Origin of the sequence: Acinetobacter amyesii (genome assembly GCF_002018365.1) — a bacterium.
GTDB lineage: Bacteria > Pseudomonadota > Gammaproteobacteria > Pseudomonadales > Moraxellaceae > Acinetobacter > Acinetobacter amyesii.
This window is the reverse complement of record NZ_MVKX01000005.1, coordinates 115,343-173,013: the sequence shown is the minus strand read 5'-3', so window position 1 is coordinate 173,013 and position 57,671 is coordinate 115,343. Positions and strand designations below refer to the sequence as shown.

The following is a 57,671-nucleotide window of genomic DNA, read 5'->3' as shown; positions in this document are numbered from 1 at the left end:
CCTCAAAAAACAGCGAATGCAAATGTCATTTATACAGCTGAGTTGACTAAAAAGTCGCAAATCAAAAGTATTCAAACGCTGGAAATCATTGAAACTTTTGTATCGCGCCGTGTAACGTCTACACAAGTGGTGAATCATTTGCATGATGGCTTTGATGTGCAATTTAAAACTCATCCGAATGCCATTATGCAAAATGAGCCAGTACAACTGAAAGTGCTAGATCAGAAAAAAGCGGTTGCGGGTTTGCAGATTGAAATTTTGCAGCAAACAACGGATTACAGCCGTGAAGGAAAAGTTTATAAAACGCTTAAAACTGATCAAGATGGGCACTTGAATTTTAACCTATCAGATCGTGGTCAGTATTTACTGAAAATGGATTATCAACAGCCTATTGAAATGAAAGGTGATGCATTAAAACGATATAAATATACCTTGAGTTTTAATGTGATCTAAGGTGATTAAAAGAGAAAAAGCTCTGCGATTTGCGGAGCTTTTTTATGAAAATGATTTAGCTATCTTTAGGTTCAAGATAAAACATCAATAAACCTATCAATAAAATTAAACTGGTTTGAGTGAAAAAGTGTTTATTAAAACCACCATAATATTGCTGCGAATAGCCTGCAATCAGTAAATAACCCGTTAAATAAAGCAATCGATAATATCGGCTCTCAAAACAATAAAAGACACTTGCAAAACATAAAATCAGGCAACCAATCACCATATAATGGATATCCCAAATGATGGTGTTGATTGCAAATAAAAGTGCTGAAAGCGCGCCGATAGATAAATTACGAAGGCTTTCAAACCCTTGAAAGATATGCATCAAAGAAAGTATGAAGAGTGGCAATAGAGCAAGTGCATATTTTATTTTCATACTGTTTTGCGTCATGAGCATAAAATTTTGCTGTTTCTCAACAATAGGGCTAGTACTGATGCTTAGCCTAAGCCATTGAAGGGTTAAGTGTTCAGGGATGTTGGCTTTAACTAAAAATTTGAGAGTGGCTTGTGGTGGAATAATATAGTTCTCTTGGAATTCATGGCCATAAAAGATCCATGACTTATTGGTCTCCAATGTGTGATATTGCGTATTTTTTTGAGTTGAGATGTTAAAAAGTTGTCCACTTGCATTTAACCCAGCTTTCATACATGGTGTTTCTTTTTCGTGAACAATACATAACGGCAGTACCGAAATTTCTAGATCTTTTCGTGTTTGTTGCTGACCTGCAAAATCAATATGGATATACAGTTGATCAGATTGGTTTTGCAGTGTAATGGGTGTGCTCGACCAATATTGTCCTTCTGTCATCTCGTTCAATACAGATTCAGATATTTCGGGAATAGTATTGTGATTTTGAATCTGCTGAGGTGGAATCAACCATTGTAGGTTGCTGTCAAGAAGGGTGTTAGATTCACTATTATATAAATTGGGTGGTATTTTGAAATGTTGCTCAATTTCACTTTCGGGTGTGCAGCTCACCAAATAAATTGCAAATGGGCTGATAATAATTAAAAGAAAAATGAATGCAGTGAGATAGTGTTTTAAGGCAGTTTTATTTGATTCAGCATCAACTTGAATGAACATTTTTTTTATTTTAATGACAATGACTTATAGATTATATGTAAATCATAGGCATTAAAAAAGCCCATTTAAATAAATGGGCTTTAGAATTTGGCTCTCCAACCTGGGCTCGAACCAGGGACCTGCGGATTAACAGTCCGTCGCTCTACCGACTGAGCTATTGGAGAATCTGAATGCGATTATAAGCAGATTTTGGGGAGGGTCAAGCTAAAAATACCAATATGAGGAGAAATGCGTGATAGATGTTTTTTATTTGAACAAAAAGAAGGATTTTTTAGAAAAAATGAATCTTAGGCTTGCAAAGAAAAAATTCAATTGATAGTCTGAATGCAACAACAGAGCGTTTAAACATATGTTTAAACAGTGTGGATTTAAACCCAACTTGCCAGCACTAAAATGGCTAAACAGGAGAAAGCGAATGAATACGCTGACTATTTCTCAGATTTTTTCAAATTTTTCTTTTTACCAAGAAAACTATCTTTCCATTATCAGTAACCAAGAGCAATATCAAACACCTGTCGAAGGTGCATACGTTGACGTTTGGCCTTTGGGTCAACGTGACTTGGCATTGGGTGATTTATTACAACTGTGGTTTAGTGAAAAATGGTTGATCAACGCGCCATGTCATTTACGTTTTGAACATCAAGATGATGGTCGTCGTGTGCCTTTGCAACGCAAGCAAGACTTGTATTTATACCAATTGGCAGGTAATGCATTATCAGGCTCAAATCGTTCTAAAGTATGGTCTATTTCAGAACAACGGGAACTTCGTGTTGAGTTAGATAGTGCTTTAAAATATTACTGCTTTCAAAAGGGCAGTAATCGCATTGATCTTAGCGAAGGCCAATTAATTCGCGCCTTACATTCAGCAATATAAGTTTGAATCATCATCTGCTCGCATTGAATTGCGAGCAGAAAAATAAAAATATTAAGGACGTATAATCATGCAGGTTGCAGTTGCATGTGCATAAAGTTTGCCATTGTCATCGATAATTTTCCCTTCAGAAATCCCTAAATTTTTACTGATATTAATGACTGTTCCAATCGCTGTAAGTTCAACATCCTTTGGAATTGGGCGACACATTTTTATATTTAAGTCGATGGTGCCATAACCTACACCTGCCTCTAATAAGGTGTGAATGGCACAACCTGTCACCGAGTCGAGCACCGTAGCAGCAAAGCCACCATGCACACCGCCTAGCGGATTTAAGTGTCGTGCATCTGCTTTAGCCTTAAAGCTAATACTGCCCTCAGATACTTCATAAGGCTGCATTGGAATAGTTTCGCTAATACTTGCTGGTGGAATTTTCCCTGCACACATGGCTTGTAGAAGTTGCAGTCCGGTCATTTCTTTTGGATTCATTATTTTGGCCTATTTTATGAGTTCTAAAAAGGAATCTGAGCTTAACATAGCTAATTGTTGAAATTATTGTCAAGTTGATTATTTGAAGCTTTCATTGAGTAATCTTGCTTTGGCATTTACGTGGGTTGTATAAAGAATAGCAGTGAGTAGAGGGGATAAAGGGAAGTAGCATGATGTGAAAAATAACGCGAAATGCATCTAAAAAAATAAGTAATAAATCTATTGTATATACTTAGTTTTTCACAGATGATGGGTAAAACATAAAAGATATCAGCTGATTATAAGTCGAAGTGAGACTTATATTTAGAATAAAAAATACAGTGAAAAGTCATGAAAACGTTTTTAAATTTGTGGATGCCCATTTTTTTGAGTAATACCATTTTAATGCTTGGTGGTTTATTCGATACGATTTTTTTATCTCATTTTTCAGCACAACATGTCACTGCAATGGCCGTTTGTGTGGGTATCTACAGTTTAGTTTTTGTCTCGGGTATGGGTGTTTTGCAAGGCATGATGCAGGAACTGGCGGAAGCAAATGGCCGCAAGGCGTATCTGGAATTACAGCTGATTATTAAGCAAAGTATCATCATTGTGCTCTGTCTTTCAGGTGGTGCGGCTTGGCTTTTTACTCATGCAGAACCATTGCTCAATGTCTTAAGAGCTGATGAAGAAATAAGAGCATTAATTCAACCGTGTTTGGTTTTGATGGCTTTAACCATTCCTGGGCATTTTTTATTACGAATTCTTTTTATTTACACGCAAACCTGTGGGCAGGCAAAGCGAGTGTTTTATGCAAACACGCTGTATTTAATAATAAAAGTAACTTTGGCATATGGCTTTATATTTGGAATTTCGGTTTTTAATATTCCTGCTTATGGTGTGAAAGGGGCTTTTCTAGCGCATCTTCTTGCGCAATGGCTGTTACTGGTTCTCTATTATTTCTTTTTCTTAGAAAAGAAATTGAGTATTCACTGGTTGGGTGAGTTCTTTAATTTAAAAATTTTATGCAATATTTTAAGCATTGGTTTACCAACTGCAGTGGTTGTTTTTATTGATGTATTTACCATAAGCGCAATTGCGTTACTGGCATTGCCACTGGGTAATGTCATTGTAAATGCGCATCAAATCGCTATGGGTTTTTGCGGCTTATTGTTTATGTTGCCGCTGTCACTTGGCGCAACCTTTAGTATTTTGGTATCGACTAAAATCGGAGAGGGGCGTGTTCAGGAGGCGTGGCATTTAACCGGTATAGCGATGAAGGTGGCGTTCGCTGTCGCCTTAACCGCCTCAATCGTTGTGGCAGTATTTCATCCCTATATGTTGCCCTTGTTTAGTAATGACAAAGATGTACTCAACGTGGTTTTCGCATTGGTGTTTTTATTGTGTTGGATGCATGTCTTTGATGCGATGTTAGTAGTTTCGGTCAATATGTTGAGATGTTGGAAAGTTATTGTATTTCCGATGCTGGTTTATAGCAGCATGATTTTAGTTTTCGGGCTTGGTGGCGGCTGGTATTTGGCATTCCATCCAGTGACATGGTTGGGGCGCACGTACGATGCATTCAATATTCAAGGTTTTTGGATCATGCTATGTGTTGCCTATACGCTGGCAGCAGTTATTTGCTTTATCTGCCTTAAATGGAAACATAGCAAATACTTTAAAATGGCTCAGATATAAAAAAACCCGCGAATATCGCGGGTTTTTTGATTTGATCTTTAGATCAAATTATTTTTCAGCAGCAATTGAAGCAATCGCAGCGTCTACGCCTTCGATTGAATCAGCAGCTTTCTTGATACGTGCAAGCGCATCTACAAGAACTTCGTCTGCAGTTGCATAAGAAATACGCATGTAACCACCTAGACCGAACGCATCACCAGGAACTACGGCAACACCAGTTTCTTCCAATAACCATGCAGAGAATTCTGTGCAAGATTTTAAACCTTTTGCACGAATCAATGGACGGATGTTTGCGTATGCATAGAATGCACCATCAGCAGGAAGGCAAGTAATACCGTTGATGTCGTTCAAACCTTTCACAACTAGGTCGTGACGGCGTTTGAAGGCTTCAATCATTGGCTCAAGAACGTCTTGAGGACCATTCAATGCAGCTTCAGCAGCAACTTGTGAAATAGAAGTTGGGTTTGAAGTTGATTGAGATTGGATTTTTTTCATCGCACCAATAAGTTTAGCAGGGCCCGCTGCGTAGCCAATACGCCAGCCAGTCATTGCATAAGCTTTAGATACACCGTTAAGAACGATTACGCGATCGTAAAGGTCTGGTGCAACTGTTGCGATGTTGTAGAATTCGTCGTCCCAACGGATTGGTTCGTACATATCATCAGAAGCAACTAAAACTTCTGGGTATTTACGTAGAACGTCAGCTAAAGCAAGTAATTCTTCTTTAGTGTAGATCATACCTGTTGGGTTAGAAGGGCTGTTTAGAACCACTAAACGAGTTTTGTCAGTGATTGCAGCTTCTAATTGAGCAGGCGTAATTTTGAAACGTTGGTCTTCACCACATTTCACGATTACAGGAGTACCTTCAGCAATGATCACCATGTCTGGGTAGCTTACCCAGTAAGGAGCAGGGATAATTACTTCGTCACCTTTGTTTAACAAAGCAAGTACCAAGTTAAAGAAAGATTGTTTACCACCACAAGAAACCAAGATTTGGTTTGCAGCGTAATCAAGGTTATTGTCGCGTTTTAATTTAGCAATAATTGCTTTTTTAAGACCTGGAGTACCGTCAACAGCTGTATATTTAGTGAAGCCATTGTTGATAGCAGCAATTGCAGCATCTTTGATGTGTTGTGGGGTATCGAAATCCGGTTCACCTGCGCCTAAACCAATTACGTTTTTACCAGCAGCTTTCAATTCAGCAGCTTTGTTAGTAACAGCAAGTGTAGGGGACGGTTTGATGCTATTTACACGATCAGACAGACGTACGTCCACGGCAGTATTCCTTCTTATAGGGATTAAAAAATAAAAAGCACACTATCTTAGCTTAAATGCACAGTAATGGGGAGTGGCAAAATCAACAATGTGCAAAAAAGTGTGATATTCCATCCTAACCCTATAATTGAGAAAATTTACATTGAGTTACTTAAATTTTTAATCAAATTTTATGGCAAATTCTTAAAGTCACGGACAAAAATAGGGCATAAAAAAGGCCACAACATGTGTGACCATTTTTAATAAAATTTTGTGCTTCAAATACTTTGCTTATTGAACAAAACGCGATAGATCTTCTTCAGGGCGAGCAGTTAGCACTTCTACACCATTTTTTGTTACAAGTAGCGTGTGTTCGTACTGTGCAGACAAGCTATGATCTTTAGTAACGACAGTCCATTTGTCGCCAAGAAGTTTGGTTTTCCAGTCGCCACCGTTCACCATTGGTTCGATGGTAAAGGTCATGCCTTCTTCTAAGATCATGCCTGTATTGGGTTGACCGTAGTGTAAAACTTGTGGTTCGTCGTGGAAAACAGTACCAATACCATGACCACAATATTCACGTACAACGCCAAAACGCTCTGACTCAACATATTGTTGAATGGCATTACCGATATCGCCCATGGTTGCGCCCGGTTTTACTACCGCCATACCACGGTACATGGCTTCTTGAGCAACTTTACATAAACGGTTCGCTAAAATAGTGGTTTCACCGCCTACGATATACATCATGTTGGTATCACCGTGGTAACCATCTTTAATCACAGTGACATCGATGTTTAAGATGTCACCTTTTTTTAACTTTTTGCTTTCAGATGGAATACCGTGACACACCACATGGTTCACTGAAGTACAGATCACGTGCTGGAACGCTGGACGACCCGGCGCAGCACCATAACCTAAACAAGCAGGAATAGCTTCTTGTTTATTGACAATATAGTCATGACAAATCGTATCAAGTTCTAGGGTAGTCACACCTGGAACAATATGCGGTTTGATCATATCCAAAACTTCTGCCGCCAGTCGACCCGCGACGCGCATTTTTTCAATTTCGTCAGGCGTTTTAATTAATCGACGTGGAGCTTCGTAAGTACTGTTCATGATCTCTAAAAACTTTTGGAAATTTGTATGTGACTATGGTATAAATAGCCGCCCATTTTATCAAATGCTTTTTCGTGAATATCTTTCACGAGCTTTGTGCGATGGGGCAATAAAATCCGCACATATATCGACACATTTCTCTGGGTGCCTTTTTAGGTGGAGAATGCGGGTATATGGAGGCCTAACCCAAACTTTAAGGTAAAGAAAATGGCAGATTACAACGTAAGCATGCGCGACCTTCTTCAAGCAGGCGCACACTTCGGTCACCAAACACGTTTTTGGAATCCAAAAATGCGCGAATACATCTTCGGCGCGCGCAACAAAATTCACATCATCAACCTTGAGCACACTGTTCCTGCGTTAAATGATGCTTTGAACTTTGCTAACAACTTGGCTAGCAAAAAGAACAAAGTTTTGTTCGTTGGTACAAAACGTGCAGCTTCTGCAATCATCCGTGAACAAGCTCAACGTGCAGGTCAACCATATGTTGATCACCGCTGGTTGGGTGGTATGTTGACTAACTGGAAAACTCTTCGCCAGTCAATCAACCGTCTAAAAGACCTTCAAACTCAATCTACTGACGGTACTTTCGCTAAACTTACTAAACGTGAAGCTTTAGAACGTACTCGTGAGATGGAAAAACTTGAACGCGCTCTTGGCGGCGTTAAAAACATGGGTGGTTTACCTGACGCATTATTCGTAATCGATGTTGATCACGAAGCAATTGCAATTAAAGAAGCTAAAAACCTTGGTATTCCTGTTATCGGTATCGTTGATACAAACTCTAACCCAGACAACGTAGACTACGTTATCCCTGGTAACGACGATGCGATCCGTGCAGTTACTCTTTACGCTTCTGCTATGGCTGATGCGATTCTTGCTGGTAAAGAATATGCTCAATCACAAGCAAATGCACAAGCTAAAGGCGAAGAAGCTCCTGCTTCTGAGGCTTAATGCGTTTGACGTAAGCTTGTCATTTTTGCGACACGTGATGGTGGCAAAGTAAGCGTCATGTATGCAGACGGCCCACGAGACAGCTCTGGGCCGTTTCTGTTCTAAAAAGAATTCATTTTCTACCGTATTTAGGAGATTAACATGACTGCAGTTACAGCAAGCATGGTTAAAGAATTGCGCGATCGTACTGGTCTTGCAATGATGGAATGTAAAAAAGCATTAACAGAAGCGGGCGGTGACATCGAATTAGCGATCGACAACCTTCGTAAATCTGGTCAAGCTAAAGCTGCTAAAAAAGCGGGTAACATTGCTGCTGACGGCGCGATCACTATCGCTCAAGAAGGCAACAAAGCAATCCTTGTAGAAGTTAACTGTCAAACTGACTTCGTTGCTAAAGACGAAAACTTTGCTGGTTTCTCTGCTAAAGTTGCTGCTGCTGCGCTTGCTGCTGGTGTAACTGACGTTGCTCAAATTGCTGAATTGAAACTTGAAGATGGTGCTACTGTTGAAGAAGCTCGTATCGCGCTTGTTCAAAAAATCGGTGAAAACATCCAAGTACGTCGTGCTCAAATCGTTGAAGGCGACAACCTTGCAGTTTACAAACACGGTTTAAAAATCGGTGTTGTAGTTGCATACGCTGGTGATGCTGAAACTGGTAAAGGTTTGGCTATGCACATCGCTGCATTCAACCCAGTTGCTGTAAACGAAGCTGGCGTTTCTGCTGAACTTATCGCTAAAGAAAAAGAAATTGCTGAAGCGAAAGCAATTGAATCTGGTAAACCAGCAAACATCGTTGAAAAAATGGTAACTGGTTCAGTTCAGAAATACTTGAACGAAGTTGTTCTTGAGAACCAAATGTACGTTATCGACAACGATAAGAAAGTTGCAGAAGTTCTTAAAGCAACTGGTACTACTGTTGCTAACTTCGTACGTTTCGAAGTTGGTGAAGGTATTGAGAAAAAAGCTGAACTTTCTTTCGCTGAAGAAGTTGCTGCTGCTCAAGCTGCTGCAAAATAATCTCTGATTATTTGTAGAAAAAAGCCCTCGTTTTAGAGGGCTTTTTTTATGGCTGTAGCTTTACTGATTTCAAAACTATTCTGACTTTAAATTGTGTGCATTCTTGTTCACAGATCCTATTTTTATCCATATTAATGACTATAATGAGTTGAAAATTTAGATTTAAACTATCTCATGGCAAACAAAATAAACTTAACCATCGGCGGAATTATTGTTGCGCTTGCAGCAGCTTATTTCGGGATTGATTTACAACAACAAAAAACTGCACAAGTTCAGACGACTGCTGATCAAAACTCACAGCCACAAATAGAATCAGTTCAGCCCGCTGATACTCATCAAAAAGGGCAGAGTGCTGAAGATATTATTGCGCATGCATTTAAAAATAAACTCAGTAATGTTCAGGTTGAGGGCGCAGGTCAAGTCAAAGCGGTACTACGAGATGATAATGAAGGTAGTCGCCATCAAAAGTTCATTTTGACCTTAAATAATGGTCAAACGCTTTTAGTCGCACATAATATCGATCTTGCTCCACGAATTGACGACTTGCAAAAAGGCGATACAGTTCAATTTTACGGTGAATATGAATATTCAGATAAGGGGGGTGTGATGCACTGGACACATCACGATCCGAATGGACGTCATCAAGATGGTTGGTTAAAGCATCAAGGTAAAACCTATCAATAAAAATCACGTAGTCATTTTTAACTTTAGTCATTTAAATGATCATGATTTAGATGAAGCTATCAACATAAAATTGGATTAACCATATTGAGTAAAAGCCAGTGTTTAAACACTGGCTTTTTGGTCGTATAAATAGAAAAAATGATTGGAAATACGAGAGATAAATACACCTATAAACAATAGGGTTTTAAGCATCGAATATGAAGAAAACCGATGTGGAATAAGTGAAAAAGAGATCCATGAAATTAATCGTGCTCTAAATGCTCTTTATTTGCGATTTATGGCGTGTTTCCCAATTACCAAGTACTTTGCCTGCAAATGTATCTAAACACCAAATAGGGCCAATGAGGAGGAATTGGAGGTCTTTGAAAAAAGAGGGCTTTTTACCTTCAATTTTATGGCCATAAAATTGACCAATCCATGCGAATACAAAGAGCGCGATATAAAAGCCATATCCAACTGGTAACACCCAAATTAGCCATGCCATGATTAACGTTAACGCGGCCATTGCAACAGCAAGCACAATGTCTAAACGTGCGTAAAAGATAAATGCTAAGGCAAGTAAGACAGCAGTAAGTAGCGCGCTAAAATGTGCCAATATGCCAACGATTGAAAAATAAATCGTGGGTACGCAAATCCAGTGAATAATTTTATTGGTTTTATTTTGATGACTTTCGCTGTATTCATCAAACCATTCGTTGATTGTTTTCATGATAGTCCTTAATCATGGGGAAGGACTCCAATATAAACAAGAATGGGGGAAGGGTCAAAATTAGGCTTACTGAAGATTTGAAAGGCTAAGAGGCTACAAATAAAAAACCACGCTAGGCGTGGTCTGTTAAATGCAGTCACTTCATTGGAGAATTAAGAATTTGGACCGTCTACGCGTTCAATGCTCACGTTTGCAGTACCCGCACTGGTAATACCCAATTGCTTAGCAGCGCCATAAGATAAATCGAGAACACGGTTACCATGGAATGGACCACGGTCATTTACTTTGACCACGACGCTTTTACCATTATTGCGATTCGTAACACGAATAAAGCAATTCAGTGGCAGGCTACGATGTGCTGCTGTAAGTGCGTTCATGTCAAACGTTTCACCACTTGCTGTTTTACGACCGTGGAATTGACGACCGTACCAAGAAGCAGTACCAGTTTGAGTGAACTTACGAACAGTATTCGAAGCGACAGTGTTTAACTTTTCAATCACTGAAGGCTCATCTTCAGGGATTTCGATTTTAGCAGCGATGGTTTGACGACGAATTTTATCGCCAGAACGCTCAGTGATTGAAAGGCTACTTAAATTCGTAAAGTTTGAATTGAAGCTTTGAGCTTCTTTATTCAAAACACGAGCTGCAAGACGCGAGTTGTCATTATCATGATTGAATGATGACGACTGAACCATCTCAGCTTGTGACTGACTTAGCGCAACTGCCGTGGCAACCGCTAAGGCATATTTAATAATTGATGACTGCATTGTTTATCTCCCAATGGCATATTTACTGGTTCAACTAAGTCGCTGATATCCATGTAAACACGTCTGATATTTCACTTTTGCAACTACATTTAACGAGATGGATAATATTCATGCCATCGATAGGCTGTCTAGTGTTTAATTAAAATACTTTGAAAATGTCTAAAAAATTAACAATAGTTGGTTAAAAAATAATCAATAATGTAACAAGGTGTGTAAAATGTCGAATAAATGCTCATTTTAATGAAAATATTTGTTGACTTTTTTGCTCTAAAGGAAAAAACCAGTCTTATCGACTGGTAACTTCAGTGCCTAAAAGCCATAGCGCAGTCGCATACATACGGCTTTTGTTATAGGTTGTAATGACCTGAAAATTTGGATAAGTGATGTAATAAATTGGTCCATAACTATCTTGCAATTGGATGACATTGACCAAATCGAGATCATCGATTTTTACCAATGGATTCATAGGGGTTACACCTTGAGCCTTGAGTACACCATATGGCGTTGGCTGGTTTAAATCCTTTGCAATAATAGCATCTGGGTTGTTTCCACTATAGCGAGCAGCAAAAGCAATCGGTTGATTACGCTGCCAACCATAATTTGCTAGATAATTTGCAATTGAACCAATGGCATCGACAGCCGAATTACGCAGGTCAACATGACCATTACCATCGTAGTCCACACCAAATTTTGGAATGTTACTTGGCATAAATTGAGGATAACCCACAGCACCTGCATATGAACCGACGACAGAGTTGGTTGGAACACCATCTTTATATGACCAAGCAATCAGTGCAGCGAGTTCATCTTGGAAATATTGTGCACGGCGTTCATAGCCAAAACCAAGGGTCGCCAAAGCATCACGAGTGATAAAATTACCTTTATTGCTGCCATAGCCAGTTTCAACACCCAAAATGCCTAAAATCACGGATTGAGGCACACCAAATTGTTGTTCTGCACGATTTAAAGTGTCAGCATATTGATTTTTGAAGCGAACGCCGCGTTGAATTGTACTTTCAGCTAAAAAATTGGTTTTGTATTGGTACCAAGGCTTTGATTCGCCAGGTCTATTCATAATGCTAATAATATTGGGGAGGTTTTTACTACCTTGCATTGCCCAATCAATTTGATTTTCACTCAGACCATAGGTTTGCATTGCATTTTGTTTAAAGCTTGCATATGCCGGATGAGATTGGAAGTCGTTAGCCTGACAAAAACTGGTCAGTGAAAGTGAACCGGCCATAATGGCAATATGTGATAGTTTTTTATAAAAATTTCGATTTAGCATAAATAAAAAATTTCCAGTTGCTTTAGCGATGAGTATGAACAAAATTTCGAGGGGCAAAGATCTTGAAATTTGTGATGACCTTCTGGTTTCATAGCTCATTAAAGGTAAAGGTTACCAATAGCAACTAAGATACCACTGACAGTGCATGCTTTCATAAATAGATATACAAAAAAAGACAAAGCAAAGGATTTTTTCGCAGTTAACATATTGAAAAGTGACATATTCATTTACATAACTTGCAAATATTCACAAATCATTTGAAATAAAGATGACTCTAAAACTCATGCGTCATAAAAACGCAGAACGAATAAACTTTATCGCGTTGCGAAATACTGTTTAGAAGCTACATAAGTTGCAATGTTATATCTAAAAATAAAGGGACAGGATTAAAAAGGTACCGGTCTAAAACACCCATATGCAAGCAGTGGTTTATTCATTACATAGTTTTTGTTCGCCAACGTTTCAATGCTGTTGAAAACGTTGCTATATATAGTAGAAATATAGACTGAATGTTAAAAAAGAAAGAGATTGAATATTGAAATGGATGCATTGAAATTTAAGCCAAAATGACAACTAACATTAAAATATGATCTGTAATTAGGTTCTTTGTGGATTTTTAGAAAGAAACATATAAATGCACTATCTTTTAATAAAATCGGTTCAAATCTTAGAACTGTGTTTGCATGACTATATATAGTCATCGAATCTCGATTCGGTTTTATACGTATAACCATAAAAAAAACCTAGCCGAAGCTAGGTTTTGATTTGTAGCATGAATTATTTGTTAAACATCGCATCATGTGCTTCTGCAAGGGCACCTAGCTCTTCTTTGGTTAGATTTGGGAAAATCTTATCAATCGCGATATGAATTGCTTTAATCACGGCAGAAGAACCGATATCGGCTGCTTTACGTTTAATCATGCCTAAATCGAGTGTTTTATTAAAGTCATTCATAAAATGACGTACTGCAGCTTCAGCAAACTGTTTATACAGTTCACCAAAAGCAGCTTTATTGACATCTACACCCGATTTAATTTCGGCATAACTGTTCTTAAGGTTAGTGACCAATCCTGCATCTAAGCTCAGACCTACACGATGAGCGCCGACTGTGTCCTGAAATAAACTTCGTTCTGAAAATTCAATGGATTGTTTCACCACATCATTCGGAGATTTACCCAGTAGCTGCTTTAACAATACAGCGACTGTTGATTTGACATAGCCAGCCAGTTTTTCTGCTGTGTCGCGCTTGTCGCTTGCAGGAAAAAGATGAACAGGAGCTAATATAGTTGCACCAATGATTTCTTCATTAATCAGCAAAGCTGTTTTATCACGTAAAGGATAAAGTGGTTCACTCGAATTTTTTTTCGCGTGACCAGTTTGGATACTGCTTAGAAGTTCCTCAGAAGGAATAAAACCAAAAAATGGCATCACTAACCTCAATTTTTTATTGTCGCGCCAATCGAATGGGGCGAGGCATCCATGTTAAATCCGATACACGACAAGGGTTGATATCCAATCCACCACGGCGTGTATAGGCAGCATATACCATCAGCTGACTTGGTTTTAAATGTTGCCAAATATCGGCAAACATTTGCTCCACACATTGTTCGTGGAAACCATTATGCTGACGGTAAGAAATAATATAAGCCAGAATACTACGATAACAAGGCTTAGTACCTTTATACCTTATAAATACCGTTCCCCAATCAGGTTGACCCGTGACTGGACAGTTACTTCTTAATAAATGTGAATAAAGTTGAATTTCAACTTCTTCTTGCGCTGCATCTTCATCTAAAGAGAGTAAAGCTGCATTTGGATGATTTTCTAACTGGGTGGGTTCTAAGTCATCAATACAGATGCCTTGCGGTTTTGAAATTTCAACATCATCAACATGAAAAAGATCAATAGTCACGGCGTCATTGGCTGCTGCAGATAAGTCTTTTTCAACGGTTGCTTTAAACGCTGCCTGAGAATCAAATTTGGTAAAGTTCATACTATTAAAGTAGAGCTTTAAAGATTTGGATTCGATCAGGTTGTCTGAACTTGCTGGCAAAGTTAAACGACCAATAGCAACTTGAGGCACACCTGAAGCATTTAACCAAGAAATTTCAAAAACATGCCACCAGTCTTTACCTTGGCGGATGCCTTCCACATGGGCATATTGTTCACGTGCATTGGCACGTGCAATCGGAAACAGAATATCGGGTTGATATTCTGTTGGGTAGTTGGTGTCTTTACCTAAAAGGGATTGTTCTACACTCATTATTCACGCATTCCTGAACCACGAGAAAGTAAATGATACGCCACGCCATAAAGAACAACGCAACATGCAGTAATAACTGTCAGTGAAATGCCGACATTCACATCGCTATGGCCCAAAATACCGTAGCGGAATGCATTGACCATATACACGACAGGGTTGATTAAAGAGAGATTTTGCCAAAAAGGACTCAGTGATGAGATGGCATAGAAAACACCGCCTAAATAAGTCAGCGGAGTCAGGACGAAAGTCGGGATAATCGAAATGTCGTCAAAAGATTTTGCATAAACAGCATTAATAAATCCGCCAAGAGAAAACAGCAGAGAAGTAATGAGAACTGTATATATAGTTACGAAGATATTGGTCAGGTGTAATTCAGTAAAAAATAGGCTCATGGCAGTGACAATAAAGCCGACTAAAACACCACGGCAAACGCCACCGATCACATAACCCCAAAGCACCATGTGTAACGGCACTGGACTCATGATTAATTCTTCAATGCTTTTTTGAAATTTTGCACTAAAGAAACTCGATGACACATTGGCATAGCTGTTGGTAATGACTGCCATCATAATTAAGCCGGGTACGATGAACTGCATGTAGCTAAAACCACCCATTTGCCCAATGCGTGAACCGACTAAATTACCGAAAATCACAAAGTACAAACTCATGGTGATCGCCGGTGGGAGAAGGGTTTGCGGCCAAATACGCATGAAACGGCGAATTTCTTTATACACTAAGGTGTAGAGGGCAATACACAGTTGGTTAAAATTCATTGTGCTGCACCTTCAAGATTTTTTTCGACCATACGGACAAACAGTTCTTCTAGTCGGTTAGATTTATTACGCATACTACGAACCTGAATACCTTGAGATTCCATGAGTTGGAATAGATCATTTAAGGTATGGGCTTTATCCATAGTGACCTCTAAAGTGACGGGGTCAACTAAGTTGAAACGAACACCAATAATTTCAATATGGATCGGTTCAATGGGTTCCACCAAATCGAAAATGAAGGTTTCTTCATTCAACTGACTGAGGAAACCTTTCATGCTGGTGTCTTCTTTAATCACACCACGGTCAATAATTGCGATTCGACGACACAACATTTCTGCTTCTTCTAAATAGTGTGTCGTTAAAATAATAGACGTGCCTTTTTCGTTCATTTCAGTGAGGAAATCCCACATCGAACGGCGTAGCTCAATATCAACACCAGCAGTCGGCTCATCTAAAATCAGCAGTTTAGGTTCATGCATCATGGCACGAGCGATCATTAAACGGCGTTTCATACCGCCCGATAACATGCGTGCTTGGGTACTACGTTTTTCCCAAAGACCAAGTTTTTCTAAATATTCCTCGGCACGTTTTTCTGCAATCTTTTTGGGAATGCCGTAATAGCCAGCTTGAGTCACTAAAATATCAAATGTTTTTTCAAATTGACCAAAGTTAAATTCTTGAGGGACTACACCCAAACACTGCTTTGCATGTGAGGGATGGGTATCTAAATTATGACCAAAGATTTCAACAGAACCTGAAGTTTTACGGGTAAGTGAACTGATAATACTAATCGTGGTAGATTTTCCTGCACCATTGGGACCTAAAAGTGCATAAAATTCACCTTCGGGTACTGTTAAATCAATACCTTTAAGCGCCTGAAACCCATTTTTATAGGTTTTTGACAGCTGCTTTAACGTTAGTGCATCAGTCATAAATAATTCACTCTATAAATAGTGTGAGTATTGTGCGATATCGGGGCAAATAAACCAAGTAAATCGTATGGAATTCTGCATTTTAAAAATAGAACGTTGTATAAAGCTTAAGCAGAAAAATACCTAACATCTATATAGTTGCTTTACCTTACAGTTTTTTTTGTTATGATGTGCGCAATCCAAAATAAGCGCTCATAGCTCAACTGGATAGAGTACAGGTCTCCGAAGCCTGTGGCGTGGGTTCGAGTCCCGCTGAGCGCACCATTTTTTAGTTTTTATTCTTCAACTAAATTTTGCGAATCAACTGCTTTTTTTATATCTCTATTTCTATTCACTTCTATCAATCTCTAAGACTAATATTGCTTTCGCCATCATTGATGTATCTGTTTCCAAACACATTAAATTTAAAATGTTTGTCAGCTTATTTATTCAAAGTTCAAAGTCATACAAAACATCTAAATTGAAAGCTTATAAATAGTGACAATAGTAATTTCACTGTATTTATATCTGCAGCTAAATGAAAAGAATCTATTGAAAACACGATTATAAAAGTCATGCACCAAAATAGTGGAGATGGGAAACTTAATAGAACACTTATTGTATTGTTCTGCCTATATAGAATAGGTCAATGATTGGTGTTTTTGTATTAAGATATTGAAAAATAATTAATAATTAGAGTTGGCATGATGTGTGCAACACAGTATTCAAACTTGGATACAAGAATGAGCACATCAATGAACCCAATAAAAACTTTAGGCTGGACCTTAGCGGAATGGAAAGCGGGCTACACGAATAACACAATTCAACTCGAAGACTTATATGCCTTGGTTGAGCAATTTGATCATGTAGACCCAGCATGGATTTCAATTGCATCGATAGAACAATTAACTTCCCAGATTGAAGCTTTAAAACAAATTGAAAATGTGACTGCCTTACCTTTATTTGGTGTGCCTATTGCAGTGAAAGACAATATTGATGTGGCGGGCTTTGCGTCAACGGCTGCATTTAAATTATTTACTGAAATTAAAACTGAAGATGCCTATGTGGTACAACGCTTAAAACAAGCGGGTGCGATTATTGTAGGCAAAACTAATTTAGATCAATTTGCCACAGGATTGGTCGGTACACGTTCCCCATTTGGTGCAGTGCCAAATACTTTTAATCCTGACTATGTAAGCGGTGGTTCAAGCTCTGGTTCAGGCAGTGTGGTGGCGCGTGGTTTAGTCCCGATTGCACTCGGTACAGATACAGCAGGCTCAGGGCGTATACCTGCAGCTTTTAATAATATTGTTGGTTTAAAGCCAACCAAAGGCCGCTTTTCAAATACGGGCTTATTGCCTGCGTGTAAAAGCTTAGATTGCATTTCAATTTTTGCCTTAACCGTTGCTGATGCAACTGCTGTGGCAGGTGTTATGGAAGGTTTTGATGTAATCGACAGCTATTCACGTGTGAATCCTGCTACAGCGCCTGCAAAGTTCAGCGCACAATTAAAGTTAGCCATTCCAAAACAATTAGAGTTTTTTGGCGATGCTCAATCGGCGGATGCATTTCAGCAAGCACTGACTGAATTAAAAAACTTAGGCGCAGAACTGACTGAAATTGATTTCAGTGCTTTTAGTCAATTGGCGAGCCAACTTTACCAAGGGTCATGGGTCGCAGAGCGAACTGCTGCAGTTGCAGACTTATTAGAAACATCGGTGCAAGACTTTGACCCAACAGTTTTAGACATTATTCAAAAAGGTCAGCAGTACACTGCGGTTGATGCTTATAACGCCGAATATTTAAAGCAAGAATTGGCTCGAGACATTCAGCAAACCTTAGCGCAATTTGATGCCTTAGTGGTGCCAAGCTCACCAACCATTCATACACTGGCCGAAATGGCTGAAGCGCCAATTGAAAATAATAGCCACTTTGGCACCTATACCAACTTTACCAATTTAGCTGACCTAAGTGCCATCGCTGTACCCGCAGGCTTCCGTGCCGATGGGCTGCCTTTTGGAATCACATTCATTGCGCCGGCTTGGCACGATGCAGCATTAGCAGATTTTGCAGAAAAATGGCAAAACCATCTGAAATTACCACTCGGTGCAGTAGGCAAAACATTGCCTGAAGTAACTGCAGTCATTTCTGCACCATCAGCACAGCATTTTCGAGTTGCTGTTGTAGGCGCACATCTCACGGGTATGCCACTCAATTTCCAACTGACAACACGTCAAGCCGTGCATGTCGAAACCACAACCACTTCTGCTGATTATGCCCTCTATGCACTGCCGGGCACTGTACCGCCGAAACCAGGTTTAGCACGTCAGGAATCGGGTCAAAAAATTATTGTCGAGCTTTGGGATATTCCAAAAGCACGTTTCGGTGAATTTGTCGCAGAAATTCCAACACCTCTTGGTATGGGCAATGTCGAGCTTGCCGATGGACGTTGGGTGAAAGGCTTTATTTGTGAACTTTATGGCCTAAAGGGTGCAAAAAATATTAGTGAATTTGGTGGCTGGCGCGCCTATATCCAATCACTGCAAGCAACAACAGCAAAATCAAATTAAAAAAATCGGGGAAATAATCATGTTTAAAACAGTTTTAATTGCAAACCGTGGTGAAATTGCTGTTCGTGCGATTCGTACATTAAAGAAACTCGGTGTTCAGTCCGTTGCCGTGTATTCAGAGACAGACCGTTATGCACAGCATGTCTTAGATGCAGATGTGGCGGTGTCACTTGAAGGTGTTAAACCTGCAGAGACGTATTTGAGTATTGAAAAACTGATTCAAGCAGCCAAACAAACTGGCGCTGAAGCAATATTTCCCGGTTATGGTTTCTTATCTGAAAGTGCCGACTTTGCCCGTGCATGTGAGGAAAATGGTATCGCCTTTATGGGGCCAACGGCTGAACAAATTTTAGAGTTTGGTTTGAAGCATCGTGCACGTGAATTGGCTGCGGCAGCCAATGTACCCATGACACCGGGTACTGGTTTATTGGCAAGTTTAGATGAAGCACTCGCATCTGCGGCAGAGATTGGCTATCCCATCATGCTGAAAAGCACCGCGGGTGGTGGCGGGATTGGTTTAACCCGCTGTGATGATGAACAATCATTAAAAGATGCGTATGAAAGTGTAAAGCGTCTAGGAGAGCAGTTCTTTAAAGATGCGGGCGTGTTTCTCGAACGTTTTGTCGATAAAGCCCGTCACGTAGAAGTACAAATTTTTGGTGATGGTTTGGGGCAAGTTGTTGCCTTTGGGGAGCGTGATTGTTCCTTACAGCGCCGTAACCAAAAAGTGGTGGAAGAAACACCTGCACCGCATTTACCAGAAGCGACACGTCAAAAATTGCACCGTGCTGCTATAGAGCTCGGTCAATTGGTGAAATACCGCAGCGCAGGTACGGTGGAGTTTATCTATGATGCTGCCCGTGATGAAGTGTATTTCCTTGAAGTGAATACCCGTTTGCAGGTTGAACACCCTGTAACGGAAATGGTGACGGGTTTAGATCTGATTGAATGCATGCTGAAAGTGGCAGCAGGTGATGCTTTGGACTGGGAAAAACTCAGCAATATTCAGCCCAATGGCGCTGCCATTGAAGTGCGAATTTATGCGGAAGACCCAGTGAAAAACTTCCAGCCAAGTCCGGGTGTACTCACGGATGTGTATTTCCCTGAAGACATCCGTGTGGATACGTGGGTATCTACAGGCACTGAAATTTCACAATATTTTGACCCGATGATTGCCAAAATTATTGTGCATGCAGCAGACAGAGACAGTGCGATTGCTAAGCTAAAAACAGCCTTGGCTGAAACCCGCCTGAATGGCATTAGTACCAACTTAGACTATGCGCATACCGTAGTATCAGATGCACGCTTTGAAAATATGCAAATCTGGACACGTCTACTGGATGATTTTAAATACGTGCCAAATGTGATTGAAGTGCTACAACCGGGAACGCAAAGTACGATTCAAGACTATCCGGGGCGTATGGGCTATTGGGATATTGGTGTACCGCCATCAGGCCCGATGGATGATTATGCATTTCAATTGGCCAATCAAGTTGTGGGTAATCCAAAATCGGCAGCAGGCTTTGAGTTTACCTTACAAGGACCAAGTCTTAAATTTCATGCCGATAGCATCGTAGCCTTAGCAGGTGCGCCATGCAGCGCGACCCTAGATGGTGTGAATGTCGATTTTTGGCAGCCGATCAGCATCAAAGCAGGGCAGACATTATTACTTGGACAAGTTGAATCGGGTTGCCGTACGTATCTTGCAATCCGTAACGGGCTAAATGTACCTGAATATCTAGGCAGCCGTTCAACCTTTGCATTGGGTAATTTTGGTGGTCATGCAGGGCGAGTTCTGCGTGCAGGTGACATGATTAAAATGGTCAATCCAAGTCTGCCTTTAGATGGATTGGAAATTGCAACAGCAGCACCACAAGCTTTAGCTGCAGAGCGTATTCCAAGCTATGGCAAAGAATGGAAAATTGGCGTGCTCTATGGTCCACATGGTGCACCAGATTTCTTTAAACCTGAATATATTGAAGAATTTTTTGCTTCAACATGGAATGTGCACTTTAACTCAAACCGTTTAGGTATTCGCCTAACTGGACCGACACCAAGTTGGGCACGTGAAAATGGTGGTGAAGCAGGTTTGCATCCATCCAATGTACATGACTGTGAATATGCCATTGGTGCAATTAACTTCACTGGTGATTTCCCCGTGATTTTGGCGAAAGATGGCCCAAGCCTTGGTGGCTTTGTTTGCCCAGTCACCATTGCCAAAGCAGAACTTTGGAAGATTGGTCAACTTAAGGCAGATGACACGATCAGTTTCTATCCAATGAGTGTGGAACAAGCCAATGCCTTGGAAGTTCAGCAAATTGCCGATATCCAAAACTTTGCTCAAGCACCTGAAAAGTCAGAGTTGGTCAATTTTGAATGCAAGCCTGAAGGCATATTGGCGGTTCGTGAAGCAGATGCACATGCACCTAAAGCGGTGTACCGTCAGGCAGGTGACAGTTACATCTTGCTGGAATATGGTGAAAACGTTCTCGACTTAGCATTACGCTTACGTGTTTATCGATTGATGCAACTCATTCGTGAAGCGAATATTGATGGCATTTTAGAGCTTTCACCCGGTGTCCGTTCACTGCAGATTAAATATGATGGATTGCGTTTCAGCCAAGTGAATTTAATTCAGTTCTTATTGGGACTCGAAAATGAGATGGGAGATTTGAGCCAAATCAAAATTCCATCTCGTATTATTCACTTGCCGATGGCATTTGAGGACTCAGCAACTTTAGGTGCTGTAGAACGTTATCAAGAAAGTGTCTGTGCCAAAGCGCCATGGTTGCCAAATAACGTCGATTTCATTCAGCGTATTAATGGCTTAGACAGCCGTGAGCAAGTCAAAGACATCATTTTCGATGCCAATTACCTGATTTTAGGTTTGGGCGATGTGTATTTAACCGCACCTTGTGCTGTACCAATTGATCCACGTCATCGTTTGCTCAGTTCGAAATACAACCCTGCACGTACTTTTACCGCAGAAGGCACAGTGGGTATTGGCGGTATGTACATGTGTATCTATGGCATGGACTCACCGGGCGGTTATCAATTGATTGGCCGTACCTTGCCAATTTGGAATAAGTTTAAAAAGAACAAGCAGTTTGGCGATCAGCAATGGTTCTTACGCTTCTTTGATCAAATTAAATATTATGAAGTGACAGAAACAGAACTTGATCAATTCCGTGCCGACTTTGCCAATGGCGTAGCTGAAATTAAAATTGAAGAAACAGAGTTTGATTTTGCAGCCTATCAAGCCTTTTTGGAAACAGAAAAGGACAGTATTGCCGAATTTAAAGCACAGCAGCAACAGGCATTTACAACTGAAGTTGAGCGCTGGAAAGATGAGTTCGATGCACCTGCGGAAATGGAAATCCTGCAAGATGATACCGACTATAGCCAATTTGCAGCCTTGAATGCGTCGATGACCGGCAACATTTGGAAAATTTTTGTCGAAGCTGGACAGTCTGTGAAGAAAGGCGATACTGTAGCCATTATTGAAGCGATGAAAATGGAGCTTCCAGTCTATGCCGATGATGACGGCATAGTGAAAGCGATTATCTGCCGTGCAGGACAAACGGTACATAGCGGTGAACCGCTGGTTTATATGGAATAAACATGAGCTCAGCCATTGTTGGGAAAAGCTCAGACAACTTGTCTGAGCTGGTTTTCCAAAAAATAAAAAACGATATTTTTGATTTTCAGCTTAAACCAGGTGCACGTTTTACCGAATCTGAAATTGCCGAATTGTATGAAGTCAGCCGCACACCCGTACGGCAGGCTTTATATCGTTTACAGCAAGATGGTTATGTAAGGGTGCATTTTCGTAGCGGTTGGGAAGTGAAGCCGCTGAACTTTAAAGCCTACGAAGAACTGTATGATTTACGGATTTTGCTGGAATGCTATGCCATTGAGCAGCTCTGCAAAATGGAATCAGAGCAACTCAAACAGGCTTTACAAGACTTAGTGAATCTGTGGTGTATTCAGCCTGAACAGTTTTTGCATGATTTAAAAACTTTATCGATGCAAGATGAAGCATTTCACTGTCAATTGGTTGAAGCCATTGGCAATAGTGAAATGGTGAAAGTGCATCGGGATGTCAGTGAAAAAATCCGTATTATTCGCCGTTTAGATTTTTCTAAAGATTATCGAATAGAAGCCACTTATGCAGAGCATCAACAGACTTTACAATTGATCCTCGAACATGATGTGACAGCGGCACTAGAGAAGATGCGCAGCCATATTCAGCAAAGTAAAGAAGAGGTGAAAAAAATTACTTTGGAAATGTTGGCACGAATGGCATAGAAGTATTTGCAAAAGATCTACCTCACGATAAGTCACGGTAGATATGTATTTTACGAGTCAATCTGTGTCGTTCGAGTAGCGCTTAGAGCTACAAAATCTGTATTCATTGGTTAATATGATGGAGAAAAATAAAAAAGACCACGAAGGGGAGATTCTTTATTTCAACTTTAGAAAACGCGATTTCTTTGGCGACAGAACGCCATTTCGGACAAGTCGATAAAGCGGGACAAGCCTATATTCAACATCCACTTCGTGTGATGAAAAATGTGCAACATCCCGACGCTAAAATCGTCGCTGTACTACATGACATTTTAGAAGATACTGCGACAACGACGGATGAGCTTCGTGCTATGGGTTTTCAAGCGCATATTATTGACGCGATACTGGCACTGACTAAAACAGCCGGTGAGAACCGATTTCAAGCTGCGCAGCGTACCGCTAAAAATGCAATTGCGTGTGAAGTGAAACTCAGTGATTTACACGACAATATGGATTTGTCTCGCTTAACTTCGGTCACAGTAAAAGATCGACGTCGTTATCAACAATATTTAAAAGTTAAACGTAGATTAGAGCGTGCTCGGAGCGTCCATTTACATCTGATCGAATTAAATCTAACAACAGATTATCCTCGTTTTCAATTTCAAAGTTCACAGCAAAATTTTCAATATCTGCTTAATGCGATGTTTGATCTAGAGCATTCATTAGGTGGCATTCAGATTGGAAGTCCACAGGAATGGTGGATTTTATTTGAAGATGTCAGCGTATATTTTGCATATTGCCAAAGAAAAGGAGTGGTTCCCAAGCTGGAAGCGTTCTTCGATTTAATTTTGACTATGGATCGGGACTATTTCGGGGGCATTTTTCAAACTGAACAAGATCGGCAATTATTTGCTTCTATGTTTGGCGTCTTTATGCAAAATCATTTTTATCGCGTGGAAGCTTAAGGCCGATTAGATAGATTGCATCAGCAATACAACAATATAAAGTCACCAGTGATTGATGAATTTTATCTAAATATTGAGCTACTGAGCGTCATTTAAAAACATCTCAAAATGCGTGATTTGAGATGTTTAAAGTGATTCCATCCATTTAGACGTAAATGAATTTTGAAATTTTATCGGCACATTCTATGACGGTATTGGCGACTTCTCCACGGAATTGATCTTCTGTATAAGTACTCAAAGGGCAGCTGACCGAAAGAATAGCACTCATTTTCCCACTTGCCTGACTATATATAGGTGCAGCACAAGCGGCCATATCTGTATTGAAATGCCCCCAGCTCACCATGAATGGTTGATTGCGTACTTCACGCAGTCGTTCTAATAATGCCTCAATATTACGCGGTGTACGTTCCGAAAATATTTTCCAATCTTGAATATTTTCATAACGCTTGATGACTTCAGCTTCTGACAGTTGCGACAAAATCAATTGACCAATCACCGTTGCATGGGCAGGCCAGCGTGTGCCGATATGCACGGTACTAGTAAATGGACCATTGGACTGAACATTGCTGACGAAAACAATATCTGTGCCTTCTAAGACCGATAAATGCACCGCAATTTTAACGCGGTCACGCAGTTCGCGCATGATCGGTGCAGCCAAATCGGTTAATGATGATTTAGAAAGGCTGTTAAAGCCCAGTTCCATCACATTGCTATTGAGTGCATAGGTTTTTTGCGACATTTTTCGCAGGTAGCCGCAGTGCTCCAAGGTGTGAATTAAACGAAAAGCACTGGAACGGTTTACATCAATTTTTTCCGCGATTTCAGAAATGGTCATTTCCTGATGATGCTGATCGAATAATTTTAAAATGGCTAAGCCACGAATTAAGCCCGGGACTAAATAGCGCTCGTCATTGGAAGATTCGGTTTCTTTCTCTATAGAGGCATCGTTATTAATTGAATTCATTTGCCAAGCTCATCTTTGATTAAGTTTATATAAAAATAAATAACCTATTGGGGCTATTTTAGCGGCCTAAAAATGAGATCGCAATGTTTATATATAAAACATTTATTTGTAAATAAAACATTGCAAAATGTGTTTTTTAACTATCTTGATGAAATATATAAATTTATAAAAATTGACAATTAAATTGCTCACGCATTATCCTATTCTCAATGTTTCAAATATTAAATATTGTTTTGCATATAAAACATGGAAGATGAGCATATGAACTGGATATCTGTTTGCAAAGTGAATGAAGTCGCTGATGAAGAGCCAAAAGCGGTTGAAGTCGAAGACAAAAAGATCGGTGTCTTTCTTATCGAAGAAAATTATTTCGCGGTTGAAAACGTCTGTCCGCATGCATTTGCTTTACTCACTGAAGGCTTCATTGAAGGACTGACAGTTGAGTGCCCGCTGCATGAAGCGATTTTCAACTTGGAAACAGGGGCTTTGGAAAGTGGCCCAGGTTGCAGAGATTTATGTACTTACCCAGTACGGGTTGAAAACGGTGAAGTTCAAATTCAACTCTAAGGCTGAAGGAAGAAAAGGAAATATTCACATGAAAGCATTTAACGAAAAGCTAGCTAAATGGATTAACGCAACGCCTTCGACTGACGCAGGCATTAACAATATTCAAGTTCCGGGTCAGGTTGAACATTTGGTTTGGCAAAACCGCAGCCGCGCGCCGAGCCAATATGAATTGGATTTTGTGCAGCATTTAATTCAAGCCTTCAATAACGATGTGACAGAACTGGATGCATTAACCGATGCACTGAATCAGCAAGGGTTTAGAACAGTGGCAGGAGAGGTTTGGACGACTGAGAGCTTCTCGAAAGAGATGCAGCGTCTAGGCTATTAAGAAAAGGATTTCATCATGACTGCAGAAATTAATTTAGAACAATATTTGGATCTTGGTCTGCGTGATCAATGGTATCCAGTCTTGGCAAGCTGGGAAGTAGGTTCAAATCCTGTTGGGATTACCCGTTTAGGCGAAAATATTGTGGTATGGCGCGATGAGCAAGGCGCTGTACATGCACTAGAAGACCGCTGTCCGCACCGCGGCGCACGTTTATCGCTAGGCTGGAATTTGGGTAACCGCGTTGCTTGCTGGTATCACGGTGTAGAAGTGCGTCATGACGGCGTGGTGGAAGATGTGCCAGCAGTACATGATTGCCCGCTCAAAGGGAGCGACTGCGTAAAATCATATCAAGTCAAAGAAATGAATGATGCGATCTTTATTTGGTTTGGTCTTGATGCTAATGAAGCGCCTGCAGAACTTAACTTACCCGATCAGCTGTCAAGTGATGAGTGGAGCTCATTCCTATGTATGGCAGATTGGAAAGTGAATCATCAATATGCCATTGATAACGTGATGGACCCGATGCACGGCACATACCTGCATTGCACTTCGCACTCTATGGCGGAAGGTGAACGTACAGCTGAAATGAAGCACCGCGCAACCCAAGATGGTTTCGTCTTTGAAAAAGAAGGCCAAACTGGTGTGAACTTTGACTGGGTTGAATATGGTCAAACCGGTGCGGCATGGCTACGTTTATCGATTCCTTACCGTAAGTCTTTTGGTCCTGGTGGTGAGTTTTGGATTGTCGGTTTTGCAACTCCGATTGATGCCGACAACACGCGCGTATTCTTCTGGCGCTGCCGTAAAGTGTCAGGCTGGCAGCGTAATGTTTGGCGTTTCTTGTACCGTAACCATCTTGAGCAATTGCACTGGGATGTACTGGAACAAGACCGCATTATTTTAGAAAACATGGCGCCCAATGCACGTCAACACGAATTCCTTTATCAGCACGATGTAGGCTTATCTCGCTTACGCCGCCTCATGAAAAAAGAAGCGGAAAAGCAAATCAAAAAAATCTTAGCGCTGCGTGAAGTGAAAGATGAAAACCGCATTGAAATGAAGGAAGCGTCAAATGGCTAATGTGCAGATTTTAGCCGGCAAGCGCATCTTGGTGACAGGTGCTGCGCGCGGCTTAGGACTTGATTTTGCCCAAGCGGCTGCTGAAGCAGGCGCGGCAGTGGTGATGGCTGATATCTTGGCCGATCAAGTGCATGATGAAGCGCAAAGCTTGGCGAAAAATGGCTTAAAAGTCTCATCTGTCATGATTGATTTGAGCGATAAAAATTCGATTCAAAATGCCGTACAAATTGCCGTGGGTGTTTTAGGTGGATTGGATGGTCTAATCAACTGTGCTGCCTTAGCGACAGGGGTGGGCGGTGTCGACATGATGAGCTATGACGAAGCGCTTTGGGACCGTGTGATGACGGTCAATGTCAAAGGTACATGGTTGGTTTCTCAAGCTTGCGTACCGCATTTAAAAGCGTCAGATCAGGGCAAAATTATCAATATTGCTTCAGACACAGCGCTGTGGGGCGCCCCAAAGCTGATGGCTTATGTTGCAAGTAAAGGCGCCATTATTTCGATGACCCGTTCAATGGCAAGTGAGTTAGGCCCAGACAATATCTGTGTGAATACCATCAGCCCAGGTTTAACACTGGTCGAAGCCACAGAATATGTCCCGCAATCGCGCCACGATTTGTATGTGAATGGAAGGGCCATACAGCGTCAACAGCTTCCGCAGGATGTGAACGGCACAGCGATTTATCTGCTTTCAGATTTATCGTCTTTTGTGACCGGACAGAATATTCCTGTGAATGGCGGTTTCGTATTTAATTAAGGAGCAAGACATGATTACAGGAATTGAAGTCCTTAAATTTGGTGTCGAAAACCGCCAAGAGGCAAAGACATTTTTAGCTGATTTTGGCTTAAAGTCTGTGGCAACAGATATTGATGGTACAGATTTATATCAAACGCAAAATGGCAGCAAACTCTATCTGTTTGATACCTCTGATGCACGTTTACCGCCAGCGATTGAAGCCGGTTCAACACTGCGTGAAGTAACATGGGGTGTTGAAAATGATCAAGATTTTGAAACTTTAAAAGCAAATTTAGCTAATGAGCCGGGTTTTGCAAGTTCAGCATCGCATGTGCAGTGCCGTGACCCAAATGGTATGACCATTGTGTTTGAAAAAAGCATAACGCATGCATTGCCAGAAGCAAAAACAGAAGGCATTAACCAATTTGGCAATATACAACGTGTGAATGCAGCTAGTCCTGTGTATGAAAAAGCAGAACCGGTAGCTATTGGTCATGTGGTGTTTTTCACACCAGATTTGGAAACGACACAAGCGTTTTACATTGAAAAAGTTGGCTTCCATTTATCGGATGCTTACCGTAAGCGCGGTGCATTCTTGCGCTGCCGTGGCGAAGGTTTCCATCATGATTTGTTCTTATTGTCCGTGCCGAATAAGCCAGCGGGCTTGAACCATGTGGCCTTTGTGGTCCGTGATATTCATGAAGTCATTGGCGGCGGTTTAAGCATGAACCGTCAAGACTGGTCAACCTTTATTGGCCCAGGTCGCCACCCGATTTCATCTGCATATTTTTGGTATGTGAATTCTCCATTGGGCGGTGCGTTTGAGTACTACACCAATGATGATTATTTGACAGAAGAATGGCAGCCGCGTGAAGAAGAACATAGCTTGGAATTATTTACCGAATGGGCAATTGAAGGTGGTTTGGATCATGAAACCCGCCGTCAAGTAAAGCCTGCCTAAGGTAAATGGTTATAAGGAGATCAGCATGAACAGAATAGTGATTGTCGGTGCAGGCCAAGCCGCAGGATGGGCAGTCCATACTTTACGTGGACAAGGCTTTGACGGTGAAATTCACGTGATTTCAAATGAAGAGCAGGTGTTCTATGAACGTCCGCCACTGTCAAAGCAAGTGCTGTCACAAGAAGCAGAAGTAGAAAGCTTGAATCTGTTTTCTCATGAGCAGGTGAATGATTTTTCAGTGACTTGGCATAAGCCAGATCATGCGGTCAAACTGGATAAAGCGGATAAAACCGTTCATTTGGAAAGCGGCAAAGTTTTGCCTTATGACAAATTGCTAATTGCGACGGGCAGCCGAGCGCGTATTCCTGTTTCAGCTTGGTCGAGCATGCAGAATGTTTACACCATGCGTGATATTCAAGACTGCCAAAAGCTGACAGAAAAATTTAAATCTGCAGAACATATTGCCGTGATTGGCGGTGGCTGGATTGGTCTTGAAATTGCTGCAACTGCGCGTAAGCAGGGCAAGCAGGTTGAAATTTTTGAATACGGTTCACGCCTTTGCGCACGCAGTGTCAGCCCAGAAGTTTCTGATTTTCTCAAGCACTTGCATGAAAGCAATGGTACAGCGATTCATTTAAATGCGACCAAATTGCATCTGATCGAAACAGCAGATCATCATGTTGACGTGTTTGATGCAGACATTAAATTAAAACAGTTTGATTGTGTGGTGGTCGGTGCAGGTGCAGAAATTGCAAAAGAACTGGCTGCACTGGCAGAGCTCGATGTGAAAGACGGCATCGTGGTAAATGAATATGGACAAACCTCAGATGTAGACATCTATGCTGCAGGTGATGTTGCGATTCATCCATCACTCGGTTACTGCATTCAGTCTTGGGCGAATGCGCAAAATCAGGCTATTTCTGCAGCAAAATCAATGTTGGGTGAGATGACGGCTTATCAGGATATACCTTGGTTATGGTCAGATCAGTATCAATGTAACATTCAGATTTTAGGGACATATCAGCCTGAAAAAACTCATCAGGTGGTGATCCGTAAAACTACAGAAACGCAAATCAGCTTTTTCTATTTGGATGCAAATCAACGGCTGCTGAATATGATCGCAGTAAATGATTCAAAATTAATCAAACTGGCAAAACGATGGATGGCCAGCCAGCGCGAATTGGATCCAGCTGAATTGCAAGATCCAGACTTTAATTTAATGAAATTGAAGTAAGCGTTTAAAAAATATTAGCCCATGAATGAAAGGATTTACCCATGGATAATGATGCAAAAACAGGATTAAAGCATTGGACCCCAGCGATCATTTTAATGATCTGCGTGGTACTGGCTTTCTTTGACAAAATCAGTATTGCTGTCTTGTTTTCAGATGCAACCTTCCAAAATGCGATGGGCATTGCACAGGACAAGGCAAAACTAGGCTGGCTGATGACGAGCTTTTTGCTGGCTTACGGTTTTTCGTCAATGTTCCTGAGCTTTTTAGGCGATATTTTCTGCCCTAAAAAAATGCTGTTTTGGAGTGTGGCGTCTTGGGGCCTATTGATGTTTTTGATGGGTTTTACCACAGATTATTCCACGATGATGACGCTGCGCGTACTGCTCGGTTTGGCTGAAGGTCCGTTGTTTGCTTTGGCTTATACCATTGTGAAACAAACCTATACCGACCGTCAGCAAGCGCGTGCTTCGACCATGTTCCTGCTCGGAACTCCCATTGGCGCATTCCTCGGCTTCCCGATTACTGCATTTGTTTTGGCGCACTACGACTGGCACACCACCTTCTTTGTCATGGGGGCAATGACCTTCATCGTATTGATGCTGATTGTGTATGGCCTGCGTAACTTACAGTTGAAACGCACTGTGGATTTGGAAGGTGTTGGCAAACGCGTGAATTTCAAGACGCATTTGAGCAATACCAAAACCTTGCTGGGCAATGGTTCGTTCTGGCTGCTGTGCATTTTCAATATCGCTTTGATGACCTATTTATGGGGTCTAAACAGTTGGGTGCCGTCTTATCTGATTCAAGATAAAGGCTTCAACTTAAAAGAGTTTGGTATTTATTCAAGCTTGCCATTTATTGCCATGCTGATTGGTGAAGTGGCTGGTGCATTCCTTTCAGACAAGCTAGGCAAACGTGCGATTCAGGTTAGTGGTGGTTTATTGATTGCAGGGATCTTCATGTATGTGATGGTCATTGCGAAAGATCCAATGCTGGTGATTTTAGCCATGTCTTTAAGTGCAATGGCTTGGGGCTTTGGTGTAGCGGCAGTGTTTGCACTGTTGGCACGCATTACCTCAGCAGATGTTGGTGCAACAGCAGGCGGTATTTTCAATGGTCTAGGTAATTTTGCCAGTGCAGCAGCGCCTGTGGTGATTGGTGCAATTGTGATGCAAACCGGCAGTTTCAATATTGGCATTACCTTCTTGGCAGCAGTCGCCGTGATCGGTTCCTTCTTCCTCGCGCCATTGCTGAAACGTTATTAAGGCTTGAGCCAAAGTTAAAGCCAAGTCGTGAACCCAAACTTTTATTTAACCGATACACATGACCGTCAAGACGCTTAAAGCAATTGGTGCTGACGGTAAGAACAATTTAGATCAGATCCAGCTCCACTTTTATGAAATGGCAGTGAGCTGAAATAAGGAGAGAATCATGTCTGTACAGCAATTTGAATCTTGGAAACAGCCTGAAGGTCAAACATTAGAAGACTGGATTGGCGGACGCATCGCTCGCTTTGAAACGCGTCAATACGATTATGATGCACTCAAATTCCAAGCGGATTACGACCCGAAATACCGCCGTGCGCAAATGCGTTATATGGGGACAGGTGCAACAGGCGTAGCAAATGATGTAAATACGGTGCCTGCAGAAAACTTTACCTTTTCAACTATGGTCTTGCCACCGCAATGCGAAGGCCCGCTGCATATCCATCACGATGTTGAAGAAGTGTTCTTTATGCTGCGTGGTGAAATTGATCTGTTTATTGAACATGAAGGTCAGAAGTTTTCAACTCGCTTAAAAGAACGTGACTTGATTTCAATTCCACCGGGGATTTACCGAGGTTTGTTTAACCCAGGAAATGAAGATGCCCTAATGTGCGTAATGCTCGGTACAGGCAAGCCGACGATTCCGAACTATCCGCCTGAACATCCTTTGTCTCAAATCAAGCGTTAATTTGAGGAGGAAAAGAGATGACTTTAGTTGAGCAATTGGCACAGTTTGAATTAAAAACCGTTCAGTTTGACGGTGTACAGCAATCTTACCGTGAAGCAGGCACAGGCAAAGTTCTGGTCTTGCTACATGGCATTAGTTCGGGTTCAGGTTCATGGGTCAAGCAGTTGCAAGATTTGAGTCATCATTTTCATGTGATTGCATGGGATGCACCGGGTTATGGCCAGTCTGATCCTTTAGCCGAAGAACAGCCGAATGCAGATAATTATGCACAGCGTTTAAAAGGCATGCTGTCTGCATTAGGCCTGAACTTAGGATCAGCTCAGAATCAAAACAAAATGATTTTGGTTGGTCATTCTTTAGGTGCAATGCAGGCAGCAGCCTTTAATGCACGCTATCCAGACATGGTAGATGCCGTGGTCCTTGCCAATGCAGCGCAGGGTTATAAAGGTAGTGATGCACAAAGGCAGCAGGATGTATTTGAAAAACGTCCGAAAATGCTGCAGACCTTAGGCGCATCAGGCATGGCACAGTCGCGCGGCCCGTATTTGGTGGCAAATGCTTCGGCTGAAGCACTAGCGTTAATTGATGTAGTCATGCAAAACATTCAATTAGAAGGCTTTACAGATGCATCGTACCTGTTGGCCTATGACGCGATTCAGAGCTATTTAAACCCAGAACAGCACAATGTCCATGTGATTAAAGGCATGGCGGATGGCATAACGCCTCCTCAGGATATTCAAGCATTGGCGGATCAGTTTCAGCTGAAGCCGTGTTACGACATTGCCGCTGCGGGCCACTTAAGTTATTTGGACCAAGCAGAGCAATTCAACCAAATTTTATTGTCGCTTAATTAAGCACTGATGTGAGATAGGGAAATGAGCTTCCAATTAGAAGGAAAAAAAACAGTAGTCACCGGCGGCTCGTCTGGCATTGGACTGGCAACGGTAGAGCTTTTAGTAGCGGAAGGCGCGCTTGTGGCATGGTGCGGCCGTGATGAACAGCGTTTAAATGATTCTAAAGCACTGATTTTATCGCGCTATCCAAATGCCAAAGTTTTAACTTCAACTTGCAATGTTTTAGATAAAAACGATGTCAAAAAATTTGCAGATCAGGTGCAAAACGAATTTGGCGGTGTGGACATTCTAATTAATAACGCAGGCCAAGGTCGGGTTTCGAACTTTGAAAATACTGCGGATGAAGATTGGCTTAAAGAAGTTGAATTGAAATATTTCAGTGTGCTGCATCCTATCCGCGCATTTTTGCCGGCATTGCAGCAGTCAGAGTGTGCATCGATTACCAATGTTAATTCTTTGCTGGCGTTGCAGCCTGAACCGCACATGATTGCAACTTCTTCTGCACGTGCAGCTTTGCTGAATTTAACCCATTCATTGGCGCATGAATTCTCTCAGTACAACATCCGCGTGAACTCTATTTTATTGGGCATGGTGGAATCTGCACAGTGGAAACGCCGCTTTGCTGACCGTTCTGATCAGAAGCAAACGTGGGAAGAATGGATTGGCAATATTGCAAAAAAACGCGGTATTCCAATGGAGCGGTTAGGTAAACCTGAAGAGCCCGCGCGTGCTTTGGTGTTCTTGGCATCGCCAATGGCGTCGTATACCACAGGTTCCGCAATCGATGTTTCTGGCGGCTTTAACAAGCATTTATAAGGTGGTCATATGAAACAGCTGATGATGATTGGTTTTGGCGCAATGGCCAATGAGGTTCGCAGCCATTTGCCCAAAGACCTTGAATTGAAATGGGTAGTGGTACCAGAACGCAGTATTGCCAGTGTACAGGACGCGCTTGCCGCAGATGTGCAAGTCATTTCCGATATCGACGACTGTGATGGCACGCCCGACTATGTGATTGAAGTAGCGGGTCAAGCTGCGGTGAAAGAACACGCGGCAAAAGTGCTGGAAAAAGGCTGGAATATTGGCTTGATCTCTGTAGGGACATTGGCTGACAGCGCTTTCTTTGAAGAGTTACAAAATACCGCTGAACATTCGGGCGCACACATTCATTTACTGGCAGGTGCGATTGCAGGGATTGACGGCATTTCAGCGGCCAAAGAAGGTGGCTTGGAAAAGGTCACTTATAAAGGTTGCAAAAGTCCAAACAGCTGGCGTGGCAGTTATGCAGAAAAACTCATTGATTTAGATCAAGTGACTGAAGCCACCATTTTTTATACCGGTACTGCGCGTGAAGCGGCATTGCATTTTCCAGCCAATGCCAACGTGGCTGCCACCATTGCATTGGCGGGTATCGGCATGGATGAAACCATGGTTGAGCTAACGGTCGATCCACATATTAACCAAAACAAACATACCATTATTGCCCAAGGGCGGTTTGGTCAAATGAGTATTGAAATGATTGGTGTGCCTTTGGAGAGCAATCCCAAAACATCAACATTGGCAGCATTGAGCGTGATCCGTGCATGCCGCAACAGCGTAGATGCGATTCAGATTTAAAAGGAATTTGGTGAGTGCCATGGTTAAAGAAATTTATATTGCAGGTGAATGGCGTTTAGGCCGCGGCAACGTGATTCAAAGTGTTTTTCCAGCAGACAATTCAGTCAATGCGGAAATATCTACCGCAACATTAGAAGATGTTGAAGAAGCGATTACAAAGGCCGATCAAGCATGGCGTAAGCCAGAGTGGCGTAATTCTTTGCCGCATGAGCGCGCAAAAATTTTGTACCGCGTCGCTGATATTATTGAGGCCCGAGCAGATGAATTATCTAAATTGCAAACCCGTGACAACGGCAAGCCTTTAGCGGAAACACGTGCCTTGGTCATGAGTGCAGCAGCAACGGCACGCTTTAATGCCGCAGCCTGCGAAACGTTTAATGAAGAATTGACCACGCAGCGTGCATCTGACTTTTTGACCATGAGCGTGCATGAACCTGTGGGTGTGGTAGCAGCGATTACCCCTTGGAATTCGCCAATTGCCAGTGAAGTGCAAAAATTGGCACCAGCCATTGCCGCAGGTAACGCGGTGATTTTAAAACCAGCCGAAGCGACATCATTAATTGCTTTGGAGTTGGCTAAAATCTTTGAAGAAGCAGGCTTACCAAAAGGGATTTTAAGTGTGCTGGTTGGACGCGGTTCAGTGATTGGTGATGCTATTGCTCAACATCCTTTAGTTCGAAAAATTTCCTTTACCGGCGGTACATCGACTGGCCGTCACTTGGCACATATTGCCGCAGAAAAGTTGATTACCACGTCTTTAGAGTTAGGTGGGAAATCGCCAACGATTGTATTGCCAGATGCAGATATTGAAATAGCAGCCAAAGGCATTGCTTACGGTATTTTCAGTTCGGCAGGTCAGGCGTGTATTGCAGGTTCGCGTCTATTTATTCACGCTTCCATTTATGACGAATTTTTAAAGCGTTTGGTGGAAATCACTGAAGGTTTACGTGTAGGGCATCCTGAACAGCCCAATGTGCATATGGGTTCACTCATTAACCAAAAGCATTTGGAGTCTGTGCACCGTTATGTGGAATTAGCCAAAGCTGAAGGCGGTACGGTAGTTACAGGCGGTGAAGCAATTACAGAAGGTGAATTTGCCAAGGGTAGCTTCTATAAGCCTACGATTATTACGGGTTTGAGCAACAGCGCGCAAACCTGCCAAGAAGAAATTTTTGGCCCTGTATTGGTCGTTATGCCATACGACAATGAAAAAGACTTATTTGAACAAGCCAACGATAGCTGTTTTGGTTTAGCCGCAGGCATTTGGACAGAAAGCTACCGTAAAGCATGGAAAATTGCCCGTTTACTGGAAGTCGGTACGGTGTGGATTAACACCTATAAAAAATTCTCCATCAGCGCACCATTTGGCGGCTTTAAAGACAGTGGAATTGGCCGTGAAAAAGGCCGTCTCGGTATCTTGTCGTATATGCAGCAAAAAAGTATTTATCTGGGTTTAAACGAGCAAGCCAATCCATGGTCGGACTAGCAGACTCAAAAAAATTAGTAATCAAAAATTCAAGAATTTAAGGAAAGTACAATGACTGAACGTGTAAATGTAGGCGAAGCAATCGCTCGAGTATTAGAACAGCATAATGTAGACAGCATGTATGGCGTGATTTCTATTCACAACTTGCCTATTGCAGATGCCGTAGGCCGCCGTGAAAAAATGCGCTTTGTTGCAGCGCGTGGTGAAGCAGGTTCTGTCACTATGGCAGACGCACATGCACGCTTTAAAGGTTTAGGTGTAGCGCTGACCAGTACGGGTGCAGGAGCTGGTAATGCTGTGGGCTCATTGATTGAAGCAATGAATGCGGGCAGTCCAGTGCTGCATTTAACTGGTCAAGTCGAACGTGAATATTTAGACCGCGATGCCAGCTTTATTCATGAAACCAAAGACCAGTTAACCTTCTTAAAAGCATCGAGCAAAGCGGCTTTTCGTATTACTAGTCCAGACAATGCAGTTGGTGTAATTCGTGAAGCAATCCGCGTTGCGACGACTGTGCCAATGGGTCCAGTAAGTGTAGAAATTCCAATTGATGTGCAAGCCGCTGAAATTGATTTGCCAGTGAATCTTGGCCCTGTAAAAGCCATGCAATTGCCGCAAGCGGAAGATACTGAAATTGCCATGATTGCAGATGCATTGAAGAACGCTAAGCGTCCATTGGTTTGGATTGGTGGTGGTGCGTTAAATGCAGTGGCAGAAGTGAAAGCGCTTGCAGATTTGGGTATTCCTGTGGTGTCATCAACCCATGCTCGCGGGGTGCTGGCAGATGATCATCCACGTAGTTTACGTGCATTCCATAACTCAGCAGCCGTTGAAAAGCTGATGAAAGAGGCAGACTTATTCATTGTTGCAGGCTCACGTTTACGCAGTAATGAAACCAAAACCTATTCAGTAGAGTTCCCTGAAAATATTATTCAGATTGACGCCAACCCAGTGGCGCAGCAGCGTAACTATAAGGTTTCTCAATTTGTCTGTGCAGATACCAAAGATACTTTTGCACGTGTACTCAGCGCTTTAAATGGCGTGAACAAAATTGATGCTGGCTATGATGCAGACATTAAGGCCGCTCGTGAACATGCGGTAGATGCGCTGCGTACGCAAATGGATCAATACGCATTGATTTGCGATCACTTGCGCGCTGCATTGCCTGAAGACGGGATTTTTGTTCGTGACATCACCATGTCAGGCAGTACGTGGGGCAGCCGTTTGTTCCCTGTACAAAGCCCTAATAAAAACATTCACTCATTGGCAGGTGCAATCGGCCTTGGTCTTGCACACGCAATTGGTTCATCGATTGCTAACCCAGACAAAAAAGTTGTGGGCTTAGTGGGTGATGGTGGCTTGATGCTGGGTATTGGTGAAATTGCCACCATGGCGCAAGAAAACACCGACATGGTGCTGATGATCATGAACGATGGTGGTTATGGCGTGATGCGCGGTATTCAAAATAACTACTTTGGCGGCCGTCAGTACTTCAATGAATTGCACACTCCAGACTACCGTTTATTGGGCGAGTCGATGGGCGTGAAGAGCTGGAAAGTGGGCAGTGCAGACGAATTTAAAACCGCAATTCAAGAAGCGATTGATCTGAATGGCCCAGCAGTGATTGAACTAGATATGAATGCTATTGGCCCGTTGAAATTTGCAGGTCCACCGCAGAAGAAATTGTACTAATTATTTAGATAAAGCGTTTTAAGCAAGTATGAAGCATAAAGGGTGCAATTTTCCAAAATGGAGGATTGCACAAAGTTTGAATCAGAATAAACTCAATTCAGGCCATATAGGTGCGAGCAAATGCAAACAAGGATAGAGCATGATTTATTGGGAGCGAAAGAAGTTCCTGTCGATGCGTATTATGGTATTCATACCCTCAGAGCCATCGAAAATTTTCAAATCTCCAATGTGAAAATTGGACAGTCACCGCACTTTATTCGTGCCTTAGGTTTTGTTAAAAAAGCGGCAGCTCAAACCAACTTTCATTTTCAGCGTATTAGCGCACAGCAACTTGCAGCTATCGAATATGGTGCCGATCAATTGATTGAGCATCCTGAAAAATGGGCGGAATCCTTTCCCATTGATGTTTATCAGGGAGGAGCAGGTACCTCGGTCAACATGAACTGTAACGAGGTGATTGCCAATATTGGTTTGGAATTCTTGGGACTGAACAAAGGCAATTATCGTGAGTTGCATCCCAACGATCATGTAAATAAATCGCAATCGACCAATGATGTTTATCCGACAGCGTTACGAATCAGTTTGTATCAACGCTTGGATGATTTATTACAGGGACTGACAGGCTTAGTAAGCACCATTCGACTCAAAGCAGACGAATATAAATTTGCCTTAAAAATGGGCCGTACCCAATTGCAAGATGCGGTGCCGATGACCGTTGGGCAAGAGTTCAGTGCCTTTGCCACATTATTAAATGAAGATCTACATTTGATCGATCAGATGCGTCAATTACTCTTGGAAATTAATCTGGGCGCAACAGCGATTGGTACAGGTGTGAACTCCCCAGTCGGATACGCACATCGTATTACCGAAAACCTCAGCCAATTGACCGGCTTATCGTTTAAAGGCGCGGAAGATTATATCGAAGCGACCAGTGATTGCGGCGTATTTATTATTATTTCAAGTACCTTGAAACGCTTGGCTTGTAAGCTATCAAAAATCTGTAATGACTTACGTTTATTGAGTTCAGGACCACGTACAGGTTTGGCTGAAATCCGACTGCCAGAACTGCAGGCAGGTTCATCGATCATGCCAGCCAAAGTCAATCCAGTTATTCCAGAAGTCGTGAACCAAATCGCGTTTAAGGTCATGGGCAATGATTTAACCATCACTATGGCAGCAGAGGCGGGGCAACTTCAGTTAAATGTCATGGAGCCGGTCATTGCATTGTCACTCAACGAGTCGATTCAATTATTGGTGGAAGGCATTCATACCTTGAATGAAAAATGTTTTGCAGGCATTCAGGTGAATGAACAACAAGCCTATGACATGGTGATGCGTAGCGTGGGCATCGTGACTTTACTTGATCCGATATTAGGACATGAGCGCTGTGATGCGATTGGTAAGCAATGTATTGCAGAAAATAAAACCATTCAAGAGGTTGTACTGTCACAAGGATTGATGACAGAGCAAGAATTACAGCAAGTTTTCTCTTTTGAAAATTTAATTACCGAAGTGAAGGTCAGTGAAAATTTGCAAGACATTGCATAATTTTTTTAGCCGAAATTCAAAACAAACAAAGTTTTATATATAAAACTTTAAGGTATAAGGAAATCAACATGAATAATAATATTTTTCTCAATCCTAAGGTTGTATCGGTTGCGATGCTCTTGCTATGTAATAGCTTCGCAACGACGCAGGCTAAAGATGATCCGCTCGAGTGGAAAAGTGAAGACGGGGCGCATAGTTTTAAAGTTGGGGGTGTAGTTCGTTTCAATCATCGTTATGAACAATGGGATGCCAGTGATAAACGTGGTTTTGGAAAATTAGACTTCGATATTTTCCGTTTAGATTTAAAAGGCAAGTCGGATGATGCTTATTTAAATGCCAGTTATTTGATTCAAGATCAGGAAATGATGTCCATTGAAAAGGCCTATGTCGGGTATAACCTGAATAAAAACAACAGTATTGAAGCAGGTTTTGTGTATAAACCATTTGCGCTCTATCCCTATCCACAAAATGGCTGGACCTATCATATTCCGTTCTTTCTCGGTTATGGCAATAACGCTGCGCCGGGCCTGAACTGGAATTACAATAATCCAGAGTGGGATATCAAAGTCGGTTACTACCCACGCATGCTAGAAACCAATTTGCGTTATTCACCGGAGTCGGCAACTTATGATGATCTTTCTGAAAATCACTTGCCATTTCAAGCCGCTTATCAAAATGAAAAACAGAATCAGTTGAATACTCGTATTGTGCGCAAATTTGGCAACGATCAAGTGGGTAAACATGAAATTGGACTTTCAGGTGCGGCTGCGCAATTACACAATAAAACCACGCAAAAAGATGGTAGTTACTATGCGGCTGGTTTGCATAGCAACAGCAATTATCAGCGCTGGAATGTACAGTCCTCCGTGATTCATTATCAATATGATGCTGAAAACCCAGAAGGTGTAAATGATGATATGACATTAATGGGTGCGAATGGCTTAACACCTGCGTATTTCATTGCCTCTGAAGGGACGGTTTCAAGTTTAAATATTGCCTATACCTTACCTGTGCAAAATATGGGGAAATTAAAAGCCATTCGTTTTTATAATGATTATAGTTATTTAGACAAAGAACGCAGTGATTGGGCAGCTTCGCAAATGAACACGACAGGTGCGATGTTTATCGCTACACCATTTATGGTCTGGGCAGATTATACCTGGGGCAAAAATGCCAATATTATCGGTGGGGCGACCAATGGCACAGGCTTTACGTCTGCAACTTCTGAAAATAGTGATAAATGGATGTACCGTGTCAATTTAAATATTGGCTTTAGTTTCTAATCAAAATCCAACAAGCGAAAACCTCTGTTAAAGCAAAATGGCTTTGATAGAGGTTTTTTTATTGGAACGATTTAGAGATGCATACAGATACTTTTATTTCTTCTATTTTTTTTCTTCGTTAATTGAAGACACATGCAAACTATGGTGAATCTAATTTAAGATTTGCGAAAATGAAAAGATCGGTTTAATATTTTACTGAACATTTGTTCAGTTAATTTAGTAGTCGCAGTCAAACTATGTCCCGTGCCGATCAAGCTTTAGAAACTCGTCAAAAACTCCTCGATAATGCCTTGCTACTCTTTTCAGAGCAGGGCTATAGCAAAACCTCTATTCGGGCATTGGCACGTAAAGTCGGTTTATCTGACGGCATTTTGTATCACCACTTTCCACAAGGCAAACAGCAAATCTTGAATGTGTTACTGACTCAAGGTGTGCAACAAGCGCTGACACAGTTAAATCAATTTAACCAAGACTTAGAGCATTCACCGCTCGAGAAAGTTCTGCATACGTTGTGCGAATTATGTGTGCAGCTTTTCTCAAATAATAAAGCACTGCTCAAGGTGATTTTGCGTGAAAGTGAAAACATGCAACTCAGCGAAATTCATGTCATTAGTCAATTGTTTCAGTCACGTCAGCAATGGCTGACAGCATTATTACAGCAGCGTGCTTTACAACATGAAATTCGCGATATGGATTTCAACATTGCCGCACAGCAATTTATGGCAGTGAATATCCAATATGGACTGACTTATTTATTGGACCTACATATTGGCTGTGATATTTCAAAATTGGATGAACGTCAGCAATTGATTCAACAGACCTTAATGTTATGGCGGCCTTAAACCTTAAGGCTTAGCCAAATTTAAATTTTTTTAACTTTTAATTGAACGATTGTTCAGTTAAATGGAGGTTGAAGATGTATTTTGGACATTTTGCAGTAGGGATGGCTCTAAAAGCCAAATACAAAGAAGTTCCATTAGTGCCTATTATTTTAGGCGCTGGCTTTTTAGATCTGATCAATGGGACATTGGTTGCTATCGGCATCGAAAAAGTGACGCCGAATCTACAAGCATTGCCATATTTATATTTTGATTTAACGTTTATTGATTGGGATCACTCACTGGTGATGGCGGTGATTTGGTCGATTGTTTGGGGTGCATTTTTTTGGTTTAAAGATAAGCATATTGCGACCATTGCAGCCTTGTCATGTTTTCTGCATTTTATAGCAGATATCCCTATGCATAATGCAGATATGGCCTTGTATCCTTACGCACAGCAATATTTAGGTTTTGGCTTATGGGGGAAATGGGGCATTTGGTCTTGGGTCTTTGAAATTGGATTTGCTGCCATATTATTGGCTTATGCCTATAAAAAGCATGCTCAAAGAGGTGAAAACATTACTTGGCAGCTCTGTTTCATCGGCTTATTGGCGCTGCAAATGTCACCGTGGACATCTCCAATGAAACATGTGGCCATGCTTGCTGAACCTTATGCCTCAATCCTACATGGCATCATGGTGGCTGCAGGATTTATCATTCCAACTTTGGTGTTGATGTGGTTGTATAAACGCAGTGAACGCCTGAGCCAAGCGGCATAAAAAAAGCCCTCACATTTGAGGGCTTTTAATTATTTAACTTCGGGTAAATCAAACCAAATCACTTGAGCATCTTCAAGCGCTTCAATTTGGCTATCTTCTAAGAAGGCAATTGCACCACCAGCTTCAACTTTATGTTCAGCAATTTGCACTGAACCTGAAATAACATGAATATAGTTGATATGCTGTGTTGCATGGATGTCTAAAGATTGACCTTTCGTCATAAATGCAGATTTAACTTCCGCTTGCTGACGAATATGCATAGCTGCTTTGTCATTTGGACCGACAATTAAATGCCATTGATTGGGTTGATCGCGTGGATCACATTTAATTTGTTGATAGGTCGGTTCAGCATCACGTTCATTTGGAACGATCCAAATTTGTAGTAAATGCACATCTTCATCACCTTGGTTCATTTCGCTATGGCGCACACCTGTACCTGCGCTCATCAGCTGCCATTCACCCGCAGAAATGCCACCATGGTTGCCCATGCTGTCTTTATGCGTAATGGTACCTTTTAACACACAGGTCAAAATTTCCATGTTGTCATGTGGGTGTTGACCAAAACCTTCATGTGCTGCAATTAAGTCATCATTAATTACACGAAGCGCACTAACGCCCATGTATTTCGGGTCATACCAGTTACCAAAAGAGAAGCTGTGTTTAGACTCAAGCCAGCCCATTTTTACGTGACCGCGGTTTTCACTTGGATGTAAAAAAGCATTCATGGCATTTATCCTTATCTTAATTATTGAACATGTACCTATTTTAAGATTGAACTAAATTGGGATATATAGTTTTTTAGCGACAATTCATCCTATTTTTGCAACGATCATTCAGGATAGAGTCTTTTGTTATGCATGGATCCAAAGCTATAAAAAAGCCTGCATCAAGCAGGCTTTTTTAAATATGACTAAAATTATTCTAAGAATTTAACAGTCACACCAGATTTCACTTTCTTACCTAAGTCATTTGCATCCCAGTTGGTCAAACGAATACAACCGTGTGACGCAGTTTTAGAGATAGCAGATGGGTTCGGTGTACCGTGAATACCGAATGATTTTTTGCTCAAGCCAATCCAGATGTTACCAACAGGGCCATTTGGACCAGGTGGTAATGAAAGTGGTTTTTTGTTGTTGCCTTGAACAAAGTTAGACGGTGAGTAGCTGTACCATGGGTTTGGTGCAACACCTGTAACTTTGTATGTACCTGTAGGTGATGGAGTATCTGAACTACCAATTGTTGCAGGGAATGAACCGATCATTTGGTTGCGGCTATTAAACAAGTAAAGTTGTTTCGCGCCTTTATGTGCAACGATTAAGTGAATATCTTCAGGAACTTCGTTACGAATATTCGCAACTAAGATTTTTTCACCAGCTTTTTTAAATGTTGCTTTTGGATTCAACTTTTTCAAAAAGTCTTCGTCCATATGGAATTTTTCACCCAACATTTCAGTCACACGTGTGTAGTACAAGCCTTTCATTTTTGCTTGTAGTGCATAGTCGTGTGGAATCGATGCTGCATAAGGACCTTTCAAGTCTGCATCAGTCAACGTGTATTCAATAAATGCAGGTTTAGAACCTTGTTTCGCAATCAGCGCATCCCAAGTTTCTTTAGTTAAAGTCCCTGTAGGTTTCAAGCTATTCATTTGTTGGAATGAAGCGATCGCCTTTAAGGTATTTTTACCACTGGTACCATCAATTGCACCTGGTGAAGCATGTGCATTATTGAGCATGACATGCGCACGCGCATAAACAGGGAACTGACCTTTACCAATGTTGTCATACCACTGTGCATTATTTAGGTCATTTAAACCCCAAGCAACTTTGGCAGCAGGCGAAGTTGATGTTGGAGTTGTAGCAGTCGCTGTAGCAGGTGCAGCACCGATGTCGGCTTTAACATCTTCTGATTGTTGCAGGCTGTCTAAAGTTTGCGATGCTTGGTTCAGATCTTCTTGTTCTTGAGCGCTAATCTGGCTAGTTGCAGATGAAGCTTCAGTCGCTAACGGATCAATGGGATCCTGAACTGCAACATTAGTCACTTTTTTTGGCGTTAATGGTTGTTCAGCAGTAGATGCGGCAATAGCTGTACCAGCAAATATGCAACTTAGGCTCAGTGCGAGCATGGTGCGAACGAACATGTAATTCAACCTTAAGAATTATTCATTTACTGTGTATTAAAAACTGGCTAAGTATTACAGAAAAAAAGTGGAGATGCAGTAGTTGTTTTGTGTAAATATCATTTTTGGCACTCAACATGATCGGTTTTTAAATGCTTGAGAAGTTATTATATTTACAACCTTTTTGATATGATGATGCCAATATCGAATTAAGTTGGGAAAGTGAATGACGACCTTAAAAAATGATCGTTTCTTGCGTGCCTTATTACGTGAACCGGTAGATGCAACTCCGGTTTGGATGATGCGTCAGGCTGGCCGTTATTTACCAGAGTATCGTGAAACACGGGCAAAAGCGGGTGATTTCCTATCCCTTTGTAAAAATACAGAATTTGCTTGTGAAGTTACTTTACAACCTTTGCGTCGTTATGACTTAGACGCAGCCATTTTATTTTCAGACATTTTGACTGTACCTGATGCGTTGGGTTTGGGACTGTATTTTGAAGCAGGTGAAGGTCCGAAGTTTCATAAAACTGTACGTACCGAACAAGATGTACTGAATTTACCTAAGTTTAATGCCAAATCTGACTTAGATTATGTCATGAATGCTGTGACTACGATTCGTTCAGCATTGGGCGGACAAGTCCCATTGATTGGTTTCTCAGGCAGTCCTTGGACATTGGCAACCTATATGGTGGAAGGCGGTTCAAGCAAAGATTTCCGTTTTACGAAACAAATGATGTATGCACAACCTGAAGTGCTGCATGCTTTATTAGACCGTTTGGCTGTGGCAGTGACTGAATATCTCAATGCGCAGATTGATGCAGGTGCCCAAGCTGTACAAATCTTTGATAGTTGGGGTGGGGCATTAGCACACCGTGAATACATTGAATTTTCACTAAACTACATGCAAAAAATCGTGGCAGGTTTACAGCGTGAAAAAGATGGACGCAAAGTTCCTGTGATTTTGTTTACCAAAGGTGGTGGTCAATGGTTAGAGCCAATGATTGCAACGGGTGCAGATGCCTTTGGTTTAGATTGGACTACGCCATTAAATGTGGCGCGTCAAACAGTTGCAGGCCGTGCAGCATTGCAAGGCAACTTAGACCCAGCAACATTGTATGGTTCGCCTGAAGCAATCGCGAAAGCGACGCGTGCAATGTTAGATGATGCATATACCAACGGTGAAAAAACCGGTTATGTGGCGAACTTGGGTCATGGTATTACTCAGTGGGTAGATCCAGCCAATCCGAAAGCCTTTATTGATACGGTACACGAATATAGTGCCAAATATTTATAAGGCTTCAGGGAAATAGGTTTAGGATTCAACCGTGGTCAAGATTATAAAATCATGTTTTGAGTTCTCTTATAAGGCAGCTTCGGCTGCCTTATTTGGGATATTACTGCTGATCGCTTTTGCATTAACTGCAGCAATGGGAAGTCAGGAATATTTTGGCTTTTTCCGTTATGACTATTTATTGTTTTATGCACTGATCATTCAAGTGAGTTTACTCTACTTAAAACTCGAGTCTTGGGCGGAAGCAAAAGTCATAGCACTGTTTCATCTGCTGGCTATGGGGATGGAAATATTTTTGACCCATCCACATATTGCCTCATGGCAATATCCTCAGCCTGCGGTTTTCAAACTGCTGACCGTGCCATTATTTGCAGGTTTTATGTATTCGGCAGTAGGGAGTTTCTTTGCGCGTTCGTTACGTTTATATCAGGTATCATTCAGTTACTTACCGCGTTTTGGCAATATGCTGTGCTTAGCTGTTTTGTCATATCTGAATTTTATGACCAAATTTTTTGTGCCAGATATCCGTCTGTTTTTGTTTGCTTGGAGTGTGGTGATCTTTTGGAAAACCAAGCTGAGTTTTCAATTACAAAATCATGTGATTCAGTTGCCCATGTTACCAATACTGTTGATTTTGGCATTTTTGATTTGGATCGCAGAAAATATCAGTACCTTTTATCAAATTTGGTTATATCCAAGTCAGGTCGATGCATGGCATATGGTCGGTTGGGGGAAACTTGGTTCTTGGTATTTGTTGCTATTACTCAGTCTAGTTTTAGTACTCAAAATTCTTGGAAAACGTGATGAAAATGGTACTTGGTTGCTCAAAAAATTGTGAAAAAGAACGTATTATTTTTAGCCAAAAGTTTTAGATGAAAATGTTTTGCCTTATCTGAAAGATCAAGTTAATCTACAGGTGTGTAATCAAAATTACACATGTTTTAATAATTAAAAACAATGGAATAAAATTCCCTGGAGAAGTGCTATGTTAAAAAAATTAGCTTTAGTTGCAGTCGTTGCACTAGGTTCTACAGCTGCTTTTGCTGACCGTGACGTAGGTTGTGGTGTTGGTTCTCAAGTTTGGGCTGGTCAATCAGGTAAAATTCCTAAAATTTTAGCTGCGACTACCAACGGTATTTTTACTAACCAGTTACTTGGTATTACCTTTGGTACTTTAGGTTGTAGCGGTACAGGTACAGTGACTGCTCAAGCGGTAACATTTACCAATGAAAATGCTGAATCACTTGCTCGTGATATGGCAGTTGGTCAAGGTGAGAGCCTGAATGTTTTGGCTGAGCTTTTAAACATCCAATCAACAGATAAAGCACGTTTCTTTGCTGTGTCTAAAGCAAATTTTGCTGAAATCTATTCAGCTGAAAACCAGTCTTCTCTACAAGTACTTGCTTCATTACAAAGCGTAATGGCGAAAGATGAAGTACTTAAAGCATACGTTTAATCGATGCTTTCAAAACCCTGTCTCTCGGCAGGGTTTTTTATTATCTAAAATATATAAAAATGGATTTGAATATAACTGAATGAAATCAATTGCTTTATTTTGTACCTTTATGATTCCGAGCATCTTATATGCTCAGCAAGTTGTAGATCCAAACCTCTCTAAAACCGTAGAGCTACAACGATATATTGAACTTGCACAATCAAAAAAACTGTCTGAACACATCAGTTGGCAACGACTTTTATATACAGATCATAAAGGACAAAGTGAAGTTACCTATGCAGGTTACTTTTTGGCTGAAAATGGCCGTCAAAATGCTCAAGCCGAATTAGAGGCAGATGTCGCTGCACTGTTTCAAGCCACCGAACCTAATCAAGCCTTTCGTTGTCGTTTCCCTGCGCGTAGTCAGTGGCTGATGCAAGAATTATCCATCCGTTCAGAGCAGTTACCTGTGGTGAGTTGTCCTGAGTTTGATGAATGGTTTGGGAAAATTAAGCCTTATAAAGCCACGTTAATCTACGCCACAGACTTTATGGGTAATCCAAGTTCTATGTTTGGACATACCTTGTTGCGTCTCGATCCGAAAGATCAGAAAGAACTAAATTTGGTGTCCTATGCCATTAACTATGCAGCGACAGTTGCAGGTGAAGATAACTGGTCTTATGCATGGAAAGGCTTAACAGGGCAGTATCCTGGCGAATATTCCTTGATGCCGTACTACCGGAAGGTGAAAGAATATGGCGATTTTGAAAGTCGTGATTTGTGGGAATATGAGCTAGCACTGACCGAGCAAGAAACCAGTTATTTGGTTAAACATATTTGGGAAATGCAAAATGTCAGTTTTCCCTATTATTTCGCTAGCGATAACTGTGCCTATCGATTATTGGGCTTAATGGATTTGGTTCGCCCGACACTGAATTTAACCCAGAAGTTTAAAGTTGCTTCTATTCCCGTTGAAACGATTAAAGCGATCAATGATGAACAACTGATTCAAGCAGCGGTGTATCGTCCTGCATTAGAAACGCAGCTTTTGTCACAAGCGCAGCAACATGGATATCGTTTAGCACGTGAAGCACATAAGCTCGCTGAAATTAAACCTGCGAACATGTCGACAGCACTCGCTCAGTTTAATGAAGCAGAGCAAGCGAAAATATTGGAAATGGCGTATGACCATCTGTATTTATTGCTGATTGGTCGAAAGGTGAGTGCGGAAGAAACGCAGCCTAAATTGCGTCAAATCTTGGCCTTACGAAGTCAGTCTTCACAACCAAAACAACGGACTGAACCTAAACAGCCAAGTCTAGATCCAGTCAATGGACATCATGCGCGAAATTTTTCAGCCACAGTAGGCAAAGTTCAAGGTGAAAAATATATCGAACTCAGTCATCGTGAAGCCTATCATGACTTGATTGATCCACAAGGTGGTTTTCGGATTGGTACGCAGTTGATGTTTTGGGATGGCTCGATCCAATATCGAGACGACCAATTCAAACTCAATCATTTTGATTTTTTATCGGTCAATTCTTACAACCCGATCACGCCATTTAAAACACCGCTAACTTGGGGTTTTAATTTTGGCTGGCAGCAAGTGTCAGTAGATGCAGGTCAATTTAGCGAAACGAAACAACATGGCGTTGCTGAATTAAAAGCGCAATCCGGTTATAGCTGGGCCAATCAAGAACGCACGCATTTGTGTTATGTGCAGTCTCAAATGCAAGTGCAGGGCGGTAAGTCACTCGATCAGGGATGGCGAGTGGGCCTTGGGCCGACATTGGGTTGCCAAAATATTTGGTCAGAAAAATTCAACAGTTTGGTTCTGGCAGAGCTTCCGTATTGGGAAGATGCACATCAATGGAATCTGAAACTCGATGCTGAATTACAATATATCGTCAACCAACAAAATGCTTTAAGACTAGGCTATGAATATCAGCAACAAGATGATCAAGATTGGAATAAATTGAAATTGAGTTATGTATTTTTCTATTAATTTTTAAGATAGATAAAATGTGAAATATCAAATAAATTTGTTTTTTTATGTAAGTAAAGCAAGGTATGATTGCTAGCTTTGTAATAGCTGTGGTTTGTGTCACCGAATGAATCAAGAATGTATTACAGGTCTAAGTCAGACTTGGAAAGATATTTGTGATCAATATACTGAAAATGAACATCTTGCAGCATTGCAATTTATCCAAAGGCATGTTGAACATTTAGTTACTGTTTTTTATGAACAAATGTCACGTGAGCCAGAGTCAGCTGAATTTTTTAAAGACGATATCATTCAAAAAAGGCTTATCGACACCTTAAGAAAATGGTTGTTAGAAACGTTTAATGTCGCACTGAATGGTGAATTTGAAAGCTCAGTCAAAAGACAGCAGAAAGTTGGAATGGTACATGCGCGTGTTGGTATTCCGTCATGGTTTATCATGCGTGGTGTACGTGAAATAGAACGTAAAGTATTTGAAATTTTAGAGCTAAACCAAACGCAAAATATTCTCCATATGTGCAGTTATATTGTGCAAATTATGGGGTTCAGCACAGAAATTATGTGCCGATCTTATGAGATCAATACGGAAAAAAACCAAGAAACAAAACACAATTATCGCTTATTTTCAGCGATGCAAGATGTGGCAGTACATAAAGATAAACAACGGGGTTCATTACTCGATTGGGAAAATGAACTGATGTTTAAAATCTTTTCGGGCAATGTCGGTTTTTATCATCCCTTATTTTCAAAATCAGAGTTTGGGCTATGGTTCATTCATAAAGCGGCATATGCTTTTTCAGGTTCAGATCAGGTTCAACTGATTATTGACCGAATTTATGAAGTGGATCAATTAACCCAGCAAACGATGCAGATGACGGAAAAAGATCAGCTGCAACAGTTGATTCAACAGATTCGTGAATTGAACCGTGAAATTCAGCATCTAGTTGATCAACTATTTCAAGTGGCTGAATATATTGAGTCTGGCAATGATTCTTTGACTCAACTCCTAAACCGTCGTTATCTCAGTACGATTATTTCACGTGAAATTACCTTTGCGCGGCAAAATGAAACACCGTTGTCTTTGCTCGCCTTTGACGCGGATTATTTCAAAATGATCAATGATAAGTTTGGTCATGCGGCAGGTGATCTTGCGCTCAAATTTATTGCCGAAGCCTTACAGCGTTATAGTCAAGGTAGCGATTATGCATTCCGTATCGGTGGGGAAGAGTTTTTATTACTCTTGGTTGATACTGGTGTAAACCGTGCGATGAAAATTGCAGAAAATATTCGCCAATATATTGAAAAGGGCTTGATCCGAACGGCACAAGGTCAGCAATTTAGTTTTACCGTAAGCATTGGTTGTGTGCAGTATGATGGTCATCCTGATTATCAGCGCTTCTTAGATGCAGCTGATCATGCGCTGTATGCGGCAAAAAATAATGGTCGAAACTGTATTCAAGTCACAAAGCATTTGTCGTATATCTAATTCATTCTGAGAATAAAAAACTCCCATATGTGGGAGTTTTTTTATGGGGAAATACGCTTTATGCGAGATGTACCGTAATTTAAACTTCGACAACTACATAGTATTTTTTGACGGCTTCAACAACTTCAAACTTGCCCTGAAACGATGGGGGAATAATGCCCGCTTGGCCAGCGGAAACTTCGATATACCCGCCTTGTTGATCATGAATACGTACTAAACCTTCAAGGATTGTAAAAAACTCTTGTTTGTTCGGTGCAAAAACAATATTCCATGCGCCAACTTCACATTGCCAAATCCCGCAGTCCATATTGGGGTGTGCATACAGGCTTGTAGTTTCACGTTTGGGATTGCCCTGAACCAAACGGTCTGGGCGAGGGAAGTCTATGCTGTGTTTGGCTTGTGCTATACCCTGACCGGCAATATATACATTTGACATGATTCATCCTGAAATTCGTACGTTGCTATCAAAGCAAACGATTTGCGACATTAAAACACAAATAAAAAAAGCCTCAAGAGTTTGAGGCTTTTTTAAAGAGCTGACGCTCAATGTTCTATTAATAGCTTTCAGGCACAGCACTTAAGAATTCACGGCGTTCTTCTTTATTGGTTTTAAAGTCACCGACAAATGAAACGGTACGAGTTGTAGATTCTTGTTTACCAACACCACGCATCATCATGCACATGTGAGCTGAATCAATCACCACAGCAACACCACGTGCACCAGTCACTTCAGCCACAGCTTCAGCGATCTGCTGAGTGAGGTTTTCCTGAATTTGTAAGCGACGGGCAAACATTTCTGTAATACGTGCAAATTTTGATAAACCTAAAACATTGCCTTCTGGGAGATAAGCAATATGTACACGGCCATAAAAAGGCAATAAATGGTGCTCACACAAAGAATAGAATTCAATATTCTTAACTAAGACCATTTCACGGTTATCGGATGGGAAAACCGCATTGTTGGTCACTTCTTCAAGTGTCTGGCTATAACCAGAGGTAAGATATGAAAAAGCTTTAGCAGCACGCATAGGCGTATCTTTAAGACCTGGGCGATTCAGATCTTCACCAACGGCAGTTAGGATATTTGCGTAGGATTGCTGCATAGACATAAGACGTGTTCACTTACACTGAGAGATTGAACAAGGACGGCATTGTAGCAGAAAACTATTACAATGCCTTCTTTTGGAGTTAAATCCGATTATTGTTTAAACTGTGGGTTCTTTTCTGCACGTTTAAGCAGAACCAGTACAGCACCTGTACCGCCTTGTTTTTCTGGGGCGCTCACAAATGCCAATACATCACGATGTTGACGTAACCAACTATTTACATAAGTTTTTAAAATTGCTTCTGGCCCTTTGCCATGCACAATTTTAATGACGTTTTGATTGTCATCTTTCGCCATTTGAATGATTTGCAACACAGCCGAACGAGCTTCTTCTACAGTGCAACCGTGTAAGTCGACTGCTTCGAACCAACGTAGATTGCCAGCTTTTAAATCTTCAAAAACTTTATGCTGTAAGGTTGCAATGCGATAGCTTAAGGCCGCTTGACTGGCAACAGGGTTGAGCATCGCTTGCGTATCAGAAAGTAATGCATCATCTGTTTCCATAGGACCAATTGCAGCAGCACGTTTAGCCAAGGTTTGCGCATCAGGTTTTTTACGACCCACTTTTTCCATTTTTGCAGTATTTCCTGCATTCATTTTTTGAACACCTTGCATTTGCTTTTGGAAAAGCGCGAAGTCTTCTTCCTGCTCTTGTTCAACAGTCTTTGGCGTTGGCTCAGGCTGTTTAGCAATCGTTGAGGAATGTGGATTCGTAATTTGCTTTTTAAAAGATTTCAGTAGGTTGTACTGATCTTTTGAAAGCGAAGAATCGTGTTTGCTCATAATGAAAAAACGGGAAATATACAAAAATTTAGAGCAATTATAGCCTTAAATGGCACTGATTTGAACTGGAAAGACTTTATATAAAGAAGATCTCTTAATTCATTACAAGTCCTATTTGGGCTTCAAAGTTGAATTAATTAATTTAATAACTTTTTTATTTTTATATTGTTCTGCAAGAGCTAATGCTGATTGTTCTTCATTAAATTTAGAAATACACACGATTTCGGTTGAAGCGCCTTTTTCAAGTAAATAAGAAATTATCTGATATTGATTTAGGCGAATAGCTTTACCTAATGGGGAGCATCTAGTGAAATAATATGTTTGTGGTTCAACTTCATCTACTACAAGTTCATTTATTTTTCTAAGCTTCATTTTTTTGATGAAAGAAATATCTGTGTGCTCGATTGCCGCCATAATTAAGGTGGTATCATAAAATTCATTGTTTTCACCAAAATTTAAATATTCAAGATACAAATTTTTGGCTTTTTCATAATTATCAATATCATTTTTCTGTGTCAGGTTCTTTATCGCATTTTGGAAAAAATCATTCATATCAGCAAAATTATTTATTGCTGCATGGAACATGAATAGATTTATTAAATATGGCTCATCAGCTAAATTCTTTTTCAATAAATGAGAATTATCTTTATAAAAAATCTGTTCAAAATGATTTAATTTTTCCATGGAATAAGGGTGGGATTTAATATTGATTGGTTTTGATAAAGAATTTTTTTGTCCTTTAGAAATAGAAAAATAGGTTGAATTTTCAATATTCTTGTTTTTAGTATTGATTGAGAAATTAATAACTATTGGTAAGCCTTGATAACTAATGATTTCAATTTGATTCTTATTGAAATCATAATTTTTGCCCTTTAGCACGTTAGTATTTATATTTGGAAAAATTTGATTTAGGTCAATCTGCGCAGCAATGATGCCTTCGGGCATATTGGAAATATTAAAGTAGAGGATATGATTTTGGTCAATATGATACGGTGAGCCAGTATAAAGAGTTATATTTTTTGCCCAACTTATCTGGTGTAGTGAAACCAAGATTAATGAAATGAATAGAAGAGTAGAAGAAATAATCGACTTCATTATTTTTAATTCTCAAATGAATAAAAATTATAAAAAGGATGTGTAATTTTTTTAATATGGATGCAAAGGAGAAAAAGGGTGAGCGAACTCACCCTACATATTTCATTTATAATTTATCAGGCACACCAAAAAGCTCCTTAAACGCCTGATCAGGGCGTGGCTGCTTCATAAAACTTTCACCGACCAAGAATGCATGAATATCATGTTCTTGCATCATGGCAACATCCGCAGGTGTTGCAATACCGCTTTCTGTCACCAGCAGGCGAGAAGGCTCAAGTAATTTCTTCAAACGTAATGATGTATTGAGGTCAACCTCAAAAGTTTTTAGATTGCGGTTATTGACGCCTAGTAGACAGTTGTCAGAAAGACGCATTGCACGCTCAAGTTCTTCTTCGTCATGTACTTCAACCAACACGTCGAGATTGTGCTCAAAAGCAGTTTTCGACATTTCTTCGAGTTGTTGATCTGACAAACAAGCCACGATTAATAAAATACAGTCTGCATGTAAAGCGCGCGCTTCAATCACACCATAAGGGTCGATTAAAAAATCTTTACGTAGCGCAGGTAAGTTGCAATGCGTGCGAGCAATTTGAATGTTTTCATCAGAGCCTTGGAAAAAATCCACATCGGTGAGAACAGACAAACATGCCGCACCAGCATCTTGATACTGCTGCGCAATTTCAGCAGGGTTAAAGTTTTCACGAATGATGCCTTTCGATGGTGATGCCTTTTTAATTTCAGCAATCACCCCCGGACGTTTAGAGCCGAGGTTTTGTGCAAAACCTCGAACGGGTGTAGCTGCTTGAGCTAGCTCTTCGACATCTTTATAGCTACGTTGTTTAAGACGGGCTGCAAATTCTTCTTTTTTACGGTCAACAATTTTACCTAAAATTGTATTGGCGATATCTACCATGATTTGAGTCCTAATCTTAAGCTTCGTATTCTTTTAAAGTTTTCGTAAATTCAGACAAAATGCCCATTTTCTCTAGTGCTTGACCGCCATAGATAATGTCATGTGCTAATGCAACACCTTGTTTATAGCTATTGGTTAAGCCTGAAACATAGATGCCTGCACCTGCATTTAAAGCAATCATATTCGCGGCTTTATCACCGAGTGTAGATTTGTTTTTTCCTAAAGCATCTTTGATCAATTTTAAACTTTCCGCAGCACTATCTACAGATAGACCTGTTAAGGTTTGCGACTCGATATCTACCGCTTCAGGTTGAATTTCCCATTCAGTGACTTCGCCATCTTTGAGTTCTGCAACATAAGTACTTGATGCAAGGCTAATTTCATCTAAACCATCTTTAGAATGCACCACCAAGACATGTTCTGCACCAAGCTGTTTTAAAACTTCAGCCATAGGACGACATAATTCTGTAGAGAAAACACCAATCACAAAACGTTTTACGCCGGCCGGATTCGTAAGCGGGCCAAGTAGGTTGAAAATACTACGGAAGCCCAATTCTTTACGTGGACCAGCAGCATATTTCATGGCTTTATGATGATTAGGTGCAAAGAGGAAACCCACGCCCATTTCACGAATACAGCGTTCAGTTTGCTGCATGTTAAGGTCAAGGTTAATTCCAGCTTGTTCTAAAAGATCAGAAGAGCCTGATTTTGATGAAACACCACGACCGCCATGTTTAGCAATGGTTGCACCTGCTGCTGCAATGACAAAACTAGACGCAGTAGAGACGTTAAATAAGTTTTGACCATCACCACCTGTACCAACGATATCCACCAAATGTGGTAAATCACTGACATCGATTTTGATCGCAAATTCACGCATTACACGTGCCGCGGCAGTGATTTCATCAATACTTTCACCTTTTTGGCGTAAGCCCATCATCAGTGCGCCAATTTGAGCATCGGTCGCTTCACCTTGCATGATGGTACGCATCACTTCTTCCATTTGAGGTTGAGTGAGTTCAATATTTTTAGTGATGTTATTTAAAGCTTGTTGAATATTCATAATATTTTTTGCACTCGATTAAGCGTAAATTTCTAAGAAGTTTTTAAAGATTTGATGGCCATGTTCACTAAGAATCGATTCAGGGTGAAACTGCACGCCTTCGACAGGCAATGTCTTATGTTTAACACCCATGATTTCTTCCATCGTGCCATCTTCTTCATTGGTCCAGCAGGTCACTTCTAAACATTCAGGCAAAGTCGCTTGATCAATCACCAAAGAGTGATAACGCGTTGCGGAAAATGGCGAAGGGAGGTTGCTGAAAATGCCTTGATCGCTGTGATACATGTCAGATAAACGACCGTGCATCACTTTTTTAGCGCGAATAATATCGCCGCCAAAAGCTTGTCCTATAGCTTGGTGGCCTAAACACACACCCAGTAAAGGAATTTTTCCCGCAAAGTGTTGAATCGCAGGAATTGAAATACCGGCTTCACTTGGCGAACAAGGGCCAGGACCAATGACTAAATACTTCGGTTGCCATCGCTCGATATCTTCCAATGTCACGGCATCGTTACGTACAACTTTTACTTCCTGATTTAACTCGCCAAAATATTGGACGATGTTGTAGGTAAAAGAGTCATAATTGTCGATCATCAAAAGCATGAGCGTATTAACCTTTGAAATTTATGCACTTAACTGTGCTTTGAATAGTCCGAAATGATTCTAAATAGTTGTATATTGACCCAAATATCGTGTGGATATTTTTAATAGAAAAATAGTGAAATATTTAGAATGCAGCCAATCATAGCAAATATTATTCAATTTCTGCTGAACAATTTCGCCAAAGTTCATCGCAACTGAAATCATTTCAGCAAATTATCGACTTATAAATTTAGGATTTAAGTTGAACAAAGCAATCGGCTGAATTTAAGTGTTTAAAATGTGTTCAATTGATATTTTAAAAAGATCTGCTTGCTGTCGTTAAAAATATCAACTTAGGTTCAAAATGGAAAAATATGAACCGTTTTGAAGCAAAATCACCAAAATGGAGCACAATTAATGCAAAGGTAGATTGATTAAAATTAAAACAAAATGGTTAAATTTTCTTCAAAAAAGGAGCGATTTACTGGCTCAAAAAAGCTAAATATCAATCATAAATATAGTTATCACGCTGGTATTTTTCCAGCTATAACTAGCTAAATCATTAGTTTCTATCGTATTTAAATTCGACCTTAAAGCTTTAATAAAATCCCAATAATTTTATCGTTGAAAGCGATTAATCATTTTGGTGCATACTGGTGCAAAAACAAGTTGCACTATTTTGATACACCTGCGAGAAGTTTTTAAACAAAAGTGATGAAGAGTGGCTGAATATGGTGCATTTACTGTTACACACAGTATAATAGTCGAAAAGCAAGGAGCTAAAATCTTCTATTCTGATAAGGAATTCAGTATTTTAGCTTAGCTTTTAAAAGTTGGTACGGTAATTGCTTAATAACTACCAACTACTAACACGCACTTCAGTGTGCACAAAAAAATCATCGGAGCAAAATGAGCATGGCGAACAAGGTCCTTCAACTCATCCAAGAAAGTGGCGCAAAATGGGTCGATTTTCGCTTTACTGATACTAAGGGTAAAGAACAACACGTAACTTACCCAGCAGATTCAATCGACGAAGATACGTTTGAAGATGGCAAAATGTTTGATGGTTCTTCAATTGCTGGTTGGAAAGGCATTGAAGCATCTGACATGATCTTACGTCCAGATGCAGAAACTGGTTTTATCGACCCGTTCTTTGCAGAAGCTACAGTTGTTGTGACTTGTGACGTTATCGAACCTTCAACTGGTCAAGGTTATGAACGTGACCCACGCTCTATTGCTCGCCGTGCGGAAGAATACCTAAAATCAACTGGTATCGGTGATACTGCTTTCTTTGGTCCAGAACCAGAATTCTTCGTTTTTGACGAAGTAAAATGGGACATCGATATGTCTGGCGCGCGCCACACATTAATCGCTGAAGAAGCTGCTTGGTCTACTGGTAAAGATTACGAAGCGGGTAACTCAGGTCACCGTCCACGTGTGAAAGGTGGTTACTTCCCAGTTCCTCCTGTAGATTCTTCACAAGATATGCGTGCAGATATGTGTGCAAAAATCGAAGACATCATGGGCCCAGGTCGTGTAGAAGTACATCACCACGAAGTTGCATCTTGCCAGCTTGAAATCGGTGTAAGCTTCAACACTATGGTTCGCAAAGCGGACGAAGTTCAACAGTTCAAATATGCGGTTTGGAACGTTGCTCACCAATATGCTAAAACTGCTACGTTTATGCCTAAACCAATGGTTGGCGATAACGGTTCTG

At 40.9% G+C, this 57,671-nt stretch carries 53 protein-coding genes, 2 tRNA genes and 1 pseudogene (2 of these 56 running past the window's edge); 34 read left to right on the top strand and 22 right to left on the bottom strand.

Annotation, left to right across the window (positions count from 1 at the left end):
• Positions 1-453 carry the 3' portion of a DUF4198 domain-containing protein gene (locus B1202_RS09310; protein ID WP_078190321.1) on the top strand. It extends 372 nt beyond the left edge of the window, so only the last 453 of its 825 coding nucleotides appear in the window; its start codon lies off the left edge, out of view; the stop codon is at positions 451-453.
• A 55-nt stretch (positions 454-508) separates the two neighbouring features.
• Here the strand turns inward: B1202_RS09310 and B1202_RS09305 are convergent, their stop codons facing one another.
• Entirely contained in the window at positions 509-1,582 is a 1,074-nt protein-coding gene (locus tag B1202_RS09305) for a hypothetical protein (protein WP_078190320.1), read from the bottom strand.
• Between the two features lie 88 nt (positions 1,583-1,670).
• Positions 1,671-1,746, bottom strand: a tRNA-Asn gene (locus tag B1202_RS09300).
• Between the two features lie 251 nt (positions 1,747-1,997).
• Here B1202_RS09300 and B1202_RS09295 point away from each other — a divergent pair.
• Positions 1,998-2,456, top strand: coding sequence for a hypothetical protein (locus B1202_RS09295; RefSeq protein ID WP_078190319.1), 459 nt, complete (start codon positions 1,998-2,000; stop codon positions 2,454-2,456).
• A gap of 51 nt (positions 2,457-2,507) precedes the next feature.
• Here the strand turns inward: B1202_RS09295 and B1202_RS09290 are convergent, their stop codons facing one another.
• Positions 2,508-2,945: a PaaI family thioesterase gene (locus B1202_RS09290; protein WP_171262633.1), complete on the bottom strand. Its 438-nt coding sequence runs from the start codon at positions 2,943-2,945 to the stop codon at positions 2,508-2,510.
• 363 nt (positions 2,946-3,308) lie between these two features.
• Between B1202_RS09290 and B1202_RS09285 the strand changes: the two genes are divergently transcribed.
• Complete coding sequence (locus tag B1202_RS09285; RefSeq protein ID WP_249668810.1) at positions 3,309-4,619, top strand: MATE family efflux transporter; 1,311 nt, start codon at positions 3,309-3,311, stop codon at positions 4,617-4,619.
• Between the two features lie 48 nt (positions 4,620-4,667).
• Here the strand turns inward: B1202_RS09285 and B1202_RS09280 are convergent, their stop codons facing one another.
• Both B1202_RS09280 and map read right to left on the bottom strand, forming a co-directional pair.
• Positions 4,668-5,894, bottom strand: coding sequence for a pyridoxal phosphate-dependent aminotransferase (locus B1202_RS09280; protein WP_078190316.1), 1,227 nt, complete (start codon positions 5,892-5,894; stop codon positions 4,668-4,670).
• A gap of 270 nt (positions 5,895-6,164) precedes the next feature.
• Positions 6,165-6,992 (bottom strand): type I methionyl aminopeptidase, encoded by an 828-nt coding sequence (map, locus tag B1202_RS09275; RefSeq protein WP_078190315.1) that lies wholly within the window; start codon positions 6,990-6,992, stop codon positions 6,165-6,167.
• Positions 6,993-7,199: 207 nt separating this feature from the next.
• On the opposite strand from map, the gene rpsB reads away from it, so the two are divergent.
• From rpsB to B1202_RS09260, 3 genes are all read left to right on the top strand, one after another.
• Positions 7,200-7,946, top strand: a complete 747-nt coding sequence (gene rpsB / locus B1202_RS09270) for a 30S ribosomal protein S2 (protein ID WP_078190314.1) — start codon at positions 7,200-7,202, stop codon at positions 7,944-7,946.
• 141 nt (positions 7,947-8,087) lie between these two features.
• Positions 8,088-8,963, top strand: coding sequence for a translation elongation factor Ts (gene tsf, locus B1202_RS09265; protein ID WP_078190313.1), 876 nt, complete (start codon positions 8,088-8,090; stop codon positions 8,961-8,963).
• A gap of 174 nt (positions 8,964-9,137) precedes the next feature.
• Positions 9,138-9,647: a DUF3465 domain-containing protein gene (locus B1202_RS09260; RefSeq protein WP_078190312.1), complete on the top strand. Its 510-nt coding sequence runs from the start codon at positions 9,138-9,140 to the stop codon at positions 9,645-9,647.
• 253 nt (positions 9,648-9,900) lie between these two features.
• Here the strand turns inward: B1202_RS09260 and B1202_RS09255 are convergent, their stop codons facing one another.
• The 7 genes from B1202_RS09255 to B1202_RS09225 form a co-directional block, all read right to left on the bottom strand.
• A complete protein-coding gene (locus B1202_RS09255) occupies positions 9,901-10,356 on the bottom strand; it encodes a DUF962 domain-containing protein (protein ID WP_078190311.1) in 456 nt (151 codons plus the stop codon).
• Between the two features lie 152 nt (positions 10,357-10,508).
• Positions 10,509-11,123: a septal ring lytic transglycosylase RlpA family protein gene (locus B1202_RS09250; protein ID WP_078190310.1), complete on the bottom strand. Its 615-nt coding sequence runs from the start codon at positions 11,121-11,123 to the stop codon at positions 10,509-10,511.
• 286 nt (positions 11,124-11,409) lie between these two features.
• On the bottom strand, positions 11,410-12,411 hold the full coding sequence (gene mltB / locus B1202_RS09245; protein WP_078190309.1) for a lytic murein transglycosylase B: 1,002 nt from the start codon (positions 12,409-12,411) through the stop codon (positions 11,410-11,412).
• A 777-nt stretch (positions 12,412-13,188) separates the two neighbouring features.
• The gene (locus B1202_RS09240; protein ID WP_078190308.1) at positions 13,189-13,839 is read right to left on the bottom strand and encodes a hypothetical protein; all 651 of its coding nucleotides are present in this window, start codon (positions 13,837-13,839) and stop codon (positions 13,189-13,191) included.
• A gap of 16 nt (positions 13,840-13,855) precedes the next feature.
• The gene (gene queF / locus B1202_RS09235) at positions 13,856-14,674 is read right to left on the bottom strand and encodes an NADPH-dependent 7-cyano-7-deazaguanine reductase QueF (protein ID WP_078190307.1); all 819 of its coding nucleotides are present in this window, start codon (positions 14,672-14,674) and stop codon (positions 13,856-13,858) included.
• On the bottom strand, positions 14,674-15,447 hold the full coding sequence (locus tag B1202_RS09230; protein WP_078190306.1) for an ABC transporter permease: 774 nt from the start codon (positions 15,445-15,447) through the stop codon (positions 14,674-14,676). The genes queF and B1202_RS09230 overlap by 1 nt, the downstream gene beginning before the upstream one ends.
• A complete protein-coding gene (locus tag B1202_RS09225) occupies positions 15,444-16,379 on the bottom strand; it encodes an ABC transporter ATP-binding protein (protein ID WP_078190305.1) in 936 nt (311 codons plus the stop codon). Before B1202_RS09225 ends, B1202_RS09230 begins: the two co-directional genes overlap by 4 nt.
• Before the next feature lie 188 nt (positions 16,380-16,567).
• Here B1202_RS09225 and B1202_RS09220 point away from each other — a divergent pair.
• From B1202_RS09220 to B1202_RS16600, 5 genes and pseudogenes are all read left to right on the top strand, one after another.
• Positions 16,568-16,643, top strand: a tRNA-Arg gene (locus B1202_RS09220).
• 470 nt (positions 16,644-17,113) lie between these two features.
• Entirely contained in the window at positions 17,114-18,928 is a 1,815-nt protein-coding gene (atzF, locus tag B1202_RS09215; protein ID WP_078190304.1) for an allophanate hydrolase, read from the top strand.
• A gap of 19 nt (positions 18,929-18,947) precedes the next feature.
• A complete protein-coding gene (uca, locus tag B1202_RS09210; protein WP_078190303.1) occupies positions 18,948-22,547 on the top strand; it encodes an urea carboxylase in 3,600 nt (1,199 codons plus the stop codon).
• 2 nt (positions 22,548-22,549) lie between these two features.
• Complete coding sequence (locus B1202_RS09205; protein WP_078190302.1) at positions 22,550-23,236, top strand: GntR family transcriptional regulator; 687 nt, start codon at positions 22,550-22,552, stop codon at positions 23,234-23,236.
• A gap of 158 nt (positions 23,237-23,394) precedes the next feature.
• Positions 23,395-23,796, top strand: a pseudogene (locus B1202_RS16600) (guanosine-3',5'-bis(diphosphate) 3'-pyrophosphohydrolase); the annotation flags it as partial.
• Between the two features lie 529 nt (positions 23,797-24,325).
• On the opposite strand, the gene B1202_RS09195 reads toward B1202_RS16600, so the two are convergent.
• The gene (locus tag B1202_RS09195; RefSeq protein WP_078190301.1) at positions 24,326-25,144 is read right to left on the bottom strand and encodes an IclR family transcriptional regulator; all 819 of its coding nucleotides are present in this window, start codon (positions 25,142-25,144) and stop codon (positions 24,326-24,328) included.
• A 261-nt stretch (positions 25,145-25,405) separates the two neighbouring features.
• On the opposite strand from B1202_RS09195, the gene B1202_RS09190 reads away from it, so the two are divergent.
• From B1202_RS09190 to B1202_RS09110, 17 genes are all read left to right on the top strand, one after another.
• Positions 25,406-25,711 (top strand): non-heme iron oxygenase ferredoxin subunit, encoded by a 306-nt coding sequence (locus B1202_RS09190; protein ID WP_078190446.1) that lies wholly within the window; start codon positions 25,406-25,408, stop codon positions 25,709-25,711.
• A 28-nt stretch (positions 25,712-25,739) separates the two neighbouring features.
• Positions 25,740-26,039: a recombinase-like helix-turn-helix domain-containing protein gene (locus B1202_RS09185; protein ID WP_078190300.1), complete on the top strand. Its 300-nt coding sequence runs from the start codon at positions 25,740-25,742 to the stop codon at positions 26,037-26,039.
• 15 nt (positions 26,040-26,054) lie between these two features.
• Positions 26,055-27,119, top strand: a complete 1,065-nt coding sequence (locus tag B1202_RS09180; protein WP_078190299.1) for an aromatic ring-hydroxylating oxygenase subunit alpha — start codon at positions 26,055-26,057, stop codon at positions 27,117-27,119.
• Positions 27,112-27,876, top strand: a complete 765-nt coding sequence (locus B1202_RS09175) for an SDR family oxidoreductase (protein WP_078190298.1) — start codon at positions 27,112-27,114, stop codon at positions 27,874-27,876. Before B1202_RS09180 ends, B1202_RS09175 begins: the two co-directional genes overlap by 8 nt.
• A gap of 10 nt (positions 27,877-27,886) precedes the next feature.
• Entirely contained in the window at positions 27,887-28,816 is a 930-nt protein-coding gene (locus B1202_RS09170) for a VOC family protein (protein WP_078190297.1), read from the top strand.
• A gap of 25 nt (positions 28,817-28,841) precedes the next feature.
• On the top strand, positions 28,842-30,050 hold the full coding sequence (locus B1202_RS09165; RefSeq protein WP_078190296.1) for an NAD(P)/FAD-dependent oxidoreductase: 1,209 nt from the start codon (positions 28,842-28,844) through the stop codon (positions 30,048-30,050).
• 41 nt (positions 30,051-30,091) lie between these two features.
• Positions 30,092-31,315, top strand: coding sequence for an MFS transporter (locus tag B1202_RS09160; protein WP_078190295.1), 1,224 nt, complete (start codon positions 30,092-30,094; stop codon positions 31,313-31,315).
• Positions 31,316-31,481: 166 nt separating this feature from the next.
• Complete coding sequence (locus tag B1202_RS09155) at positions 31,482-32,003, top strand: cupin domain-containing protein (protein WP_078190294.1); 522 nt, start codon at positions 31,482-31,484, stop codon at positions 32,001-32,003.
• A gap of 17 nt (positions 32,004-32,020) precedes the next feature.
• Positions 32,021-32,857 carry an alpha/beta fold hydrolase gene (locus B1202_RS09150; protein ID WP_078190293.1) on the top strand — a complete coding sequence of 279 codons (837 nt, stop codon included), beginning with the start codon at positions 32,021-32,023 and terminating at the stop codon, positions 32,855-32,857.
• Positions 32,858-32,878: 21 nt separating this feature from the next.
• Positions 32,879-33,673 (top strand): SDR family oxidoreductase, encoded by a 795-nt coding sequence (locus tag B1202_RS09145; RefSeq protein WP_078190292.1) that lies wholly within the window; start codon positions 32,879-32,881, stop codon positions 33,671-33,673.
• 9 nt (positions 33,674-33,682) lie between these two features.
• A complete protein-coding gene (locus B1202_RS09140; protein ID WP_078190290.1) occupies positions 33,683-34,474 on the top strand; it encodes an aspartate dehydrogenase in 792 nt (263 codons plus the stop codon).
• A 19-nt stretch (positions 34,475-34,493) separates the two neighbouring features.
• Positions 34,494-35,960, top strand: a complete 1,467-nt coding sequence (locus tag B1202_RS09135; RefSeq protein ID WP_078190288.1) for an aldehyde dehydrogenase — start codon at positions 34,494-34,496, stop codon at positions 35,958-35,960.
• A 51-nt stretch (positions 35,961-36,011) separates the two neighbouring features.
• Positions 36,012-37,652, top strand: coding sequence for a thiamine pyrophosphate-binding protein (locus tag B1202_RS09130; RefSeq protein ID WP_078190287.1), 1,641 nt, complete (start codon positions 36,012-36,014; stop codon positions 37,650-37,652).
• Between the two features lie 120 nt (positions 37,653-37,772).
• On the top strand, positions 37,773-39,200 hold the full coding sequence (locus B1202_RS09125; RefSeq protein WP_078190286.1) for an aspartate ammonia-lyase: 1,428 nt from the start codon (positions 37,773-37,775) through the stop codon (positions 39,198-39,200).
• 113 nt (positions 39,201-39,313) lie between these two features.
• Positions 39,314-40,483 (top strand): hypothetical protein, encoded by a 1,170-nt coding sequence (locus tag B1202_RS09120; RefSeq protein ID WP_078190445.1) that lies wholly within the window; start codon positions 39,314-39,316, stop codon positions 40,481-40,483.
• 236 nt (positions 40,484-40,719) lie between these two features.
• Positions 40,720-41,325: a TetR/AcrR family transcriptional regulator gene (locus tag B1202_RS09115; protein ID WP_078190285.1), complete on the top strand. Its 606-nt coding sequence runs from the start codon at positions 40,720-40,722 to the stop codon at positions 41,323-41,325.
• 74 nt (positions 41,326-41,399) lie between these two features.
• Positions 41,400-42,080: a hypothetical protein gene (locus B1202_RS09110; RefSeq protein ID WP_078190283.1), complete on the top strand. Its 681-nt coding sequence runs from the start codon at positions 41,400-41,402 to the stop codon at positions 42,078-42,080.
• A gap of 29 nt (positions 42,081-42,109) precedes the next feature.
• Here the strand turns inward: B1202_RS09110 and B1202_RS09105 are convergent, their stop codons facing one another.
• Both B1202_RS09105 and B1202_RS09100 read right to left on the bottom strand, forming a co-directional pair.
• Positions 42,110-42,805, bottom strand: a complete 696-nt coding sequence (locus tag B1202_RS09105) for a pirin family protein (protein WP_078190282.1) — start codon at positions 42,803-42,805, stop codon at positions 42,110-42,112.
• A 191-nt stretch (positions 42,806-42,996) separates the two neighbouring features.
• Positions 42,997-44,217: a L,D-transpeptidase family protein gene (locus tag B1202_RS09100; RefSeq protein WP_078190280.1), complete on the bottom strand. Its 1,221-nt coding sequence runs from the start codon at positions 44,215-44,217 to the stop codon at positions 42,997-42,999.
• Between the two features lie 205 nt (positions 44,218-44,422).
• On the opposite strand from B1202_RS09100, the gene hemE reads away from it, so the two are divergent.
• From hemE to B1202_RS09075, 5 genes are all read left to right on the top strand, one after another.
• The gene (gene hemE, locus B1202_RS09095; RefSeq protein WP_078190279.1) at positions 44,423-45,493 is read left to right on the top strand and encodes a uroporphyrinogen decarboxylase; all 1,071 of its coding nucleotides are present in this window, start codon (positions 44,423-44,425) and stop codon (positions 45,491-45,493) included.
• Between the two features lie 40 nt (positions 45,494-45,533).
• The gene (locus tag B1202_RS09090; protein ID WP_228145156.1) at positions 45,534-46,328 is read left to right on the top strand and encodes a DUF817 family protein; all 795 of its coding nucleotides are present in this window, start codon (positions 45,534-45,536) and stop codon (positions 46,326-46,328) included.
• 147 nt (positions 46,329-46,475) lie between these two features.
• Entirely contained in the window at positions 46,476-46,946 is a 471-nt protein-coding gene (locus tag B1202_RS09085; protein ID WP_078190276.1) for a DUF3015 family protein, read from the top strand.
• A gap of 109 nt (positions 46,947-47,055) precedes the next feature.
• On the top strand, positions 47,056-48,930 hold the full coding sequence (locus B1202_RS09080; protein ID WP_416202524.1) for a DUF4105 domain-containing protein: 1,875 nt from the start codon (positions 47,056-47,058) through the stop codon (positions 48,928-48,930).
• 106 nt (positions 48,931-49,036) lie between these two features.
• Entirely contained in the window at positions 49,037-50,413 is a 1,377-nt protein-coding gene (locus B1202_RS09075) for a diguanylate cyclase (protein WP_078190273.1), read from the top strand.
• Positions 50,414-50,492: 79 nt separating this feature from the next.
• Here B1202_RS09075 and B1202_RS09070 read toward each other — a convergent pair whose 3' ends face one another.
• From B1202_RS09070 to B1202_RS09040, 7 genes are all read right to left on the bottom strand, one after another.
• On the bottom strand, positions 50,493-50,849 hold the full coding sequence (locus tag B1202_RS09070; protein ID WP_078190272.1) for a cupin domain-containing protein: 357 nt from the start codon (positions 50,847-50,849) through the stop codon (positions 50,493-50,495).
• A 118-nt stretch (positions 50,850-50,967) separates the two neighbouring features.
• Complete coding sequence (folE, locus tag B1202_RS09065; RefSeq protein ID WP_171262632.1) at positions 50,968-51,516, bottom strand: GTP cyclohydrolase I FolE; 549 nt, start codon at positions 51,514-51,516, stop codon at positions 50,968-50,970.
• Positions 51,517-51,611: 95 nt separating this feature from the next.
• Positions 51,612-52,301: a Smr/MutS family protein gene (locus tag B1202_RS09060; RefSeq protein WP_078190270.1), complete on the bottom strand. Its 690-nt coding sequence runs from the start codon at positions 52,299-52,301 to the stop codon at positions 51,612-51,614.
• Positions 52,302-52,412: 111 nt separating this feature from the next.
• Entirely contained in the window at positions 52,413-53,396 is a 984-nt protein-coding gene (locus B1202_RS09055; protein ID WP_078190269.1) for a hypothetical protein, read from the bottom strand.
• 106 nt (positions 53,397-53,502) lie between these two features.
• A complete protein-coding gene (gene trpC, locus B1202_RS09050) occupies positions 53,503-54,309 on the bottom strand; it encodes an indole-3-glycerol phosphate synthase TrpC (RefSeq protein WP_078190267.1) in 807 nt (268 codons plus the stop codon).
• 16 nt (positions 54,310-54,325) lie between these two features.
• A complete protein-coding gene (gene trpD, locus B1202_RS09045) occupies positions 54,326-55,372 on the bottom strand; it encodes an anthranilate phosphoribosyltransferase (RefSeq protein ID WP_078190265.1) in 1,047 nt (348 codons plus the stop codon).
• An 18-nt stretch (positions 55,373-55,390) separates the two neighbouring features.
• Complete coding sequence (locus tag B1202_RS09040) at positions 55,391-55,975, bottom strand: anthranilate synthase component II (RefSeq protein ID WP_078190263.1); 585 nt, start codon at positions 55,973-55,975, stop codon at positions 55,391-55,393.
• An 888-nt stretch (positions 55,976-56,863) separates the two neighbouring features.
• Here B1202_RS09040 and glnA point away from each other — a divergent pair.
• Positions 56,864-57,671: the 5' portion of a type I glutamate--ammonia ligase gene (gene glnA, locus B1202_RS09035; protein ID WP_171262625.1), read on the top strand. The gene runs 608 nt beyond the window's last position; the window shows 808 of its 1,416 coding nt (coding positions 1-808); it begins with the start codon at positions 56,864-56,866; its stop codon lies beyond the right edge, outside the window.

Excerpts from the sequence above, each read along its gene's own strand:
- B1202_RS09305 (WP_078190320.1), bottom strand. The coding sequence starts at position 1,582 with ATGTTCATTCAAGTTGATGCTGAATCAAATAAAACTGCCTTAAAACAC.
- B1202_RS09295 (WP_078190319.1), top strand. The coding sequence starts at position 1,998 with ATGAATACGCTGACTATTTCTCAGATTTTTTCAAATTTTTCTTTTTAC.
- map (WP_078190315.1), bottom strand. The coding sequence starts at position 6,992 with ATGAACAGTACTTACGAAGCTCCACGTCGATTAATTAAAACGCCTGAC.
- rpsB (WP_078190314.1), top strand. The coding sequence starts at position 7,200 with ATGGCAGATTACAACGTAAGCATGCGCGACCTTCTTCAAGCAGGCGCA.
- tsf (WP_078190313.1), top strand. The coding sequence starts at position 8,088 with ATGACTGCAGTTACAGCAAGCATGGTTAAAGAATTGCGCGATCGTACT.
- B1202_RS09260 (WP_078190312.1), top strand. The coding sequence starts at position 9,138 with ATGGCAAACAAAATAAACTTAACCATCGGCGGAATTATTGTTGCGCTT.
- B1202_RS09255 (WP_078190311.1), bottom strand. The coding sequence starts at position 10,356 with ATGAAAACAATCAACGAATGGTTTGATGAATACAGCGAAAGTCATCAA.
- B1202_RS09250 (WP_078190310.1), bottom strand. The coding sequence starts at position 11,123 with ATGCAGTCATCAATTATTAAATATGCCTTAGCGGTTGCCACGGCAGTT.
- mltB (WP_078190309.1), bottom strand. The coding sequence starts at position 12,411 with ATGCTAAATCGAAATTTTTATAAAAAACTATCACATATTGCCATTATG.
- B1202_RS09240 (WP_078190308.1), bottom strand. The coding sequence starts at position 13,839 with ATGCCATTTTTTGGTTTTATTCCTTCTGAGGAACTTCTAAGCAGTATC.
- queF (WP_078190307.1), bottom strand. The coding sequence starts at position 14,674 with ATGAGTGTAGAACAATCCCTTTTAGGTAAAGACACCAACTACCCAACA.
- B1202_RS09230 (WP_078190306.1), bottom strand. The coding sequence starts at position 15,447 with ATGAATTTTAACCAACTGTGTATTGCCCTCTACACCTTAGTGTATAAA.
- B1202_RS09225 (WP_078190305.1), bottom strand. The coding sequence starts at position 16,379 with ATGACTGATGCACTAACGTTAAAGCAGCTGTCAAAAACCTATAAAAAT.
- atzF (WP_078190304.1), top strand. The coding sequence starts at position 17,114 with ATGAACCCAATAAAAACTTTAGGCTGGACCTTAGCGGAATGGAAAGCG.
- uca (WP_078190303.1), top strand. The coding sequence starts at position 18,948 with ATGTTTAAAACAGTTTTAATTGCAAACCGTGGTGAAATTGCTGTTCGT.
- B1202_RS09205 (WP_078190302.1), top strand. The coding sequence starts at position 22,550 with ATGAGCTCAGCCATTGTTGGGAAAAGCTCAGACAACTTGTCTGAGCTG.
- B1202_RS09195 (WP_078190301.1), bottom strand. The coding sequence starts at position 25,144 with ATGAATTCAATTAATAACGATGCCTCTATAGAGAAAGAAACCGAATCT.
- B1202_RS09190 (WP_078190446.1), top strand. The coding sequence starts at position 25,406 with ATGAACTGGATATCTGTTTGCAAAGTGAATGAAGTCGCTGATGAAGAG.
- B1202_RS09185 (WP_078190300.1), top strand. The coding sequence starts at position 25,740 with ATGAAAGCATTTAACGAAAAGCTAGCTAAATGGATTAACGCAACGCCT.
- B1202_RS09180 (WP_078190299.1), top strand. The coding sequence starts at position 26,055 with ATGACTGCAGAAATTAATTTAGAACAATATTTGGATCTTGGTCTGCGT.
- B1202_RS09175 (WP_078190298.1), top strand. The coding sequence starts at position 27,112 with ATGGCTAATGTGCAGATTTTAGCCGGCAAGCGCATCTTGGTGACAGGT.
- B1202_RS09170 (WP_078190297.1), top strand. The coding sequence starts at position 27,887 with ATGATTACAGGAATTGAAGTCCTTAAATTTGGTGTCGAAAACCGCCAA.
- B1202_RS09165 (WP_078190296.1), top strand. The coding sequence starts at position 28,842 with ATGAACAGAATAGTGATTGTCGGTGCAGGCCAAGCCGCAGGATGGGCA.
- B1202_RS09160 (WP_078190295.1), top strand. The coding sequence starts at position 30,092 with ATGGATAATGATGCAAAAACAGGATTAAAGCATTGGACCCCAGCGATC.
- B1202_RS09155 (WP_078190294.1), top strand. The coding sequence starts at position 31,482 with ATGTCTGTACAGCAATTTGAATCTTGGAAACAGCCTGAAGGTCAAACA.
- B1202_RS09150 (WP_078190293.1), top strand. The coding sequence starts at position 32,021 with ATGACTTTAGTTGAGCAATTGGCACAGTTTGAATTAAAAACCGTTCAG.
- B1202_RS09145 (WP_078190292.1), top strand. The coding sequence starts at position 32,879 with ATGAGCTTCCAATTAGAAGGAAAAAAAACAGTAGTCACCGGCGGCTCG.
- B1202_RS09140 (WP_078190290.1), top strand. The coding sequence starts at position 33,683 with ATGAAACAGCTGATGATGATTGGTTTTGGCGCAATGGCCAATGAGGTT.
- B1202_RS09135 (WP_078190288.1), top strand. The coding sequence starts at position 34,494 with ATGGTTAAAGAAATTTATATTGCAGGTGAATGGCGTTTAGGCCGCGGC.
- B1202_RS09130 (WP_078190287.1), top strand. The coding sequence starts at position 36,012 with ATGACTGAACGTGTAAATGTAGGCGAAGCAATCGCTCGAGTATTAGAA.
- B1202_RS09125 (WP_078190286.1), top strand. The coding sequence starts at position 37,773 with ATGCAAACAAGGATAGAGCATGATTTATTGGGAGCGAAAGAAGTTCCT.
- B1202_RS09120 (WP_078190445.1), top strand. The coding sequence starts at position 39,314 with ATGCTCTTGCTATGTAATAGCTTCGCAACGACGCAGGCTAAAGATGAT.
- B1202_RS09115 (WP_078190285.1), top strand. The coding sequence starts at position 40,720 with ATGTCCCGTGCCGATCAAGCTTTAGAAACTCGTCAAAAACTCCTCGAT.
- B1202_RS09110 (WP_078190283.1), top strand. The coding sequence starts at position 41,400 with ATGTATTTTGGACATTTTGCAGTAGGGATGGCTCTAAAAGCCAAATAC.
- B1202_RS09105 (WP_078190282.1), bottom strand. The coding sequence starts at position 42,805 with ATGAATGCTTTTTTACATCCAAGTGAAAACCGCGGTCACGTAAAAATG.
- B1202_RS09100 (WP_078190280.1), bottom strand. The coding sequence starts at position 44,217 with ATGTTCGTTCGCACCATGCTCGCACTGAGCCTAAGTTGCATATTTGCT.
- hemE (WP_078190279.1), top strand. The coding sequence starts at position 44,423 with ATGACGACCTTAAAAAATGATCGTTTCTTGCGTGCCTTATTACGTGAA.
- B1202_RS09085 (WP_078190276.1), top strand. The coding sequence starts at position 46,476 with ATGTTAAAAAAATTAGCTTTAGTTGCAGTCGTTGCACTAGGTTCTACA.
- B1202_RS09080 (WP_416202524.1), top strand. The coding sequence starts at position 47,056 with ATGATTCCGAGCATCTTATATGCTCAGCAAGTTGTAGATCCAAACCTC.
- B1202_RS09075 (WP_078190273.1), top strand. The coding sequence starts at position 49,037 with ATGAATCAAGAATGTATTACAGGTCTAAGTCAGACTTGGAAAGATATT.
- B1202_RS09070 (WP_078190272.1), bottom strand. The coding sequence starts at position 50,849 with ATGTCAAATGTATATATTGCCGGTCAGGGTATAGCACAAGCCAAACAC.
- folE (WP_171262632.1), bottom strand. The coding sequence starts at position 51,516 with ATGCAGCAATCCTACGCAAATATCCTAACTGCCGTTGGTGAAGATCTG.
- B1202_RS09060 (WP_078190270.1), bottom strand. The coding sequence starts at position 52,301 with ATGAGCAAACACGATTCTTCGCTTTCAAAAGATCAGTACAACCTACTG.
- B1202_RS09055 (WP_078190269.1), bottom strand. The coding sequence starts at position 53,396 with ATGAAGTCGATTATTTCTTCTACTCTTCTATTCATTTCATTAATCTTG.
- trpC (WP_078190267.1), bottom strand. The coding sequence starts at position 54,309 with ATGGTAGATATCGCCAATACAATTTTAGGTAAAATTGTTGACCGTAAA.
- trpD (WP_078190265.1), bottom strand. The coding sequence starts at position 55,372 with ATGAATATTCAACAAGCTTTAAATAACATCACTAAAAATATTGAACTC.
- B1202_RS09040 (WP_078190263.1), bottom strand. The coding sequence starts at position 55,975 with ATGCTTTTGATGATCGACAATTATGACTCTTTTACCTACAACATCGTC.